The organism is Nonomuraea sp. NPDC049695 (assembly GCF_040674955.1).
Lineage (GTDB): Bacteria > Actinomycetota > Actinomycetes > Streptosporangiales > Streptosporangiaceae > Nonomuraea > Nonomuraea helvata.
Genome location: NZ_JBFANV010000088.1, coordinates 1 through 43,113, shown reverse-complemented (window position 1 = coordinate 43,113; position 43,113 = coordinate 1). Strand labels below are relative to the sequence as shown.

The following is a 43,113-nucleotide window of genomic DNA, read 5'->3' as shown; positions in this document are numbered from 1 at the left end:
TGGTCGTACTGGGCGGCCCTGCTGGTCAACCTCACGCAGGCGGTTGCGCTCCCCGGCCTGGTGCCCGGGCAGGTCCACCAGGCGGCGCTGCAGCGGTTCGGGTTCCCCGGCCTGCTGCCGATCGTCGTCACCGGCGGCGGGGCGGTGCTGCTCACCTGCGCGCTCATCGCCCGGCTGATCTCCGTACGCGACGTCCGCACCGGCCCGTGAAGGCGCGGGATCAGCCGCAGGCGATGTAAGACCGTGCCTCTCGCGGCCATTACCTGGTGAAGGAGTCGTCGAAGGAGAGGCCGTGTGCTGAATGACGAGGAGTTCGGCGCGATGTTCACCGCGTACCGTGCCCGGGTGCACGCGTACGCGGTGAGCAGGTGTGGCCTGCAGCTCGCCGAGGAGGTGGTGAGCGAGACGTTCATGGTCGCCTGGCGGCGCCGGGGGGAGATGCCGGCCGGGGCCGGGCTGCCGTGGCTGCTCGGCGTCGCGCGCAACGTGACGCGCGGGCTCTACCGGGACGAGCTTCGCCGGGCCGCGCTGGACGAGACGCTGCGGGTGTGGGCCGGGCAGGCCGATCCGGACGTGGCCGACGAGGTGACCGAGCGGGCCGCCGTGCTGCGCGGGCTGGCCACGTTGAGCGACGCGGACAAGGAGGTTCTGACGTTGGTCGCATGGCATGGGCTGACCTCGGCGCAGGCGGCCGAGGTGGTGGGCAGTACGCGGTCGGCGTTCTTCGTCCGGCTGCACCGGGCCCGGCGGCGGCTTGAGGCCGCCATGGACGACGCGATGACGGCTCCCCGGCAGCGGGCTCTCGTCCCCGGGGAGGAGCGGTGAGGCGAAGGAACGTGCTGGACGTCCTGGCCGCCGCCCGCCCCGCCGACCTGGGCGGGCCCGCGAGTCCCCCGATCGCGGCGCGCCCGTCCGGGGAAAGGCGAAGCCGGTGGATCGGGGTGGTGGCCGCGTCGCTGGCCACGGCGGTGGTCATCGGCGGGGTGGCGCTGCCCCGGCTGATCGGCGGCGAGGTGTCCACGGGGCGCCTGCTCGGCGGTTCCGTTGCGGGCCCGCTGGACGAGGTGGCCGAGCGGGCGGCGGCGCAACCGGACGCCTCCGGCCGCTACTGGCACGCGGCCGGCTCCGTCCTGGGCGAGAAGGTCATCGGCCCGGCGCGGCACCCGTACCGGATCAAGACCCGGGTCGGGACGAGCCGGTGGGTGCCTCGTGACCCGGCGCGGTCCCTGGTGCTGGCGCAGCGCGGCCTGCCGAGCGTGCCGGCCTCGCCGGCGGACGAGGAGACCTGGCGGCGGGCCGGCGCGCCCGGCCTCTGCGGCGACGACACCGACTGCGGCAACGACACGGCGCCGCTCGGACGCACCCGGTACCTGTTCATGCCGGCCGGCTGGCCGTTCCATGAGGAGGGGCTCACGCTCGAGGTGGACGAGTTGCTCGAGCTGCCTCAGGAGCCGGGGGCGCTGAAGGAGCGGCTGCTGTCGTTCCTGCCCGCGTATAGCAGGGGCATGGCGGAGTGGCCGGCACCGCCCGCGGGAGCCTCCCTGCCGGGGAAGGACTCCTGGCTCCTGGGGCTGTCCCTCGACCTGCTGCAGTACGGGCCCGTCCGACCGGCCACCCGCGCCGCCCTCTACCGGATGGTCGCGGACCTGCCGGGCACCCGCGCCCTGGGCCGGGTCCGCGATGGGGAGGGCCGTTGGGGGCTCGCCGTCGGTTGGACGCGCCCGCTGGCCGACGGGCAGGTCGAGCAGCGGCTCGTCGTGGACGAGGCCGACGGTGACCTGCTCTCGGTGCAGAACGTCGTCGCCAAGGCGTGGACCTACGGCCCGCCGGGCACCACCGGGCTCGCCGGGCTGCCCGCGGGCACCGTCTACCAGGAGCTCGTCCACGACAAGCCGGGCTGGACCGATGTCCCTCCCCCGCTCCCCGCGTCATGCCCCGCCCGGCCCGTCGCAGGCGATCAATGCGGGGATGCGGTCAGGCCGAGGTGATCTCCAGGGTGACCAGGGAGTAGAAGCTCGAGACGGTGCCCAGCCCCGCCGTGCACAGCAGGAGGTTCGCGGACGGCGCGACGTTGGCCTGGACGACGGTGCTGCCGGCGAACAGCCCGGAGGTGACGGTCCCGGTCAGGGTGAAGGTGACCACGGCACCCGCGATGGTGGTGGTGGAGTTGCCGGAGATCGTGGAGGTCTGTCCGGTGTTCCAGGTGATGGTGTAGGCGAGGGGGGTGGCGGCGAGGAGATCCAGGCAGCTGCGCGAGGAGACGTTGACGCTGGTACGGGTCCCGGACGTCAGGGTGAGCTGGGACGCCGAGGTGCAGGGTCCGTACTGGGCGGTGTTGACCACCGTCACGGTCTGCGGCGTGAGGGTCAGCGCCGGGGTGTAGGTGGCGATGTTGCTGCTGGGCGGCGTACAGGTGACGTCCAGCACCCCAGCGGAGGCCGCGGGCGCGGTCGTCAGGACGGCGGCGCCCAGGGCGGTGGCGAGCAGGACGGCGAGCGAGCGGAAGCGGGCCATGGCAGCGGGCTCCTTTCGGGCGGTGCCTCGTGCGATGGTGCCCGGGAACGCGGCCGGCCTGCTGTTCCAGGACATTTCCCTTATCTCACGAGCCGGGCCCGCCGTCAGGAAGCCGGCGGTGGCCTGATGCGGCCACGTTCGGGCTCGGCGCACGCCCAGGCCGGCCGATCATTCGCCGGGGCCGGCGATCTCGATGAAGTACGGGGGGTCGTCCAGAGCGGCGGCGGCCCGCTCCCAGCGGGAGCGGCCGAGGGTGAGGACCGGGCAGGTGGCCATGGGCCGGCACCGCGAAGGTCCCGCAGGTCAGGTGGGGCGCGGGGAGAGGCGGAAGACTCGCAGTTCGCGGCCGGAGCGCTCGGTTTAGCCCTGATACAGCGGCCAGAAGCCGAGGAGCGCCTGCCAGGCCCGTTCGCGGTCGTCTCCGGCCAGCAGGGTCGCCGTCACCGGTGTCACGCGGCCGCGGAAGTTCACGGTGGCCTGCGGGGTCTTGAGCAGGTTGCCGCTCCATGCGGGGTGCCGGTCCCTGCCGAAGTTGCTGCCGACCACCAGGAACGAGCCGTCGTCCTGCGGCATGCAGGCCAGCGGGCTCTGTCGGGGCTGCCCGGTCCTGCTGCCGGTGGTGGTGAGCAGCAGGTGCGGGATCATCTGATCGCCCATGAGCACCCGGCCGCCGCTCAGCCGGTTGACGAGACGGTCGAGCGGCGGCACGATCTTGGGCGCGACCAGGGCGAAACCCCTGGTGCCCGCGAGCCACTGGAAGAACGGGCGCAGCGCGGCGCTGAACCGGGCTCTTGCCGTCGTCCTGTTGCGCTGCTGCTCGACCATGCCGGCCTCACGCCCTGGCTTCGGGCTGTTGGTGGGACCACGATAGCCCCGGCCAAGCGCTTGGTCCAATTGTGGCGTTTCTCGGGATCGCCTCCCTCAAGGTGGCCGACGTGTTGCGCAGCTCGGCCCGTTCCGCACCTAACCGACGGGGACACCGACGCGCGCGGACTCGAGTGCGCGGCGAAGCGCGGTGAGCGCCGCCCTCGCGGCGTCGATCTGGTCGGCGCTGACGGTGGGGCCGAGCAGCCCGCCGAGGTGTTCGTGGAAGGTTCGTTCGGCCTCGGCGACCAGCGCGGCTCCGTCGGACGTGAGGCTGATCAGCGAGGAGCGCCTGTCGGCGGGGTTCGGGAGCCGGGTGACCCATCCGCGCGCTTCGAGCCGATCGACGCCCTTGCTGATCGCGCCGATCCCGGCGGCGAAGTGCGTGGCGATGTCGGCGACGCGTGATCGCGGGTGGTCGCGAAGGTAGCGCAGGAGTTCGAACTGGGAGGTGACGATCCCGTGCTCCGCGCGGAGTTTCTCCCCCACGGCGTTGTAGAGCCGGGTCTCGCAGCGGACCAGGTCGTCGAAGAAACGGGCCAGCCCCTCGTCAGGGTAAGTAGTTGCCACGGCATATAGTTTAGACGAAACATGCCACGGCATGCAGTTGTCACTCGAACGATGAGGCGGCCACATGAGCAGGGATCAACGACACGCGCTGGACACGATGTTGCGCCAAGCGCCGCAACCGTCCGGACCAGTGCCGGTCGAACGGATGCGGGAGGGCTTCGCCGCGTTCATGGCGGCGTTCCCGATCCCGGATGGCGTGCGGCGGACACCGGCCGGGCTGGCCGGCCGCCCCGCGCTCCTCGTCGAACCGGAGGGTGATGCCAGGCCGGGAACCATCCTGTACTTCCACGGCGGCTCGTTCTCGCTCGGGTCGCCGCAGACCGCGATGGTCCTGACCGCGAGCCTGGTGGAGCGTACCGGCGTCCGGGCGATCTCGCTGGACTACCGGCTCGCTCCCGAGCACCCGTTTCCCGCCGCGATCGAGGACTGCGTCGCCGCCTTCCGCAGCCTGCTGGAGAGTGGCATCGACCCGGCGTCCATCCTGTTCGCGGGCGACTCCGCCGGTGGCGGGCTCACCGTGACGACGTGTCTGGCCGCCCGGGACGCGGGGCTGCCGATGCCCGCGGCGATCGCGGCGTTCTCGCCGGGGCTCGATCACACGCGCTCCGGCGCGACGATGAGCACCAAGGAAGGCATCGACCCGTTCTTCACCAGGGAGGGCATGGGCCGCACCGGCGAGATGTATCTCGCCGGTCAGGACCCGAACCAGCCGCTGCTCGCCCCCGCCGTCCACGCGGACCTGACCGGCTTCCCGCCGATCCTGCTCCAGGCCGGCACGAACGAACTGCTCCTCGACGACTCCGTGCGGCTGGCCGAGCGCGCCCGCGAGGCCGACGTCGACGTGATCCTCGACGTCACCGCCGGGGTGCCGCACGTGTTCCAGGCTTTCGCCGGGACGCTCGACGAGGCCGGCCAGGCGCTCGACCGAGCGGCCCTGTTCCTCACCCAGCATCTCAACGCCTACTGACACCCCACGCGGTCATCCCGCCCGCCGGTCAGCCTTCCGGGTGCCCGTCGTAGACGCGGATCTTGTATTCGGTCGTCTCCAGGGCGAGAGTGAGTTCGCGGATCTGCCGCACGATGCGGTCGCGCTGGTCGAGCATGATGCGCCGGCGTTCCGGGATGGTGTCCGGGCCGTCCTCGACGAGGGCGATGTAGCGTTTGAGATCCTGCATGGTCATTCCCGACAGCCGCATCCGGGTGAGGAAGATAAGGCGGCGCAGGTCGAACGCCGAGTACTCGCGGTAGCCGGAGGCGTTGCGTGCCGGCCGTACGAGTCCCTCCTGCTCGTAGTAGCGGAGGGTGTGGGGGGACAGGCCGATCAGGCGGGCGGCCTCGGCGACACTCTTGGGCGTCGCCGAGGTCTCGATCGAGGTGTCGTCGAGGAGTTCGTGCAGCGCATCGATGACCGACGCGGACGGTTCGTCGCCGGCGGCGAGGATGCGCTCGATCAGGTCTTCGGTGGCCATGTTCGACAGGGTACGGAGCTCAGAACGCGCGTAGCGCCGGCGGCATGCCGGGAAAGTCGGCCGTCCGGCTTACGTGCGCCCACTCCTCGACGTCGCTGAGCGCGTTGCTGTAGCTGCGGGTGAGATTGCGCACGGCCTCGGCGCCGAGCGGAAGCCTGAGCGGCGCGCCGGGCGTGTCGAGCATGTCGCGGATGGCCGAGGCGGCGCGTGCCGGGTCGCCCTCCTGGATGCCGTCGGCCTCGGCCATGTTCGCGCGGACGGCGCCGAGCACCTGGTCGTAGGTGGGGTGCCGGTCCACGGTGCTGAGGACGTCGGCGGCGTTGAAGGCGGTGCGGAAGCGGCTGGGCTCGGCGATGAGGACGCGGATGCCGAACGGCGCGACCTCGCCCGCCAGCGCCTCCGACCACCCTTCGAGGGCGAACTTGCCGGCCGAGTAGCTGCCGACTGCGGGGAAGGACATCCGCCCGCCCTGACTGCTCATCTGCACGATCGCACCGGAGTGACGCGCACGCATGTGCGGCAGCACCGCGCGCACGTAGGCGGCCGGGCCGAAGAGGTGCTGCTCGAGCATGTCGCGCAACTGCGCGTCCGTGACCTCTTCTGCGGCGCCCACCTGCCCGGCTCCGGCATTGTTGACCAGGACGTCGACGTGCCCGAATGCGTCGAGCGCGCGCCGTACGACCGCCGCGGCCCCGTCCGTGTCGCGCACGTCGTGCTCGACCGGCAGCAGCCGGCCACCGTACCGGGCAGTGAGCGCGTCGAACCGGCCGGCCCGCCGCGCCGTGCCGACCACCTGCTCGCCCGCGGCCAGCGCCGCCTCGGCCAACGCCAGGCCGAGCCCGGAGCTCGCACCGGTGATGATCCAGGTCTTGGTCTCGTTTGTCGTAGTCATGACGGCGAAGATAGACATTCGAGCGCGCTCGAAGGCAAGCAGGCTTTCCGGCGGGGGCCAAGAACCCACGACGAACAGCTCCGCGCCGCGATCATGCGTCCCGGGCTGCCCTACACCTGGAAGTACTCCAGATGTCCGTATCCCGCCCAGCCCGCCGCGTCTGCCGTGAGAACGGGCCAGCCATGGTCCAGCGCGAGGTGGGCCGTGTGGGCATGGTGCAGGGGCACCTCCAGCGGGCGTGGGGCGTGCCGGGCCTGACGGACGGCGGGTGATCCACTGCCATTCGGTGAAGCCCTCCGGGTCGGCGGGGCCGCCGAAGGCGTCGCCGTTGCCGGAGGAGCCCATGCCGCCGTACGGGGCCCAGGTCTCGTACACGACGGTCTGGTCGTTGACGTGGATGACGCCGGCCCGCAGCCGGTCGGCGATCGCGGAAGCCCGCGACTCGGAGCCGCTGCGGATGGAGGCGGTCAGGCCGTACTCGCCCATGTTCGCCAGCGCGACGGCCTCGTCCTCGGTGTCGTACGCGATGATCGGCGCGACCGGCGCGAAGATCTCCTCGGAGAACGCGGGCATGTCCGGCGTCACCCCGGACAGCACGGTCGGCCTGAAGAACGGCCCGTCGTGGCCGCCGCCGGCCAGGACGACGGCGCCGGCAGCCACGCTCTCGTCCACGATCCGCTGGGCGCGGTCGATCTGCGCCTGGTTGACGATCGGCCTGAGGTGGACCTCCTCCACCGCCGGGTTGCCCACGCGCAGCGTCTGGGCGCGGACGGCGAGCTTGGTGGCGTACGCGTCGGCGATCGAACGGTGCACGATGTACTTGCCGGCGGTCATGCAGACCTGGCCCTGGTGCATGCACGTGGCGAAGGAGCCCGCGGAGGCGGCGGCGTCAACGTCGGCGTCGGGCAGCACGATGTAGGGGTTGTTGCCGCCGAGTTCGAGCACGACCTTCTTCAGCAGCGGCGCCGCGGCCTCGGCGACCTTGCGCCCGGTGGCGGTGGAACCGGTGAAGGAGATCATCGCAGTGCCCGGGTCGGTCACGATCGCCTGGCCGGCGTCGCCGCCGCCGGGCAGCACCTGCAGCACCCCGGCGGGCAGGCCGGCCTCCTCGAACAGCCGCGCCAGCAGGACGCCGCCAGTGACGGGGGTGTGCGGGTTCGGCTTGAGCATCACGGCGTTGCCGGTCGCCAGGGCCGGCGCGAGCGTGCGCAGGGCCAGGACGAGCGGGAAGTTCCACGGCGTGATCACGCCGATGACGCCACGGGGCACCTTCCTGGCCTGGCTCAGCACGCCGGGCTCCGACGGCAGGATCTGGCCGAGCGGGCGGGTGGTGAGTGAGGCGCCGTGCAGCAGCAGCTCCCGGCTCTTGAACAGCTCGAACTCGACCTTGTGCCGGATGCCGCCGCTCTCCCGGATCAGCCATTCGGCCAGCTCGTCGTGGTGCTCGGACAGCACCTCGGTCGCGCGGACGAAGATGTCGCGCCGCTGCGCCGGGGGCGCCGCCGCCCAGGCGCGCTGCGCTTCGGCGGCCGTGGCCGTCGCGCGGGCGACGTCGGCGGGAGAGGCGGTGCCGACCTCGGCGATCCGCTCGCCGGTCGCCTTGTCGAACACGGCCAGCATCAGGGGTGTTTCCGCGAAAGACGCGGAGCGATCGCGGGCGTCAGATGTTGACCGGGCGGGCGACGGCCGGGTCCGCGCGGCTCACCATGACGGGGCCGCGGCGGACGCCGGCCTCCTCGATGCCGAACCGTGCGGCCAGGCTCTGCCGCACCTGCGCCACCGCGGCCTCCGAGCGGCCGGCCGCCTGCTCGTCGGCGAAGAACGTCACGGTCAGCGCCGAGCCGTCGCCGGTGTCCACGGCAGTGTAGAGCAGCGCGCCGACCTGCTCGGGGATACGGTCGGCGAACTCGCTGCCGACCTGCTTGAAGACCTCCTCGGCCGAGCCTGACTTCGTGGTGTAGACGCGGACTACGGCGTACATGGGCAGCTCCTGATCCTTGAAGGGAGGAGCCTCCAGCATAAGTCCTTAGGTGGGGACTTTTGTAGGTGGGTCAGGGCTGGACCCGGACCGAGACCGTGCCGACGACGATGCGATGGTCGGAACACGGCCCGCCGCAGGCGGTGCTGATCTCCAGCGAGTCGCCGGTGTACGGCCCGGCGATCGCGCTCTCCCGGGCGAAGAGCAGGTCGATCTTCGGCCGCTGCTTGCAGGGAGGGACGAGGCCGATCGCCTCGCCCTTGCCGTTGACCTCGCCGACCGTGGTCTCGCCGATGCCCGGGCAGGTCGGTTCGAGGTCGTCGAGCTCCCTGTACTGGCCGGTGTTGCCGCTGTTGTTCGGCACGTCGAGGCTGGGCGCGTACCAGTTGTCGAGCCGGCCGTACTGCGGCCGGGCGTTGAAGTCACCGCCGATGAGCACAGTGTCGCCGGCGTCGTGGAAGGCCTGGAGATACCCCAGCACCGCCGCGAGCTGCTGCTGGTTGATGTACTCGCCACCGATCAGCTCGTTGGACGTGGTGATGTGGGTGGTGCAGAACCGCAGATGCTTCCGGGCCGTCAGCGACACGCAGAGCAGCTTGTGCACCCCGCCGTTGTTGTCCTGCGGCAGGTCGTACTGGACGGCGGAGTCGAGGTCGCGGCGGCTGAAGATCGCGATGCCGAACCGCTCGCCGCCGCAGGCGCCGTCCGTGCCGGCCACCTCGTTCCTGATGGCCGCGAAGCGGGAGTAACTCGCGCCCTGAGGCCAGCCGAGCGTGCTCAGCGTGGCCTGGATCGCCTTGTACTGATCCCAGCAGAGCTCGTTGAACGCCGCGAAGTCGACGTTCCTCTCCTTGATCGACGCGGCGGCGGCCTTCGCCATGCCGTTGGTCGCGGAGCCGTCGTTCATCGTCCATCCGGACACGTTCCACTGCCACATGCGGACGGTCTCGACGACCGGCTCGTCGGCGTGTGCCGCGCCGCCGGGCAGCAGCATGATGGCGATGGCCGTGATGGCGGCTAAGGAGCGGGCAAGCGTTCGCATCTGAAGTCACTCCGATCTCGCCGCCACCCTCGTGCCGCGGGTGGAGGGCGCTGCTTGGGGGGTACGCGGATCGTAAACGCCGCCGCCCGGCCGCGAATCTGTCATCCGACCGGTTCTTCTGTGTCACGCCATGGGACGGGTGCGTACGACAGCAGGTCGCCGGGCTGACATTCGAGCACCTCGCACAGCTTGGCGAGCGTCGTGAACCGGATCGCCTTGGCGCGGTTGTTCTTGAGTATCGACAGGTTGACGTTGGTGATGCCGACCCTGTCGGCCAGCTCGGTGAGCGTCATCCCGCGCTCCTCCAGCAGCCGGTCCAGGTGCACCTCGACGTGCGGCTCGGCCGGCATCAGACGGTCCCTTCGAGTTCCTCGCGCATCCGTGCGCCGACGCGGACCACCTTCGACAGGACGGTGAGGCCGATGCCGGCGATCAGGAACGCCCAGGGGAAGTCCCAGTCGACGACGACCGAGTACCATGGCTCGCGCAGCCTGCCTGGCACCATCCAGTCGGTCAGGACTATCTCGGCGAGGGTCTCGTACAGCGACGACACCAGCGTGCCCACGCCGGGGATGAGCCCGGTGGCGCGCAGCCCGCGCACGACCGCCTCGTCGAAGCCGCTCCCGGCGGGCGCGGGCGATCAGCCGTTCGAGCTGGACGATCGCGGCGAGCAGGCGGCGTCGCGGACGCGCGGATCAGAACCGGCGGTCGATGAGGGAGCCGTTCTTCCACACGGCGGCGACGTCGCGCATCGCGGTGATGTCGCGCGTCGGGTCGCCGTTGACCAGCACCAGGTCCGCGCGGAGCCCGGGGAGCACGCGGCCGCGGTCCGCCAGTCCGTAGGCCGTCGCCGGGCCGGACGTGGCGGCGACCAGCGCCTCCTGGGGCCGCAGGCCGGCCCGTACCAGTGACTCCAGCTCGACCAGCATGCTGACGCCGTGCGCCACTCCGAACGCGCCGGCGTCCGTGCCGGCGAGGATCGGGACCCCGGCCCGCCGCAGGCGGCCCACGTTCTCCAGGCCCGTCTCCACGTTCCACGGCATCCTCACCGGCCAGGGCGTCTCGAGCTGCCGGCGCTGGTCCGGCGACAGGTACAGGGCCACCCGGGGATCGTTGACCACGGCGGCCCTGGCCGGGTCGTCCGCGTAGGTGGCCACGCCGAGCAGGGCCAGCGTCGAGGTGACGAAGGCGCCGCTCCCCTTCGCGTCCCGGACGAACGCCTCATCGGCGGGCACGTCGGAGTGCACGTGCGCCAGGCCGCTGACCCCGTTCTCGAAGGCCATGCGGGCATAGTGCTGCTTGGAGACGTGCACGACCGAGCGCACCCCTCTGCGCCGGGCGGCGGCGGCGAGCCCGCGCACCTGCGCGGCGCTGAGCGCCGGAATCGGCTCCCCCTGCATGCCGGCGTCCTCCAGCGCGATCTTGAGGAAGTCCGAGCCCTCGGCCAGGCGGGCGTCCACGAAGGCCGCCGGGTCCATGCCGTCCTCCAGCACGGGGAACTCGATGCCCTGGCCGGTCCCCCACCCGCCGGGAACGGTGGCCCAGGTTCCCGCCGTCCACAGGTCGGGCAGGCTCGTCGGAGCATGCGAGCGCCGCCGGTCCGCGAAGTCGCCCAGCTCCGCCAGCGTGGAGAAAAGGTTCAGCTCGGTGGTCACGCCGAAGCGCGGCGCGTCCCGGCGGCTCGCCTCGGAATAGTGCGAATGACTGTCGATCAGGCCCGGTACGAGCGTCCGCCCGCGCCCGTCGTGCACCGGCAGCCCTTGGGGAACGGCACCGCCGGACGTCACCGACCTGATCCGCCCGCCGGACACCACGACGTTCCCGGTCCCGAGCAGCCGGACACCGTCGAAGATCCGCGCGCCCGCGATGACGAACGGACCGGCGGGACCCTCGCCGCCGAAGCGGGCCGCGAGGGGCACGACCGCGGCGGTGGCCATGAATCCGCGACGGCTCAGCGGGTGGTCCCGCAAAGCGTGGAAGTAGCACATGGGTAGACCTCTCACGTCACTGCTCACAGGGAAGGAACCGGCCGAGCGTAGGCGGCCGTCCGGGAGCGGCGCATCTGTCATCCCACCGGTCGGCGAAGCCCGGACGTCGTGACGAGTCAGGCGACGGATTCGCGCGGGCGCCGTCACCCCGTACGGTGATCCGGCAAGTTGCCGCCAGCACCGCCGGGAGTCTCATGGCCGTCGAGGAGTACCTCATCACGGCGGCCGCGCGGCTCCTGGAGCAGTGGCTGCCGGCCGGTTCGTGGCGGTTCGAGGTCGTACGGGGCAGCGTGCCACACGCGGAATGGGATCCCGCGCGGGCGTGGGGGCACGCGAGGTTCCCGCGGGTGAGCAGGCGTTTCCCCGTCGCCGTCGAGCCGCTGACGTTCGACCAGGACCGGGGCTTCCACGCGGGCCAGCGCGCCGCGTCCGGCCGGCCGGACGCCGCCGCCGCGCACGTCATCGCGCTGCTGCGCGAGGTCATCGAACGGGACTCCCGGCCGCTGCCCCCGCACCTGCGGGCGTTGATCGGCTTCCTGGCCGGCGTGCTGGCCGAGTGGGACTGCGAGGACCTGCTGCGGCTCCACGTGGCGGCCGAGCCGGGAGGCCGTCCCCTCGACGGCGAGCTGCACCTGCTCGTACGCGATCTCGACGGCGAGACGTGCCGGCTGTCCCTCACTCCGGGCACCCCCCGGCCCGCCGCCCCCGACAACCGGATCGAATGGATCACCACGCTGCTCGGCGAGTTCCTCCGGGTGGGCCGCGACAAGCCGGTCGACTTCACGGTGAACGTCGAGGCGCACGGCTCCGACCTGGGCACCGACGCCGAGGCCGCGCTGCGCCCGTGGCGGCGGTTCGCGGACGACGCCCTCGCGCCGATGGACGCCGCAGCGCTGACCCGCGTCGTCGCCGACACCGAACGAACCGCCGCCGACCTGGCCGAAACCGTGTTCGGAGGCGACACGGGAGCGGGGGCGGGGCATCTCGTGGCCTTCCTGCTGCGCGACCTCTTCGACACGATCGCCGACCGCATCGGCGGCGGGCTGCTCGCCTTCGGCACGGGCTGGCCGCTCAAGTTCACCGGGGAGGGCGCCCGCCTGGTGCTGGTCGGCCCCCGCCTGGCGGCGGTCATCACGGTCGACGACCGCCACTGACGGCCCGCCGGCTCGGCGACGGGCCTGACACGTAGGTCAGGGCGGGCATTTCATGGGCATGTATGGGAGCCTCGACACATGACCCCCCCACGGCCGCCGCCACCGACGACACGTTGTCCGGTGAGCTGCGGGCCCTGCTTCGGGCCGGGCTGCCGATCAGGGCTGAGCAATGCGGTCCCGGCTTGCTCGGCCTGGCCTGGGTAGGTGTCCGCGCTCACGGCGATGATGAGGCCAGCCAAGCGCGGGCGCTGGACGCGCTGCTGCGCGACCAACTGGACCGGCTGCAGAACAACGAGCTGACCGCAGCGGCCCGGCTGCTGTTCGGTGCCGACCCGGCCACCTCCGGCGCCACGCTGACCGCGACGGGCGGCCGTCGCGTCCGCCGCCCGCTACGAAGCCCCCTTCGCAAGCGCGTCGAGCCCAAGCTGGTGGATCTGGTGGCCTGGCAACTGCGCCGGGCCAGCGAGGAAGCCGCCGCACGCGCCGTGGCGCCCGAACTGCGAACTGGGGCCGGGCAGCCGATCCTTCTATCGCAGTTACACCACCGCCGAATTGGACAGGATCATGACTCCCGGCCCGCAGAGCTCAACGGGCGTGCGCGCCCGCGAGATGAACCTCTACCGCCGCTACTTCGACCTGGTCGCCGCCGGCCGCAAGTCCATCGAGGTCCGCGTCCAGTACCCGAATCTGCGCAACCTTGCCGCGGGCGACCACATCCGGTTCGTGTGCGGACGTGACGACGCCCTTGTCCGGGTCAAGCGAGTGAGCCGGTACACCTCGTTCGAGGAGATGCTCGACGCCGAAGGCCCGGCCAACGTCAACCCCGACAGCCCCCGCGAACAACAACTGGCCGACATCCGCCGCATCTACGGCCCGGAGAAGGAAGCGCTCGGCGTGCTGGCCATCGAGCTCGAACTCCTCCAGCCCGCCACCACATAACCCCTTCACCCCGTGTTCATTCCAGGGCGGCGGCGCGCAGGAAGGCCGCGCTGAACTCCGCGCGTACCTGCTCCACCTCCGGCATGGCCGCGGCCGGCGCGGGTTCGAGGATCGGCCGGAGGAGCAGGTGGGTGACCAGCGGGCTGATCAGGAGCTGGATGAGCAGGGGAAGGGGCAGCGGGCGCAGGCGGCCGGCGCGTACGTGCGGGCCGAGCAGCGTCTGGAAGACCTGCACCAGCCGTGGCGCCCGCGCCAGCAGGGAGCGGCCGGTCGGCCCGTCGGAGCGGCCGAACGCGTCGGCGAGCATGGCGGGGAAGACGCGTGGTCGCCTGGTGAGGGCGGTGATGAGGGTGCGCTGGATGGCCTCGACGGTCTCGTCGAGCGCCGCAGGCGGGTCGGCCGCCAAGGCTTCCAGCTCGTCTATGGGGAGATGGCGGTCGAAGACCGCGTGCAGGAGGCCGTCGCGCCGGTCGAAGATCGCGTGCAGCGTCGGCAGCGAGCAGCCGGCGGCCGTGGCGACCGCGGACAGGGTGACGGCGCTCAGGCCGCGCGCCGCCATCAGCTCGGCCGCCGCCGTGATCGCCCGCTCGCGTACGGGGACGCGCCCTCCGGGGTCCACGCCGGCCGCGCGTACGGCCTCGTCGAGGGTCTTCCGGCTCCCGCCGAGCCGGCGGATCAGCGTGCTGCGGGACAGGCCCGCGGCGGCGGCGATCACGGGGAGGGGCACGTCGGCGACGTCCTGGCCGCGCCGCCGCGCCACGTCCACGGCGGCGCGGACGATGTCGTCCAACATGGAACTCAACATTACTACCAATAGGGCGAAGTGCCAGATACCTTCAAGAAAACTCTTCAAGCGATGAGTTATTGGAGGAGCTGACATGGAGACGACGGTCGTCGCGGCGGGCGGCGGGCCCGCGGGCATCATGCTCGGGCTGCTGCTGGCCAGAGCCGGTATCGACGTGGTGGTGCTGGAGAAGCACGCCGACTTCCTGCGGGACTTCCGTGGCGACACCATCCACCCGTCGACCATGGAGCTGATCGACCAGCTCGGCCTCACCGAGCGGTTCGAGCGGATCCCGCACGGCAAGGTGCACGAGTTCGCCATGGGCGAGGTGAAGCTCGGCTCGCTGACCGAGCTCGGCCTCAAGCACCCCTACATCGCCATCGCCCCCCAGTGGGACTTCCTCACCATGCTGGCCGAGGAGGGCCGGCGCCACCCCTCGTTCAAGCTGGTCATGAACGCCGAGGTGACCGAGCCGATCCGGGAGGCCGGGCGCGTCGCCGGCGTGCGCTACCGCGATCCGGACGGCCACCTGCACGAGGTACGGGCCGCGCTCACGGTCGCGACGGACGGCCGCCACTCCCGCATCCGCGCCGCCTCGGGGCTGGAGGTCAAGGAGACCGGGTCCGCGTTCGACACGCTGTGGTTCCGGCTGCCGAAGGAGAACGCCGACACGACCGAGCTGTACTTCCGGGTCGGCCCAGGGCGGTGGATCGTCGGCTTCGACCGGCGCACGTACGTGCAGATCGCGTACATGATCCCGAAGGGCGGCTTCGCGGCGGTCGAGCGGGCCGGCATCGGGGAGATCCGCGCGGGGACGGCCGCGGTCGTGCCCGAGCTGGCCGCCCGCATGCGGCACCTCACCTCCATGGACGACGTGACCATGCTGGAGGTACGCGTCAACCGCGCCGTCCGCTGGCACCTGCCCGGCCTGCTGCTCATCGGTGACGCCGCGCACGCCATGTCGCCCATGGGCGGAGTGGGCGTCAAGCTAGCGCTCGACGACGCCGTGGCCGCCGCGAACCTCCTGACCGAGCCGCTGCTGCGGGTTCAGCGCGACGGTACGGAGCTGCCGGAGAAGCCACTGGCGGCCGTGCAGCACCGCCGGGAGCTGCCCACCGTTGTCACACAGAAGTTCCAGCAGGCCGCCTACTCCAGGCTCGTCGAGCCGGCGTTCCGCCACGAGACGCCCGCCATGCCGGCGGCGCTGCGGGCGATCCGGCACATTCCCGCGATGCGACGCCAGATCCTGCGGGTAATCAGCGTCGGCGTCCGCCAGGAGCACATCCGCACGCCGTCGGTCTAGCCGGGCACGCCGGCTGAACGCGCGTGCGGAGGACAGCGGAAGGACCGCTCACTGTCGGCTGCTCTTGATGTTGCGGAGCACAGGGCCGGTCTCCAGGTGCCGGATGCCGGGGAGCGGGGCGATCCGGCGGGTGAGATAGTCGTACAGGGCCGGCGTGGTGGGGCAGGCGACGCTGGCATAGATGCTGGTCGGGCCGGTGGTGGCCGCGGCGTAAGCGACCTCGGAGTGCCCGGCCAGGGCGTTGCCGACGATGTCGAGTGCTGCGGGCTCGACCGACAGCCACAGCACGGCCCACGTGGCTATGGCGGGGAACAACCGCTGGTCGACGTCGATGTCGAAGTACAGGGTGCCGCCTTGGCCCAGCTCGGTCATGCGCCGGCGTACGGTGTCGCGCGACCAGCGGGTGATGGCGGCGAGTTCGGCGAGCCCGGTGCGGCCGTCGTCGGCCAGGGCACCGAGGAGCAGCCGGTCTCCGTCGTCAAGCGCCCTTGGACGGTGGGGCAAGCGTGGTGTCGTCCGGCTGGGGTGATCGGATCTGGCCGGCGGTGAGGCCGCTGTGGTCGGCAAGCGTGGTGTCGTCCCGCTGGAGTGATCCGATTTGCTCGGCGGTGAGGCCGCTGTGGTCGGCGATGAGGCGATGCAGGCCGCGGGTGAAGGTGCGCAGGAGGTAGTGCGCGGTGACGCCCTCGACCCGCGGGGTGCGGGGAAGAAGGTCGAGCAACAGGGACTCGCCGGCCCCGGTGTGGCTGATCACCATGCACACGATCTCGGTGCCGCCGGATGTCAGCCGGACCCAGGCGGTGTCGTTCCGCCGGGCCAGCGCTTCGGCCACCGCCGTCGCCGCGCCCGGTGCACAACGTACGCGGACGAACCACGGCGCGCTGGCGTGCAGATACGGGTCGGTGAGTCCCCGGACACGCAGAGCCCCGCCGGAGCGCAGGCGTGTGTAGCGGCGCGCGACGGTCTGGTCCGACACGCCGAGAACGGCCGCGAGCCGGCTGAACGGCGCCCGGGGGTTGATCTGCAGCGCGTGGGCGAGGCGGCGGTCGAGCCCGTCGAACGAGTCGGATCTCATCCACATGACGGTACAGAACGTCGAAATTGACGACGTTGGGCAGGACTGAGCGGCATCTGCCGCGATCTTCCAGGAAGGTGGGGGCGCCATCGAGACGAGGAGAAAACCTGAATGACGATTGTGGACGTGATCGTGGCGGGCGCGGGCCCGGCCGGGCTGATGACCGCGGCCGAGCTGTCGCTGGCCGGGGTACGCCCCCTGGTGCTGGACTCGTTGCCCGGCCGTAACCCGATGTCACGGGCGGGAGTGATCCATTCGCGCACGGCCGAGCTGTTCGACCAGCGCGGGCTGCTCGAGCCGCTGCTGGCGACCGGCGACTTCCCCAGGACCGAGATCGGCCACTTCGCCGGCCTTCCGGTCGATTTCCGGGCCTGGCCGACCCGCCACCCCGCTTACAACGTCCCGCAGGGCAAGATCGAGGAATTTCTCGAGAACCGCCTGGCCGGCGGGGGTCTCCCCGTACTGCGCGGGCATCAGGTGACCGGTCTGGAGGCCGAAGCCGAAGGGGTCACGGTGACGGCCGACGGTCCCGGCGGCGTGGTGCGGTTTCGCGGGCGCTACCTGGTGGCCGCCGACGGCGGGCGCAGCACGATACGCCGGCTGCTCGATCTGGACTTCCCCGGCCGGCGCGGCACCTCGGCCTCGGTGACCGCCGAAGCCGTTCTGGCCGGCCCCGCCGGCACCCGGCAAGGGCTGGCGCGAGGCCGGTCCGGGCACTGGGCCATCCAGTTCCCGCTGGAAGGGCGGGTACGCCGGCTGGTCGTCGGCGGGCCGGGGACGGCGGCGCCCAGAGACGCGGAGGTGAGCGCGGACGAGCTGCGTGACACGCTGCGCGCGGTCTACGGTGACGAGGTCGAGCTGGTCGGCATCCGCCGGGCCGCCCGGATCGACGACGCCGCGCGGCAGATCACCTCCTATCGCGTGGGCACGGTGTTCTTCGCCGGCGACGCCGCGCACATCCACCTGCCTCTCGCCGGGCAGGGAGTGAACACCGGCCTTGGTGACGCCTTCAACCTCGGGTGGAAGCTGGCAGCCGCGGTGCACGGGTGGGCGCCGGACGGGCTGCTCGACACCTACCACAGCGAACGGCATCCGGTCGGCGCCCGCGTGCTGGCCAACACGCAGACGCAGGGGCTGCTGATGGACCGGGCGGGCACCGGCAACCCGGATCTGTCTCCGGCGCGGGAACTGCTCGCCGAGCTGCTGCGGGTGCCCGGGGCCATGCGATGGATGGCGGGGATGATGACCGGGCTGGACATCCGCTACGACATGCCCGGTGGCTCCGCGGAGCCCCTGCTGGGCATGCGTGTGCCCGAGTTCGACGTGACCGTGGGCGGGCAGCGCCGCCGGGCGCATTCGCTGCTCTCCAGCGGACGCGGAGTGTTGCTCGACTTCACCGGCTCCGGCCGGTTCGCGGCGCACGCGAGCCTGTGGGACGACCGGGTGGATCACCTTCGAGCCGTTCCCCATGACAACATCCCGGCGGCGGCGATGCTGATCCGGCCTGACGGTTATGTCTGCTGGACCAGTGGACTCGGTCATGTCGGCCACGGCCTGCGCGCCTGGTTCGGCACCGGACGGTCTTCCGCTTCCTGAGAGCCGCCACGACGAGACCTGAGGGATCCCATGTTCGTCACCTATGTCATCGTGACCCTGGTTACCGCGATCGCGAACCTCTATGCCGCCTACCTGGACTTCTCCGGCAACGAGCAGATCCTGGCCGTCATGAGGATCAAGCGGGTACCGCCGTCATGGACGTTCCCCCTGGGAGCCGCCTAGGCCTCCCGAGACGAAATCTCCACTCCCGCCGCCACCGCCCCAGTTTGCCCGATCTCGTTGAACCGGCGGATCACCGTGCTCATCGTGCCGCGCCGCACGATGCGCGGCGGCTCCTGCTCTTCCGACTCCGTGAGCCTGCGCACCCTGACCGGGTGCGCGCTTCACGCCGTACGGTAGGCGCGGATGATCGTCTGCTCGACGGTGTTGCCGGAGACGTCGGTGGCCTTGGCCCGCAAGGACACATGGCCCGCGGCCGGATTCTGGAGGAACAGCACGCCGCCCGTGGGCGTCCTGACCAGCCTTGGGGTGCTCCAGGTCGCTCCGTCGTCGGTGGACGCCTCCACGGTCAGGTCCTTCAGCAGGTGGCCGTCCGCGCCGGAGCCCATTGCCGGCCGCACGGTGACGGGCACCGTGAATGGCACGCCGCCACGGGCGACGTTCCGGTTGTCCAGCGCGGGCGTGAAACTGATCGTCGCGGCCGGGAGCCGTACGGTGCCGGGCGCCTGCTCGGACCTGAACGTCCAGGCGGTGAAGACGCGGGTGGAGGTGAAGGGTTCGTCCCGCTCGGCCTCTGTCTCCACGCGGTAGGTCGCCGCCTCGGGCGGGACGGTGAACACCTGGGCGCTGACCGCCGCCCCCCCGGCCACCAGCAGCCCGTCGCGATAGAGCGCCGAGCGCTGCCGTGGCGACGGGGAATAGCCCGGACGGCCCTGCCCGTCACCGTGGTAGTAGTCGAAGTTCACGAAGATCCGGTCGCCGGTCCTGCTGATCCCGTCGCCCGGCACGTCCGCATAGTAGGGGGCGGGGGCGAACACGCCGCGGTTCCACCATTCGGTCGTCGTGTGGCCGCGCTGATAGGTGGCCGCCCCGCCGACGCCCTGGACGGTCTCGCCCTGCGCGTCGGTCTCGTCGAACCAGCGCACCCACTCGATCCCGCCGTCGGTGTTGACGTACTCGGTCTGTACGGAGGGCAGCGCGATGTCCTTGCCGGCGAACGAGTGCGCGAAAGGGGCGTCCTGCGGTTGCGGACCCGCGGCCGTGGAGCCCGTCGTGCCCGCGAGTTGCTGGGCGTAGTCCACCTTGACCGTCGCCAGCTCCCGCCGGGTCACCTTCCGCTGGAAGCCGGTGACCATCCGGCCGGGGGTGAAGTACCCCAGATGGTAGGCATGGGAGCCGCCGTCGAGCCAGGTGCCGGACACCTTGCTCAGGGCATGGGGGTAGGTCTGGTCTCCGCCGAGTTGCGCGCCGTAGAGGGTCTCGAACGAGGGTCTGGAGAGCGAGCTGGAGAAGTACGTGCCGTCGGCCAGCCGCCCGCGGTAGCCGAGCTGGGCGTTGACCTGTTCGGCCTCCGGATCGGGCGGGATGATCGACAGGGGCATTCCGAGCCTGGCGTCGAGGTCGAGCGTACGCGGGCCGGTCAGCTCCAGTCCGGGGTGCGTGAGGAGGGTTCTGGTCGCGCCCAGGAAGGTCGTGCTGATGAACCAGGTGCCTCTGGGCAGGCGGAGCGTGGTGCCGGCCGGCTGGCCCATGAGCTCGATCCTGTCCTGGGAGTCGCCTTGCAGCGGTTGCAGCACGGTGTTGATGCTCGTCGCGGGCCGGCCGTCCCGGTCGGTCTGGTTGAGGGTGAGGTCGTAACTCTCCACCTCTCTGTCCACGCCGAGCGGCGTGCTGACCTCGGTGCCGCCGCCGGTCGCCGTGAGATACCCGCCGAGCGGGCCGTCGGGGAGGTCCGCCGAGGTGTCGGCGGTCACCGACACCTCGGCGCTGCCGCCGGCGGGAACGGTGACCGAGCCGGGGGCCACGCTGAACAGCGGCGCGTCGAGCGGCCGGCCCGCGCCGTCGATGGCACGTACAGACAGGTCGAGGGTGACCGGTGCCCGGCCGGGGTTGGTGTAGGTCAGCGTCCTGGTGATCGGCTCGTCGTCGGCGTGCGGCCAGCGCTGCTGCCCGAACCCCAGGCCGGGCGGGTTCGCCGTGACGACCTGGGTGATGGCCCGGGCGACGTCCACGCGGCCCGCGCCCTGACCGAACACGCCGATCGCCGCGGGCCGGGCCGAGGCCATCAACGCGGCCTTGAGCTGGGCCGGAGTCCAGCCGGGGTGTTGCGCGGCCATGATCGCCGCCGCACCCGCGACGTGCGGCGCGGCCATCGACGTGCCTGACAGGGACAGGTACGGCCCCTGCCCCTCCCGCGCGTGACTGCTGCGCGCGGCCACGATGCCGACCCCGGGAGCGGTGATGTCGGGCTTGAGCGCGTGGTCTCCGACGCGCGGACCCTGACTGGAGAACGCGGCGAGTTGCTCGTTCCTGTCCACCGCGCCGACGGTCAGCGCGGAGTCCGCGCTTCCCGGGCTGCCGACCGTACGTTGCTTGCCCCCGTTGCCCGCCGACACCACGAACAGGGTCCCGTACTGAGCGGTCAGGTTCTCCAACGCCTGCTCCACGGGGTCGAGCCCGGGAGCGTCCGTGTCGCCCAGGCTCATGTTCACCACCTTCGCGCCCTGCTCGGTGACCCACTGCATGCCTGCGATGATCGCGGAGTCATGGCAGGACTCCCCGCAGACCTTCGCGCTGAGCACCGTCGCGCCGTACGCGACACCGCGATTGCGCCCGCCGGAGGCCTGCCCGTTGCCGGCGATGGTCGAGGCCACGTGCGTGCCGTGACCGATGACGTCGTTCTCCTCGGGATCCGAGGTGAAGTTGCGCTGTGCCGCGATCCGCCCGGCGAGGTCGGGGTGGGTGGCGTCCACGCCGGTGTCCACCACGCCGACCTTCACGCCCGTACCGGTGAGCCCGCGCTCCCACGCGGCCGGCGCGCCGATCTGGGGCACGCTGCTCTCGAGCGTGGGCCTCATCCGGCCGTCCAGCCAGACCTTCTTCACACCGGTGGCCTTCAGAGCGCGTGCGGTGAGCTCGGTCCAGAACGTGGTGCGGTCCTTTCGCTCCGCTTGGACGGCGAGAGCGTCGATGCTGGGCAGCTCACGCACGACGCGGGCGCCGGCGGCGGACAGCCGATCGCGTACGGCACTCCTGGCCGCGGGACCCTCGTGGGAAATGATCAACGGGAGGGAATCCTGGCAGCCGTAGCCGAGATCCAGGAGGTTCGTCACGTCGAACAGACGGCTGTCGAGCCGACCGGATGCCAGGAGCGGCGCGGCGTCGGCGGGCACCACCCGTAGCGTGTCGCCTGCCTGGTCGACGGCGAAGGTGACGTCCTCGCGGCCTGGGCCACGCTCGATGACGTGACCGCCGGGGACCAGGCGCACCTTGTCCCCGGTGATCAGTGTGACAGCACACGCCGTTCCTTCGGCCGCCGCCAGGTGCGGGGTCCCGCCTTCCGCTGCCAGGGCGGGGGCGGGGAGCAGCAGCAGGAGTAAGGCGCTGATGGTCAGCTTCAACGGGCAGGCCCCTCGTCGGTGATGCATCGATCCTTGCGTTTCCGTATTCATCTACGCGTGAGCCGGGACGAAAGGTTGCCCTGGTCTTGGCGCCTCGCCTCACAGATGCCGGGGTGAAGGGGGGGTCCGGTACGGGTGATCAGCGCTGCTGCGGTCGCCGGCAGGAGCCCTGGGGCCTCGCGAAGCCGGACGCGTCATGCTGAGCCACATCATCGCCGCGCGCCCGCCGGCGCGCCACCGCGGTCGTCGTCGTGGTTGAGGCGCATCATCCGTGAGGCGCCTGGCGGCAGGGTGGGGTGGCAGCGGCAGCGGGCCTGGATGGAGGTCTTCTCATCCGCGCTGATCACGTACTCGTCGTCGCCGAGCGGCAGGCCGTCCCAGATGCGGGCATACAGATCCAGCACGCGGGCGGCCTTGACGGTGAAGTCCGGGTCGCGGATGAAGATCCACGACTGGTATTGCCAGGGCTTGAGCGCGGCGGTGGCCAGGATTCGGCGCACGGTGGAAGCGGAGATCGCGCCGGCAGTGCCGCGGCCGACGACCTCGCCGGCCAGTTCCGGGCGACTCCAGCGTGACAGCGGCACGCTGGTCTCGGCGGGCAGTTGGCAGGCCAGGGCCTTGATCTCGGCGACCTGGATCGCCGTGAAGCGAGGTGGACGCCCTGGCCGAGGCCGGTCGGTCAGGCCTTTGAGCCCTTCGTCGGCGTAGCGGCCCCGCCATAACCGTACGGTGTCCACGGTGACGCCGCGCCGCCGGGCGATCGCCGCGTTGGAATGGCCGTGTGCGGCATCCAGCACGATCCGGACCCGGATGACCTTCTGGTAGGCAGCGGTATGGGAGTAGGCCAGCCGCTTGAGACGGCGCCGTTCGGTGGCGGACAGAGTGATCTGGCAAGCGCGGAGAACAGGCACCAGGGCGGCTTTCTGCAGCGGATCTTCACAGTGATCCGCCGAGATTGCCCGCCTTCGCCGCGACCGGGGGCCAACGACACGCCGCCAACGGCAAGATAGCCGTCATGCCGGCCATCCCCGCCTCCACCAGGACCTCTCTGGCTCAGCGGCTCTACCTGCATGCCAAGCAGCACTGGCCGCAGTTGACCGATGTCCATGTCCGCTACCGCGGCCCGTTCGGCTACGTCGAGGGCGAGCTGGCCAACGGCGATCGGCTGACGCTGATGCGCCTGCGCTACGGCGGGAGCGCACACCGGTGGGGGCCGGCCATCCACACGCCCAGCACCGGCGGCTACCAGGACGCGATCTGGTTCACCGGCAGTCCTCAAGAAGCCCTCGACCTCGTCTGCGACCTTTATGTCTCCAACTCCGGCTCCTGAACACTGGCTGCACGCCAAGCTCCGAGCCGTCAACCCCCGAGGGATTTCCGCCGCAGACCACTTAGTCCCGAACGCCACGACCCTGGAGACAGCCGGCCGCGTCCCTGCCATCGGGCAGGCCGTCCGCGATGCCTTCGGCGGCAGGTGCGAGCCTCGCCCCGCCCCAGCGCATGCGCCTGTGCCACGACCCTGCCCAGCAGCTTCCGCAGCCGCGACGGGTCCGGCCGCCGCCGTGCCAGCCGGCGGGGCACGACCACGTTCTGCCACGCGGTCCACCGCGGTGGCCCTGCCCCACCCCCGAACATGCCTTGCCGGCCCCCCGGCGCCGACGGGCGTTTCATGCTTACGTGGACACACGCTTGAAAGGATCTGCGATCAGGAGGCGGGAGTGCGGGAGATCGAGTTCCGACTGGGCAGCGGCCGCGATGAGATCCTCATCGACGGCGTTCCGTTGCTCGACCTCGTACGCGCGGCGGAGCTCCCGTACGCGCGGCAGGAGCAACTCGAGCGGGCCGAGGAGTTCGCGCCCGAGCCCGCGCCCCTGCTCGCCGGCGCGTACAGCTACCTGCTGGGGCGCTGGACCGGCTGGCCGGCCCGGCACTACCTGGGCGAGCCCGTGGAGGTGACCTACGACCAGGAGGACGACGAGACCATGCTGCTCGGATGCGCGTGCGGCATCTCGGAGTGCTGGGCGCTGCTGGCCAGGATCGAGGTCACGGAGACGGAGGTCCGCTGGTCGGGATTCCGTAACAACTCCAGGGACTGGGACCTGTCCGCCGTGCTCGGGCCGTTCGTCTTCGCCCGCCGTCAGTACGAGGAGGCGCTGCGCGCGACCGCGCCACCGCTAGCCGCACCACCACCGGCACCGGTGATTCACGACGACGTACGTCTGGTGCCGGTGATCGACGTACTGTCCGGCCTGGTGTACGACCTGACCGAGGACTACCCGGCACCGCCCGCTGACGAGTCGCTCTGGGACGCCTATTGGTCAGAGCGGATCGCCGCGGCGGGGTTGCCGAAGCCGATGCCGGGTAACGCGCGACTCATCCCGCTGTCCGGCTTCCTCGACGAAGAACACCTGACGCTGCTGGTCCGATCCACCCTCCAGCGCTCTCCTGGGGATGACGCCGGCGCGGACGATTTCGAGGACGTCGGCTGTGTGGCAGGGGGATATCTCCTCATGGCAGCCGGACGCCCTCTCGTGGCACCGGGCTGCTGCAGCGACCTCACGGACCTGGCGAGCTGGCGCGAAGCCGCCCGGCATCGCGAGGGCTCGCCGTCGATGGTGTGGATCGGCCACCCCTGGCTCAATGTCACAGCGGACGGCGACAAGCTCCTGCTGACCGGCCCGACCGAGCACGATCCGGGGCCTGAGCTTGCCTGGATCACCCGCCGGGCGCTGGATTCGGCCGTTCGGCAGGCCGCGGCAGAGGTTCGCTACTTCGCGAGACCGCTCCACGAACTCTGCGCCCGCCTGGCCGGCACTCGCGGAGCGGATGCGCTGTGCACGGCTCTTCTCGGAGGGGCCTGGCTCCGCGCAGGCTCCGACTGGCCGGCCTGACCCTCATGTGCGCAGGCTCTTGCCCTCTTCCGCTTCGCGGGCCAGATGACGCAACGCCCGCATGATCTCCTCGATGATCGCGCGGACGTCGTCCTCTTGGGAGATCCGCAGCGGCGGCCCGGCCAGCACGGTCACCCGCGTGCGGAGCCTCAGCCGGAACCGGCCCGTCGCCGGGTCGAGGATGTGCTGCGGGCCCCAGCTCGCGACCGGGACGACCGGCGCGCCGGTGCTCAGCCGCAGGCGGGCCGCTCCCGTCTTGCCCTTGGGCGGCGTGCTCTCCCACGGCTTGGGGGTGCCGCCCTCCGGGTAAAAGACGACGACGTCGCCCGCCCGCACCGCCTCGGCGGCCACGACGAGCGCGTCCCCGGCGTCGGCGGCGCCGCGGTTGACCGGGATCTGGCGCATCGTGAGCAGGAAGCGTCCCAGCAGGGGTACGTCGAACAGCGGCGCCTTGGCCAGGAACCGCGGCCAGCGGCCCGCCGCGCCCACGAAGCCGGCTAGCACGAGCGAGTCCACCTTCGACACGTGGTTGGCGACGATGATCACTCCGCCGTGGCGGGGGATGTGTCCGAGGCCGGCGTAGCGGCGCCAGACGGCCAGGCGCAGCAATCCTTGCAGGGCGCGCATCGACACCCGCCGCCAGAAGTCCATCGCACGTTCCGACCGATTGTTCACCAAGCCATCCCCCAACGCGGGCGGCCATCGCCGCCGACGTTCACGCAAAGCTACCGACCCGGGCCACGAGGGTGAATCCGTCAAGTGACCGGGCTGGACACGGGGCACCGGCCGGCGCGTCAACGGCTGGGCAGGGTCGGGTGCGCCGCGCCGGGAACGATGCCCGCCATGTCGTTGGTGATGGCCCATCGTCCATGACCTCGCCAGGCACCGTCGATGAACAGCAGATCGGGCGAGTAACCCTCGTAACGGAAGCCGAGGCGCTGGACGAGCCTGATCGACGCGTGGTTGTCGGGCCGGATCTGCGCTTCCAGCCGGTGCAACCGCAGCTCCTCGAACGCGTGGCGCAGCGCCAGGCCGAGGCCCTCTGACATGTACCCGCGACCGGCATAGGGCGTGAAGGCCGCGTAACCGAGGGAGCCGGTCTGCGCGCGTCCACGGATGATGCTGTTGATGTTGATGTTGCCCGCGATGGCACCGGTGTCGCGCAGGCAGACTAGCAGGCCCTCAGCGGATCGTCCCTCGTCGAACCGATCGACGAACGCCTGGAAGTCCTCCGGTGTCGCGGGCAGGGTCATCCTCGGCTGGTGCTGGTCGATGCCGGCACGGACGCGTTCGAGGAACTCGTCCTGGTCGAGGCTGGCGATCCGGCGTAATGCCACGCGAGGGGAGCGTCCCGGGTCGTCTGGTACGGGTATCGTTCGCGAGGTTTCTTCCGTCCCACCGTTCTCGATCATGGCCAGCACGCTACCGCGCGGCGAGCATGCGGATCTCGCCGTGCCGCCCTCACCCCCGACGCGTACGCTGACCGGATGGCCGGAGGGGGAAAGATCACATGAGCACCTTGAGTTTCGCGCTGAACGTCATAGCCCGGGGAGACGTGCTCGGCGCCGACCACACCTGCACTCCCGACCAGGTCAGCGCGATTCTCGAGCCCACGCCCGCCGAGAACCGCCAGGGCGGCTTCATGTGGCGCGACCACGGGCTCGTCGAGTTCTTCTGGGAAGGCGGCGACGACGGCTGGCGGGGCACCCACTTCACCGTTCAGCTGCATCGCCTCGCCTCCATCGGGCCCGAGGTCGCCGCCGGGCCGATCGAGGCGAGGTACGGCCCCCTGGAGCCGGCCCTGCCGTTCGAGGCGTTGCGGGTGGCGGCGGCCGGGCTCGGCATCGACCTGGTCAGGCTGCCCGCCGCGACCTCGGGCGTTCGCCAGTACTGGCAGCCCCGCTCGACGGTCCTGGTCATCGAGGACGACACCGGCGAGGTGTACGCCCTGACCTCCCCGTATCGGCCCCCGTCCGGCATTCTTTCCGCTTGACACTTGAAATGAAGTTGATTCAACATCTAGTCCCATTCCATGGCTTCGGTGGAAGAGATCGCCCGGCAGTTGCTCGCCCGCGCCGAGGAGACAGGCGCGGGCCCGCTGGCGGCGCTGCACCTGGAGGAGATCGCTGCCCTGTACGGCGTGTCCCGCTCCACGCTGCTGCGCCAGGTCGGCAGCCGTAGGGAACTGGACGCCGCGCTCGCCGCCCTGGGCGCGCAAGGAGCGCCCCGGCAGCGGGTGGCGGAGCGGGCGATCGCCGCCGCCGCCGCCCTGATCGCCGAGCGCGGCGTCGGCGGCACCACGCTGGAGGACGTGGCGGCAGCCGCGGAATGCAGCGTGCAGGCGATCCACGCCCAGATCGGCGGCAGGGACGCCCTCCTGATCGCGATCTTCAAGCACTACAGCCCCATGGACGGGATCGCCGCCGCGCTGACGGACCCGCCCGACGACCTGACCGCCGGCGTACAAAGGGCCTACCTGGCAATCCTTGACGCCGTGCTCGACACCCCCGCGATCGCGGCCATGCTGGCCGACGTGCTGGCCCGGCCGGACAGCGCCCTCGGACGGTACGTCCGCGAGAGCTACGTCGCCAGCACGTCCGGGCTCATCAAGCAGTGGCTGGAAGGGCACCTGCGCCGCGGCACGATCCGCCCCATGCGGCTCCGCCTGCTGATGACCCTGTTCGGCGGCCCGATCTCGGCCGAAGCACTCTCCCACGCCACCGCCGGGTCCAGCCCCGGCCCCGCCTATCGCCGCAGAGCGGCCCGGGAGCTCGCGGAGGCCTTCGCCCTCGCCGTCCAGCCGCGCGGCACCACCTCGACCCCCGCAGGAGACGTACATGCGCGTCATCAGTGACAACACCTTCCAGCTCGGCCTGTTCGCCCCGAACGTCTGGGGCGGGCTCACCAAGACGACCGCCGAGCAGCGCTGGCAGGCCACCTGGGACAACAACGCCGCGATCGGGAAGCTGGCCGACGAGGCCGGGCTGGAGTTCATCCTGCCGCTGGCGCAGTGGTCACAGCTCAAGGGCGCCTCCGACACCGACGGCCACACGTTCGAGGCGCTGAGCTGGGCGGCCGGCATGCTCGCCGAGACCGAACGCATCACCGTCTTCGCCACGGTGCACACCCCGTTCCTGCACCCGCTGTTCGCCGCCCGGCAGGCCGTGACCTGCGACCACATCGGAAAGGGCAGGTTCGGCCTGAACATCGTGTCCGGATCGGCCGGGCCCGACTTCGGGATGTTCGGCACGCCCATGCGCGACCACGACGAGCGCTACGCCTACACCGAGGAGTGGACGACGCTGGTCAAGCGACTGTGGCAGGAGCCCGAGCCGTTCGACTTCCACGGCAGGTTCTTCGACCTCGAAGGCGTCTTCGCCCTGCCCGGCCCCTACGGCGGCGACCGGCCGACCCTGATCAGCGCCGGCTCCTCCCCCGCCGGCCGCGGCTTCGCCGCCCGGCACGCCGACTGCCTGTTCATGATCATCATCTCGCCCGAGGGCCTCGCCGGCCAGATCGCCGCCATCCGCGCCGACGCCGCGAGGAACGTTCCCGTGTACGCCAGCGGCCACGTCATCTGCCGCAAGACCCGCCAGGAGACCGAGGAGTACTACCACTACATCGTCAAGGAGAAGGGCGACTGGGAGGCGGCCGAGGAGGTACGGCGCAGCATCTTCGGCAAGGGGCAGAAGTCGCTGCCCCCCGAGCTCGCCGACCGGATGCTCGAACGCATGGTCAGCGGCGGCGGCACCTTCCCCGTCAAGGGCGACCCCGACGACGTCGCCCAGACCTTCAAGCGGCTCAGCGACGCCGGGCTCACCGGCATGGCCGTCGCCCTCGTCAACTACCTCGACGACTTCCCCATCCTGCGCGACGAGGTGCTGCCCCGCATGGAACGGCTCGGCCTGCGCCGGCCGGCGATCGGGGCAGGCCATGCCCGTTGACACGCGGGACTTCAAGCAGGCCCTGGCCAAGTACATCACCGGAGTCACCGTGGTGACCACCGCCGACGGCGCGGGCCGGCGATGGGGCTTCACCGCGAGCTCGTTCAGCTCGGTCTCGCTCGACCCGCCGCAGATCCTCGTCTGCATCGCCCGCACCGCCCACTGCTACCCGGCCTTCATGAGCTCCGACGGGTTCGCGGTGAACGTCCTGACCGGCACGCAGGAGAACGTGGCCAGGCGCTTCGCCCAGCACGACGTCGACAAGTTCGCCGGCCTGCCGTTCGGCGCCGGCGAGCGGGACCTGCCGATCCTCCAGGACGCCCTGGCCGTCTTCCAGTGCGCGACGCGCGCCCGGTTCCCCGCCGGGGACCACACGATCCTGCTCGGTGAGGTCCTCCAGGCGCGGGTGGGCCAGGGAGATCCGGCGCTCTACTACGACCGCCAGTTCCGCGCAGCGGATTGGCATGGGCGCTGCTGAAGGTTTTGTGTCCGTTTTGTCAAAATATTACCAGGATACCGCCTTTACGATGTAGATCCGTTCTGCGTAAGTGATCCTGGAGGGCGGGCGCCGGTGCTAAGGTGCCTCACCATGGTCACGAAGCCCGCCGGACGACACCGGACGCGGCGGTTCATCCTCCGCCAGCCACGGGCCGCCGCCGAGGTGGCCGCCGCCGCCCAGCTGCAAGGCTGGACCTACGTCCGCGAAGTGCCAGGCGGCGAGGGCAGGATGCCCTACGTCGTCCTCGACTCGGGATGGCCGGGGATCTCGGTGCTGTACTTCGAGCACGACGCCGGCCTCTGCGGCATCGTCGCCGACAGTGTCCTCGGCCCCGAAGCCCTCGGCACGATCGCCACCGCCGTCCAGGGCGTACTGGTCCCGTGGATGCTCACCGAACTGCTGGAGGAGATCGACAACGGGCCCGACCGGCCGTTCGCGCTGCAGCGAGCCGGCCTGGGTGCCCCGGGCCAGGCCGATCCCGCGTTCCTGGCCCGCTTCTCGGCGGCGGCCGGGGACGCGGAACCCGACGTGCGCGTCGCCTCGATGCTCGCGATGGCGGACACCGGGTGGCCGGAGTGCGTACCCGTCCTGGAGCAGGCGGCCCGCACGGACGGCGATCCGGCGATGCGGGAGCTCGCCACGAAGGCCGCGGAGCTTCTTTCCGCGACGCGGCCGGAGGGCGGGGCCGTCACCGTGGACGTCCCCGACCTGTTCCCCGGCGGCGCCGCCCACCTGCACGCCATCGCCATGCGGGAGCTCGCCCAGGTCATCGGCGACTCCTGACGTTTTATTGGGTGGAGGCGCGTTTTCCCCCGCCGCTACAGTGATCCGGGGCGAGGGGAGGGATCATGCGCGTGCACTATCCGCGTACCCCTCACCTGCCCTGGTCACCGGGCGTGAGCGCCGACGACGTACGCGCGGGCGACCTGTCCGGGCTGCGCGGGCGCGAGGTCGTGGTCACCGAGAAGCTCGACGGGGAGAACACCACCCTGTACGCGGACGGGATGCACGCCAGGTCGCTGGACTCGGCCCACCATCCGTCCCGCGCGTGGGTGAAGGCCCTGCAGGGGCGGATCGGCAGGCGCATCCCCGCCGGGTGGCGGGTGTGCGGGGAGAACGTGTACGCCCGGCACTCCCTCGCCTATGACGGGCTGGAGAGCTGGTTCTACGGGTTCTCCGTGTGGGACGGCGATCGGTGCCTGCCCTGGGACCGAACGGTCGCGTTCCTGCGCGAGCTCGGAATCCCGGTGCCGCCGGTGTTGTGGCGCGGGGTCTTCGACGAGCGGGCGCTGAGAGGGCTGCGGCTGGACACCGAGCGGCACGAGGGGTACGTGGTGCGGGCCGTCGAAGGGTTCGGGCGGGAGGAGTTCACGGGACGGGTGGCCAAGTGGGTGCGGGCGCGGCACGTTCAGACGGGCACGCACTGGATGCAGGCCGCCGTCGTGCCGAACGTCCTGGGCCCTGCGGCGGCGCTGTGGTCGGTGCGTTCGGGCGCGGAACCCGATCTGGACGCGGTGCTTACCGCCGTCGGTCTCCCAAAAACCACGAAGGTGGCGGGCGACGTGGCGGCCCGGCTGGACGCGATCGGCCGGTACGGCGACGCCCGGCTGGCGGGTGTGCTGGCGGTCGCCGCGCACGACGTACCGCGGGCCGGGCTGACGGCGCGGCTGGCGGGGCCGCTCGGCATGCGGACGGCGCGGCGGGTCGCGGACCTGGCCGGGCTGCACGGCGCGCTGCACCGGCCGTTCCCTGACGAGGAACGGCGGGCCGGGCTGGGGCGTATGGCGCTGGCCGCCGACCTGGGCGTGCTGCACGCGGTGGCGGCGGCCGTACTGGACGGGTGTCCGGGCGGGGACGCGCGGCAGGCGCGCGAGGCCGCACTGGACGGGCGTCGGAGTGAGGACGCACGGCAGGCGCGCGAGGCCGTACTGGACAGGTGCCCGGGCGAGGACGTGCGCCAGGCGCGCGAGCAGGTCGAATGGTCGGCCCTGCACGCCGAGGACGCCGGGCTGCTCGGGCCCGCGCCGCTGGAGCCGTTACGGTCCGGGCTATGCGAGGCCCTCGCCGATCTCGACGCGCGGACGGCCGCGCGGTGCTGGGCGGAAGCCCGTGCCGCGTGGGCCGGCGGACGGATCTCCACGGTGGAGGAGGCCGTCGCGGCGACCTGGCGGTGGCGGTCCAGGCCGTTCCCCACGCTGGTGCAGCTGGTCGGGCCGGCGGGCAGTGGCAAGAGCACGTTCGCGGCCGGCCTGCCGGGCATCGACGCGTACGTGTCGCTGGACGAGCTGCGCCAGGCCCGGGGTTCGCGGGCGGACCAGCGGGACAACCAGGAGGTGCTCGGCGAGGGGCTGGACCGGCTCGACGCCGCGCTGGCCGCCGGCGGCACCGTCGTATGGGACGCCACCTCGCTCAACCAGCACCAGCGCTCCCTGGTCCACGCCGTGGCCCGCCGCCGCGACGCGTTGACGACGCACGTGGTCGTGCTGGTGGAGGAGGACGAGCTGCACCGGCGCAATGCCCGCCGCGCCCATCCGGTGCCGCCGCACGTGCTGGCCGCGCAGGCGCGCCGGTTCGTCCCGCCGTACCCCGGTCAAGCCCATCGCACCTGGTACGTCGGCGCGTCCGGGACCGTCGACGACGTGGACGGCGCTCTGGACGGGGGCGAGGCGTGATGCGTACCAGCGAGGAGATCTACCACCGGATCCGCTGGGATCCGCGGTTCGACCCGTCCCGGTTCGTCTTGGGGGTCGGGCAGCGCGACGCCGATCCCAAGCGGGTCGCGCTGCCCGCGTTCGCCCCGGGAGGGGAGGTTCCCTGGCATCGGGTGCTGTTCGTGGAGGCGGACGGTGAGCTGGTGTGGGACCGGGCGACGGGGCTGGATCGCGTCGACACCTGCGAGGCCGGGCGGGTGCGGGTCCCGCGCCGCCTGCGACCGCCGTTCTGGACGGCCAGGACGCCGTACGCCTGGGGCCCGGCCAGGTGGAGCCCCGCCGTACTTCATGGACCCGCCGCATTTTATGGACCCGCCGCAGGTCACGGGGCGGCCGGGCACGCGGCCGCTCGCGTGCTGACGTGGAACACGTTGTGGGACCGCTACGACAGCGACCGCATCGACACCGCCCGGCGCCGCCCTCTCCTCCTGGCCGCGCTCGAAGAGGCCGATGCCGACGTCATCGCCCTGCAGGAGGTGGAACCGGCCCTGCTGGTGATGCTGATGTCCGCACCCTGGGTCCGCGCCGGTTACAGCCTCGGCATCGACCCGTACGGCCCGGACGTCGAGGACGACGGCCTGCTGCTGCTGAGCCGATGGCCCGTGCGGGAGGCGGCCCGACACGAGCTGGGCCGGCACAAGTCGGTCGCCGCCATCGTCGTGGACACCGCCGCCGGCCCCCTCACCGTCGCCGTCACGCACCTGAGCAGCGACCATTCCAGCGACGGCGCGGGCAGGCGGCGGGCCGAGCTGTCCGTGATCGCCGAGGGGCTGGCCGGCGTGGACGGCGACCTCGTCCTGGTGGGCGACTTCAACGACGGCACGGAGACCCCCGCGTCCGCGCTCGGCCTGCGCGACGCCTGGACGGAGGCGTACGGAACCGACCAGACCCCCACCTTCGACCCGGTCGTCAACCCGCTGGCGGCCCTGGCCTCCCTGTCCGGCCAGGCGGCCCGCCTGGACCGGATCCTGCTGCGGGGCCGGCCCCGGGTGATCGCGGCGGCCCTGCGCGGCGACACACCCACCCCCGACGGGCTGTACATCTCCGACCACTACGGGGTGGAGGCGGTCGTCGGCCTCACCGAGGGCGACGGCGGGCCGCCTGACGGGGTGCTCGATGGAGTACTCGATTGGCCGCCGCACGTCAACCTGCTCTTCGGGTTCGTGCCGGAGTCGGAGTTCGAGGCGGCGGCGCCGCTGCTGGCCGCGGCGGCGGCCGAGGTCGAGCCGTTCACGGCCAGGCTGGACGGCGTCCGTACGTTCCGGCACCGCGACCACTCCACGGTCTGGCTCGACCCCGCCGCCGGCGACCCGGCACCCTGGAGCCGGTTGCGCCACGCGCTCGAACGGCGCTTCCCCCGCTGCGAGGGACGCCCGGAAGGCTTCACCCCGCACCTGACGCTGGGCCGCACGGACGACACGATCCGCGTGAACGACACGATCCGTGTGGACGGGATGACGGCGCTGGTCGGAGAGGTGATGCTGCTGTCACGCCGCGCGGACGAGCCCATGCGCCCCCGGGCGCGCATCACCCTGGGCACGGGCGAGATCCACTGGCCGCCCGAGCCCGCCACAAGCCTTCAGGAGCCCGCGATCGGCGTGGCTTCGCCCGCGTCCGGCGAGGCCCAGTCCACGACCGGCGTGACCCGGCGGCGGAGCGCGGCAACAGCGCAGCAGGACGATGTGGCCGGGCGGGTGATCCGGCGGCTGGAGGAGGCATTGCGGCCGGGTGTCGTGTCCGTCGCCGGATCCCGGCGCATGGGCTGCGCCCTGCCGGACGCGGACCTCGACCTGGTGGCGGCACTGCCCGGCGAGACAGACATGACGAAGGTGGAGGCCCAGGTCCGGGCCGCCCTGCCCGAGGTGTCCCGGCTGCGCCAGGTGATCGGCGCGCGAGTGCCGGGCCTGCGGTTCCGTACGGCGGAGCTGGACGTGGACCTGACTGTCGTCCCCACCGGTCCACTGTCTCCGGAGCAGGCGGTGGATCGCCGCGCCGAGCTGGGCGAGGCCGCCGCGATCGCCCTGAGCGCGGTCAGCGACGCGGACGCGGTCCGCGCCGCCGCCGGCCACCGCCACGACGGCTTCGCCACGCTCGCCAGGCAGGTGAAGACGTGGGCGCGGGCTCGCGGCCTGGACTCGGCCCCGTTCGGCGGGCTGCCCGGCCTGGCCTGGGCGATCATGGCCGCCTGCACCGTACGCGACAGCGGCGACCTCCTTGGGGACTTCTTCAGTACGTGGGCCGCCTGGAACTGGCACGACCCGATCGCCCTCAGCCCGGCCCTCCCACAGCCGGCCCCGATCACGGTGCTGACCCCCAGCGCCCCCGTACGCAACTGCGCCCGCCAGATCACCCCCGGCACCCTCGACCGCCTCACCCACGAGCTCTACCGAGCCTGGGAGCTGACCGAGAACAACCGGCTGGCCGAACTGTCCGCACCACCGCCCCTCCACCGGCGTCACGCGGCCTGGGCGGTGCTGACCGTGCACGCCTCCCGCCCCGAGGAGCTCGACGCGACACTCGGCCGGGTCAGAGGACGCATGCTCGAACTCCTCGCCGCCCTCGAAGAAGCCGGAATGGCCGACGTGCACGCCTGGCCGCGCCCGTTCGAGACCGGCCCCCGTACGGTCCGCTACGCCATCGGCCTGGGCCGCGCCCCCTCGCCCGCCGGGCGGCTCGGCGAGATCGCCGACCGCTGGAGCAGGGGCCTGCCCGGCGTCACGGTCGAAAGAGCCGAGTGCGGCGCCGTCCCGACCTTGCGCTGAGCATCAGCGCCCGCCACATGAGGGCCGGGTGCCACCCAGTCATTCGACAGATTCGCTTTCCGGCTCTGGTCCCTACGGTGTTCTCGTCCGCGCGTGAACCGTCAGCGAAGAATGACGAGAACGAAGCCGTTTGAGGTTTTCGCGGGAAGAGTGGTGACCTGAAGTGGGACACAGCGCCAACGGCAGCTTCGGGGCCCCAATGTCGGGCGTCTCCTTCACCAAGCACGAGATCGGCCGGGTCGGCACGAAGTTCGAGGATCAGACGGGGACCCTCGACGACCTCCAGGGTGCCTCGAACAATATGCAGGTGGGCTTCCCGTACTTCGGCGTGGTCGGCTGGGGCCTCCACAACGCGCACAACAATGCCATCCAGAGCCGGGAGGACGCCTTGGGCAGGGCCAAGGCGGCGCTGGCGTCCTGGAAGACAGCGCTCGAGTCGACCGACCGGAACTACGCGGAGTCCGACGACCTGTCCGAGACACCGATCCCCACCGGTGGAGGGCTGCCCGCAGCCCCTCCTCTTGGTGATCTCGGCGGTGGGGGCGGCCCTCAATTGGCGAGCGCGAAGATGCCCGCCTCCAGCGACCTCGACCTGCCCCACAGCCCAGGCAGTGACCTTCCGAACGGCGAGCTGCCGGGCAGCGATCTCGCGGGAACTGACCGGCCCGGAGCCGACATACCGCCGGCCGATTTCCCGGAACCGGCGAGGCCGGACGCGAGCCGGCTGGACCTGCCGGCCACCGATCCGGCGGACACGAGGGTTCGCGACCTCGACGCCGCACTCAACAACCCGTCGAAGACCGACCTGTCCCAGTACCGGCCCACCACCCCGCCGCTCACCAGCAACCTGCCCAGCCCGCCGAGCGTGGACCCTCCCGGCGCGGCCACCCGCGTCGGCGTCCCGAGCACCGTCGTCCCGCTGGGTGTCGGCTCGAACGGTGCTCCGACCGGCGCCAACGCGGCCGTTCCGCGCGGAGCCGCAGGGCCGGGCGGCATGCCGATGATGCCGATGGCGCCGACGGGCGCGGGCGTGGCCGGGGATCAGGGCCACCGTGAGAAGCTCGTGGCGCTGTCCGAGGACGAGAGCGTCTGGGAGGGCGATGACGACCTCGCTCCCCAGGTGATCGGGCAGGAGGAACTGTGAGCACGGCGAGCACATGGATGTACCGGAGCCTAGTGGGCATCATCACCGCCGAGGCACTCCTGTTGCGGTCGAAATGGGCGATCAGCGTCGCCACGGCAATGGCGGTCATGTTGAGCAACCTCGACGGCATGGACGAGGCGGTCAAGGAATGGCACAAAACCGATAAGCAGCTCGGCACGTTGAAGACCGAACTGGACAAGCTGAGGACTGAGCTCAAGGACAAAGGCAAGTGGGACGGGACCGCCGAGTCGACGTTCGATGAGGCATATGACAGCTTCCAGAAGTCACTCGACGAGCTCGGACGCGCCAGCGGCGGTACCGGCGACGCTGTCGGGCAGTATTCGACCATCAGCAGGTGGGGCGCCGCGTTCGCCTCAATGGTGGCCGCCATCATGCATATGGTCGTGTTGGTGAGGTATCTCAGCGCGACCAACCCATGGGCCAGATTGGCCGCCCTGACCTTCGAGCACGTTGTCAGCAAGGGCCTTCTCACCGCGGTCAAGTCGGTGCTCAAGAAACACACCATGGCTGTCGGCGTCGTTGCCGGCGCCACGTACATGGCCGTGAAGATGCAGGAATCGTCGGGCAAGGCGTTCCCCATGGCCAAGGCCGTGCCGGCGGGGCTCAACACGGGCGGCGGCATGGAGTTCCAGTTCCCGCAACTCGAGCACCAAGAAGGCGTGGGCCTCTCCCCGAAGGTGGACACCGAGAGCTTGGGAACCATGCCGAAGAGCGGCGGGGGAATCCTCGGGATCTGACGCGCGCGGCCGCTCTTCGAATGTGTCACCCAACGGTGCGGGCGGCGCTTCACGCCTAGTCATGTGACGGATACGCCGCAGCGTACGGGACGCGTAGTCTGCCCACCTGGAAACGATCTATCTCGGGAGGTGACACATGCGTAAGGGCAATGGCTGGGACTGAGCGAACGTCCCTCTTTCTCCGGCCTGATGGGCGTGACCCCTGCACGCTCATCAGGCTTTTCCATGATCGGTGCTTCCTGGTGCGATATCGAGATCTCCTCGCGGTGCGCGAGTTCCGCCTGCTCTATGCCGGGCTCGCCCTGTCGTACACCGGCGACCAGCTGGCCGCGCTGGCCGTGTCGGTGCTGGTGTTCGACCGCACCGGCTCCGGCATCCTGTCCGGTCTCGCGTACGCCTCGGCCTACCTTCCGTCGCTGGTCGCCGCTCCCCTGCTCGGTGCCCTCGCCGACCGGCTGCCTCGCCGGGGCCTCCTCATCGCCTGCGACCTGGCCCGCGCGGCGCTGGCCGCGGCGATGCTGATCCACGGCCTGCCCGTGTGGGCTCTCGTCGTACTGCTCTACGTCGCGAGCCTGTTCACGCCGCCGTTCATGGCGGCGCGGTCGGCGCTCCTCGCGGAGATCCTGCCCGTGGACGCGGCCGTCACCGGCAACGGCCTCATCCGCGTCACCCACCAGCTGAGCCAGGTGCTGGGCCTGGCGCTCGGCGGCCTGGCCATCGGCTGGATCGGGCCTGAGGGGGCGCTGGCGGGCAACGCCGTCACCTTCGCCGTCTCCGCCGCCCTGTCCGCCGGGCTGCGTCCACGCCCCAGGCTCGCCGGCTCGGGTTCGGTGCTCGGCGGCTCCCGTGCGGGGGTGCGCTACGTCTTCGCCGACCCGTGGCTGCGCGGCTGCCTGCTGCTGGTGTGGCCGGTCTCCATGTTCGTGTACGCGCCGGAGGCCGTCGTCTACCCCTACGCGGCGTCGCTCGGCGGCGGTGCTCCCCTGGCGGGACTGATGTTGTCGTCCACCGCGCTGGGCTTCGCCTCCGGCACCGTGCTGCTGACCCGGCTCGTGCCGCCGCGCACGCGTGATCGCCTGCTCATCCCGTTCGCCGTCCTGGCAGGGGCGGCGCTGATCCCGCTCCTGGCCGGGCCGCCCGCGCCTGTTGTGATCGCCCTGCTCTTCGTCTCCGGAGCAGGAGGCGCCTTCTCCGCCCCGCTCAACGCCCTCTTCGTGCAGCGGGTCTCCCCGGAGTTCCGTGGCAGGGCCATGGGGGTGGCGGTCGCGGGCCTGTCCGGCGGGCAGGGACTGGGGTTCCTGCTCGCCGGCGCGCTCAACAGCGCGGGGCTGCACCCGGCCGCCCTCTGGGCCGGCTGCGGCGCCGCCGCCACGCTCGCCGCGGTCCTTGCCGCGCTGACGTGGGCACGCGACGCCCCCTCCGCCCCTGCCGGCCCTGGCGCACCGGCCCTGGAGTCCGCCGTCAGGCGATGAGCGTCAGCGGGAGGCCGCGGCGCCGGTCCGTTCCCGCCAGGCGCGGAAGCGGTTCGCCGCGGTCGTGGTGTCGATGCCGAGCTGCTCGCACATCTCGTTGAAGTCGTAGAAGAACCGCTCCAGCGTGATGAGCCCTTCCTGTACGTACCACAGGCACACGAAGGGCAGGTCGAAGGCGCGCCCGGTGGGCTCGATGCCCGCCAGGGGCCCCTTCATGGTGCCGGTGATCCTGCCGACGCCCAGCACGAGATCGTCCATCTCGCGCAGGTCCTCAAGCTGGACGGAGTAGTCCGGGAAGGCCCCCAGGAAGCCCTGGAACTGCCGGCGGGACTCGTCGATGCCGTGCGCGGCGGTCTGGAACGCGACCGTCTCGAAGACCACGTCCTCACGGCACCAGGACAGCGCACCGGCGATGTCGCCGCTGGTCTTGGCCTTGGAATGGGCCCGCACCACAGCGGCGGGCGTCAATTCTTCGCTCATATCACTCGTACGTTAAAGCGCCCGGCCGCTCCCCGAATCTGTCGCCCGACCGGTGGCGAGCTCAGCCTGGCGCTCGGGGACGGGCAGATGGCGGTTGTCGGCCACGTCCTGGGCATTCACCACCGGACGCAGCCGCAGCTCGGTGACGGCGGGGGGTGGGCCGGGAACGGCTGCCGGGACCTCGCGTCCGGCTGCCGTTCCCGGCCGGGCGGCTCACGCCCGAAGCGCGGGGCATTCGCCGTCAGTGACCTGCGCGCAGCGTCTCCAGATGGAGGGCTCCGCGCAGCAGCGGGCGAGCCGCCAGGGCCACGAGCATCGCGGTGAGCACCCCGATGCCCGTCATGGCCACGGCCCTGGTCAGCGCCCACACCAGGTACTGCGCCTCGTAGATCCCGAACACCGGGAACACCACCACCGCGACCCCGGCCACGGCGGCCACCGCGCAGACCGGCAGCGCGGCGATGAACGCCTGCCGTACCAGCACCCGGCCCAGCGCCCGCTCCGGCACACCGGCGGCGGCCAGCGCGGCGAACGAGCGGCGCAGGTCGATCAGCTCCTCGGCCTGGTGCACCACCAGCGCGGCGGCCGAGGTCAGCAACGCCACCAGCAGCGCCAGGTCCACCAGCGCGTGTGCATGTCCGTAGCCGGTGACGGCCTGCTGGGCTCCGGCGCCCGCGCCGAAGAAGACGGTCAGGCCGACCACGGACAGCGCCCTGGCCCACGCCCTCGGGTCCGACTCGACCAGCCGGGCCGCCAGCAGCGTCTCCGGCGAACGGGCCCGCCGGCCGATGCGGGCGGCGTACCCGCGGATCAGCCAGGTCGCGGCCAGGGTCAGGCCGAACACCAGCAGCACCAGCCCGGCGGCCATCGCGACCGCCGTGCCGTACTTGCCGCCGATCGGGAAGCCGCCCCTCACCACCAGCCCGGTCACCAGCAGGGCGACGCCTGCCAGGGCGAGCAGGAGGTCGCGCACGCGCGGCCCCCGCACGCGCGGGCGGCGGATCACGCCAAGCGGCGAGGCGATGACGTCCCGGCCCGCCCGCGCTCCGGACACCACCCCGCCGACCGTCAGCAGCACCACCACGAACGGCACCGGCGTCAGCGGTCCGGACAGATGGGTCAGCGCGTAGACGACGGCGCCGGCCAGCGATCCGGCCAGCGCCAGCCAGCCGCCCTCCAGCGCGCCCAGCCGCCGCACGTCGCCCGGCGCCGCGCCCGCCAGCCGCAACGCCGCCAGCCGCCGCTCCCGGGTGGCCGTGGCCAGCCGGTTGGCCTGGTGCACCAGCCCGGCGACCGGAAACGCGAGCAACCCCAGCGCCAGCCCGGTCAGCGAGCCGCCCTCGTCCCGGAAGTCGGCCAGGCTGATGCCCGTGCACACCAGGAACGCCGCCACCCCGGCCCCGGCGGCGACCAGCCAGGCACGCACCCGTTCCGGGCGTGAGCGTCCCCTGTTGAGCATCCGCAGCACGTCGATCACCGGCGCACCCCCGCCCCGTGTCCCCGGATCGGCCCGCGCAGGACGGCGGTCACGGGGTCACCTTCGCCAGGACCGCGCCGTCGCGCAGGGTGATCTCCCGGTCGGCGTAGGCGGCCACCCGGTTGTCGTGGGTGACCAGCACCACCGCGGCCCCGCCGGCCCGCGCCGCGTTCAGCATCGCGGTCATCACCTGCTCGCCGCCGAGCGTGTCCAGCGCGCCGGTGGGCTCGTCGGCGAACACCACCCGCGGCCCGGTCACCAGCGCCCGCGCCACCGCCACCCGCTGCCGCTGCCCCCCGGACAGCTCCCCGATGCGCTGATCGGCGCAGCCGGCGACCTCCAGCCGCTCCAGCCACTCGGCCGCGGCGGTCATCGCCTCGCGGCGGCCGTGCCGGTTGAACAGCAGCGGCAGCGCCACGTTCTCCGCCGCGCTCAGCTCCGGCACCAGCTCGCCGAACTGGAAGACGATGCCGAAGCTCTGCCGCCGCAACGCGGTCAGCTCCGCCTCGCCGAGCGTGTCGATGCGCCGGCCGTCCAGCAGCACCTCACCGGCCTCCGGCCGCACCACCCCGGCCAGGCAGTGTAAGAGCGTCGATTTGCCGGCGCCGCTCGGGCCGGTGACCGCGACCACCTCACCGTCGGCGATCTCCACCGACACCCCGTCCAGAGCCCGGGTACGGCCGAACGACTTGCCCAGCCCCCTGGCCTCAAGCATGGTCAACCTCCTTCATGCGTGCGAGCGCGGTCTCGATCCAGCGCAGGTCGGCGTCCAGGTGCTGCAGCGCGTAGTCGGCGGCCAGCACCCGCGCGGGCGTGCCGGACGCCTTCTCCGCGGTCAGCTCCCGCATCCGCGCCAGATGCGCCTCCCGCTGCCGCACCAGGTACCCGTCGGCGGCCTTGCCTGCGACGGCGACCCGCGAGAACAACCCGCCGGCCACGTACGGAGCCGGCGGCTCGATCGTGTCCAGCCACCGCTCCAGCTCGGCCCGGCCCTCGTCGGTGATCGCGTACAGGGTGCGCTCGGGGCCGCCCTCCTGCCGCGTCTCGGCCACCTCCGCCAGGCCGTCCCGCTCCAGGCGTTGCAGCGTGGCGTAGACCTGCCCGTACGCCAGCGGCTTGGCCCCGGCCAGCCGCTGGTCGTGCTCCTTCTTCAGCTCATAGCCGTGCTGCGGGCGCTCGGCGAGCAAGCCCAGCAGCACATGTCCGGTCGACATGACCGCGACTATACATTGAATGAATAGTGGGGGAAACACCGCCCAGTACTCGCCGGTGAAGCCGGGCGTCGCCCGTGGATCGTCCAGCGTCGTGAAGTAGACGGCGATGCGGGGGACGCCGGGCGTCAGGCCGGCCGCCGCCGTGGCCAGATCCGTCAGGAGCGGGTCCATCTGCGGGCTGTGGAAGGCCACGTCGGAGGCTACCCGGCGGGCCGGGATGCCCTCCTCCAGCCAGCCCGCCAGCACCCCGGCCACGGCGTCCGGGTCGCCTGAGACGACGGTGGAGCCGGGTGACGACGCGATCGCGGCGGCCACGCCGGGATGATCCGCCAGCCGCCGCTCCGCCTCGGCGAACGGAAGCCGCACCATGGCCATCGCGCCCCGTCCGGCGACCCTGCGCAGCAGGCGGGATCGGCGGCAGATCAGCCGGGCGCCGTCCAGACGGCTCAGCGCTCCGGCCGTGACCGCGGCGGCGATCTCGCCGACCGAATGGCCGATCACGGCGTGCGGGCGCACCCCGTACTGGCGCCACAGCTCGACGAGGCCGAGCTGCATCGCGAAGATCATGGTCTGGATGTGGGCGACCTCGGTGAGCTCTCCCCCGCCGAGCGTCTCGCGCGGCGAGAACCCGATCTCGTCGGCGAACACCGGCTCCAGCTCGTCGATCACCGCGGCGAACGCCAGCTCGGTGGCCAGCAGTTCCCGGCCCATGCCGGCCCACTGCGAGCCGTGCCCGGAGAACACGAACACCGGCCCGGGGCCGGGATCGCCGAGCATCCGCCCCGTGATCACCGCGTCGTCCGGGGTTCCGGCCGCCAGGTGACGCAACCCGCGGGTCAGCACGGCCTCGTCCTGTGCGGCCACCACCGCCCTGTGCGGCAGATGGGTACGGCGCAGGGCGAGCGTGTGTCCGAGACTCGCGAGCGGCACCCGGCCGGGGACGCCCGCGAGGTCGGCGAGGGCGCCCGCCGCCTGCCGCAACGCCGGCCCCGACGCGGCGGACACCGGGAACAACCGGCCCGCGGCGCTTCCCCCGGCGGCCGATGCCTGCTCGACGGTGACATGACGGGCCGCTGCCGGCGGCGCCTGTTCGAGGACGACGTGGGCGACCGTGCCGCCGTAGCCGAACGCGGAGACCGCGGCACGGCGCGGATGGGCCGAGCCGGGCCAGGACGACGGCTCGTCGACGACGCGCAGCCCGGCGCCGGCCCAGTCCACGGCCGGATTGGGCTCCTCGACCCTGCTGGGCGGCAGCTCGCCGTGGTGGAGCGCCAGGACGGCCTTGACCAGACCGGCGATGCCGGCGGCGCCTTCGAGGTGGCCGATGTTGGACTTGGCGGACCCGATCAGGCACGGCTGCTCCGCCGGCCGGCCCGCCCCGTACACGGCGGCCAGCGCCCCGGCTTCGAGCGGGTCGCCGACCGCCGTGCCGGTGCCGTGCGCCTCGACGTACCCGACCGTGCCGGGCTCGATGCCCGCCTGCCGCAGCGCGCGGCGCATGACGTGCTCCTGCGCCTGGCCGCACGGCGCCATGATGCCCGCGGTGCGGCCGTCCTGGTTGACGGCGCTGCCGAGGATGGTCGCGAGCACCGGGTCCCCGTCCCGTACGGCGTCGGCGAGCCGCTTGAGCACCACGACCGCCGCGCCCTCGCCGCGCCCGTACCCGTCGGCGGCGGCGTCGAACGACTTGCTGCGCCCGTCCGGCGCCAGCGTGCCCGCGGCGTCCAGGGTCAGGGTCTCGCCGGGGGACAGGATGAGGTTGACCCCGCCGGCCAGCGCCAGGTCGGTCTCTCCCGCACGCAGCGCTTGCACGGCCAGGTGGACGGCGACCAGCGACGCCGAGCACGCGGTGTCCACGGCCAGGCTCGGGCCGCGCAGGTCGAGCGCGTACGAGACGCGGTTGGCCACCGCGCAGGTGGCGGAGCCGATGCCGGTCCACGCCTCGATGTCGGGCAGGTCCTCCAGCAGCCGATGCCCGTAGTCGCCGGTGCAGACTCCCACGTACACGCCCG

Annotated in this window: 42 protein-coding genes; 21 read left to right on the top strand and 21 right to left on the bottom strand. The window is 71.9% G+C overall.

Annotation, left to right across the window (positions count from 1 at the left end; translation table 11 throughout):
• From AB0J64_RS45705 to AB0J64_RS45695, 3 genes are all read left to right on the top strand, one after another.
• On the top strand, nucleotides 1-210 hold a 210-nt coding region (locus AB0J64_RS45705; protein WP_364042198.1), incomplete at its 5' end, for a hypothetical protein.
• Between the two features lie 84 nt (nucleotides 211-294).
• Nucleotides 295-825 carry an RNA polymerase sigma factor gene (locus AB0J64_RS45700; RefSeq protein ID WP_364042196.1) on the top strand — a complete coding sequence of 177 codons (531 nt, stop codon included), beginning with the start codon at nucleotides 295-297 and terminating at the stop codon, nucleotides 823-825.
• Entirely contained in the window at nucleotides 822-1,988 is a 1,167-nt protein-coding gene (locus AB0J64_RS45695) for a hypothetical protein (protein WP_364042194.1), read from the top strand. Before AB0J64_RS45700 ends, AB0J64_RS45695 begins: the two co-directional genes overlap by 4 nt.
• Here AB0J64_RS45695 and AB0J64_RS45690 read toward each other — a convergent pair.
• From AB0J64_RS45690 to AB0J64_RS45680, 3 genes are all read right to left on the bottom strand, one after another.
• Nucleotides 1,975-2,514, bottom strand: coding sequence for a hypothetical protein (locus tag AB0J64_RS45690; protein WP_364042192.1), 540 nt, complete (start codon nucleotides 2,512-2,514; stop codon nucleotides 1,975-1,977). The genes AB0J64_RS45695 and AB0J64_RS45690 overlap by 14 nt on opposite strands.
• A gap of 360 nt (nucleotides 2,515-2,874) precedes the next feature.
• Nucleotides 2,875-3,339: a nitroreductase family deazaflavin-dependent oxidoreductase gene (locus AB0J64_RS45685; RefSeq protein WP_364042190.1), complete on the bottom strand. Its 465-nt coding sequence runs from the start codon at nucleotides 3,337-3,339 to the stop codon at nucleotides 2,875-2,877.
• A 138-nt stretch (nucleotides 3,340-3,477) separates the two neighbouring features.
• Nucleotides 3,478-3,948: a MarR family transcriptional regulator gene (locus tag AB0J64_RS45680; protein ID WP_364042188.1), complete on the bottom strand. Its 471-nt coding sequence runs from the start codon at nucleotides 3,946-3,948 to the stop codon at nucleotides 3,478-3,480.
• 130 nt (nucleotides 3,949-4,078) lie between these two features.
• On the opposite strand from AB0J64_RS45680, the gene AB0J64_RS45675 reads away from it, so the two are divergent.
• Nucleotides 4,079-4,915: an alpha/beta hydrolase gene (locus AB0J64_RS45675; RefSeq protein ID WP_364042186.1), complete on the top strand. Its 837-nt coding sequence runs from the start codon at nucleotides 4,079-4,081 to the stop codon at nucleotides 4,913-4,915.
• 28 nt (nucleotides 4,916-4,943) lie between these two features.
• Here AB0J64_RS45675 and AB0J64_RS45670 read toward each other — a convergent pair whose 3' ends face one another.
• The 7 genes from AB0J64_RS45670 to AB0J64_RS45640 all read right to left on the bottom strand — a co-directional run bounded on the left by AB0J64_RS45670 (nucleotide 4,944) and on the right by AB0J64_RS45640 (nucleotide 11,332).
• The gene (locus AB0J64_RS45670) at nucleotides 4,944-5,417 is read right to left on the bottom strand and encodes a MerR family transcriptional regulator (protein WP_364042184.1); all 474 of its coding nucleotides are present in this window, start codon (nucleotides 5,415-5,417) and stop codon (nucleotides 4,944-4,946) included.
• Between the two features lie 19 nt (nucleotides 5,418-5,436).
• Entirely contained in the window at nucleotides 5,437-7,929 is a 2,493-nt protein-coding gene (locus tag AB0J64_RS45665) for an aldehyde dehydrogenase family protein (RefSeq protein WP_364042182.1), read from the bottom strand.
• Between the two features lie 40 nt (nucleotides 7,930-7,969).
• Nucleotides 7,970-8,290 (bottom strand): hypothetical protein, encoded by a 321-nt coding sequence (locus AB0J64_RS45660; RefSeq protein ID WP_364042180.1) that lies wholly within the window; start codon nucleotides 8,288-8,290, stop codon nucleotides 7,970-7,972.
• A 70-nt stretch (nucleotides 8,291-8,360) separates the two neighbouring features.
• The gene (locus tag AB0J64_RS45655; protein ID WP_364042178.1) at nucleotides 8,361-9,329 is read right to left on the bottom strand and encodes an endonuclease/exonuclease/phosphatase family protein; all 969 of its coding nucleotides are present in this window, start codon (nucleotides 9,327-9,329) and stop codon (nucleotides 8,361-8,363) included.
• Nucleotides 9,330-9,430: 101 nt separating this feature from the next.
• Entirely contained in the window at nucleotides 9,431-9,679 is a 249-nt protein-coding gene (locus AB0J64_RS45650; protein ID WP_364042176.1) for a helix-turn-helix transcriptional regulator, read from the bottom strand.
• A complete protein-coding gene (locus tag AB0J64_RS45645; protein ID WP_364042174.1) occupies nucleotides 9,679-9,930 on the bottom strand; it encodes a hypothetical protein in 252 nt (83 codons plus the stop codon). The genes AB0J64_RS45650 and AB0J64_RS45645 overlap by 1 nt, the downstream gene beginning before the upstream one ends.
• Before the next feature lie 94 nt (nucleotides 9,931-10,024).
• Complete coding sequence (locus tag AB0J64_RS45640; protein WP_364042172.1) at nucleotides 10,025-11,332, bottom strand: amidohydrolase family protein; 1,308 nt, start codon at nucleotides 11,330-11,332, stop codon at nucleotides 10,025-10,027.
• Nucleotides 11,333-11,511: 179 nt separating this feature from the next.
• Here AB0J64_RS45640 and AB0J64_RS45635 point away from each other — a divergent pair, with 179 nt between their 5' ends.
• A complete protein-coding gene (locus AB0J64_RS45635) occupies nucleotides 11,512-12,471 on the top strand; it encodes a hypothetical protein (RefSeq protein ID WP_364042170.1) in 960 nt (319 codons plus the stop codon).
• Between the two features lie 564 nt (nucleotides 12,472-13,035).
• Complete coding sequence (locus AB0J64_RS45630; RefSeq protein ID WP_364042168.1) at nucleotides 13,036-13,410, top strand: ASCH domain-containing protein; 375 nt, start codon at nucleotides 13,036-13,038, stop codon at nucleotides 13,408-13,410.
• Between the two features lie 16 nt (nucleotides 13,411-13,426).
• Here AB0J64_RS45630 and AB0J64_RS45625 read toward each other — a convergent pair whose 3' ends face one another.
• On the bottom strand, nucleotides 13,427-14,203 hold the full coding sequence (locus tag AB0J64_RS45625; RefSeq protein ID WP_364042166.1) for a helix-turn-helix domain-containing protein: 777 nt from the start codon (nucleotides 14,201-14,203) through the stop codon (nucleotides 13,427-13,429).
• Nucleotides 14,204-14,288: 85 nt separating this feature from the next.
• Here AB0J64_RS45625 and AB0J64_RS45620 point away from each other — a divergent pair, with 85 nt between their 5' ends.
• Nucleotides 14,289-15,497, top strand: coding sequence for an FAD-dependent oxidoreductase (locus AB0J64_RS45620; RefSeq protein ID WP_364042164.1), 1,209 nt, complete (start codon nucleotides 14,289-14,291; stop codon nucleotides 15,495-15,497).
• A 48-nt stretch (nucleotides 15,498-15,545) separates the two neighbouring features.
• Here the strand turns inward: AB0J64_RS45620 and AB0J64_RS45615 are convergent, their stop codons facing one another.
• Nucleotides 15,546-16,001 (bottom strand): Lrp/AsnC family transcriptional regulator, encoded by a 456-nt coding sequence (locus AB0J64_RS45615; RefSeq protein ID WP_364042162.1) that lies wholly within the window; start codon nucleotides 15,999-16,001, stop codon nucleotides 15,546-15,548.
• A complete protein-coding gene (locus tag AB0J64_RS45610) occupies nucleotides 15,976-16,572 on the bottom strand; it encodes an AsnC family transcriptional regulator (protein ID WP_364042160.1) in 597 nt (198 codons plus the stop codon). The genes AB0J64_RS45615 and AB0J64_RS45610 overlap by 26 nt, the downstream gene beginning before the upstream one ends.
• Before the next feature lie 111 nt (nucleotides 16,573-16,683).
• Between AB0J64_RS45610 and AB0J64_RS45605 the strand changes: the two genes are divergently transcribed.
• A complete protein-coding gene (locus tag AB0J64_RS45605) occupies nucleotides 16,684-18,168 on the top strand; it encodes an FAD-dependent monooxygenase (RefSeq protein ID WP_364042158.1) in 1,485 nt (494 codons plus the stop codon).
• 30 nt (nucleotides 18,169-18,198) lie between these two features.
• Nucleotides 18,199-18,351, top strand: a complete 153-nt coding sequence (locus AB0J64_RS45600) for a hypothetical protein (RefSeq protein WP_364042156.1) — start codon at nucleotides 18,199-18,201, stop codon at nucleotides 18,349-18,351.
• A 161-nt stretch (nucleotides 18,352-18,512) separates the two neighbouring features.
• Here AB0J64_RS45600 and AB0J64_RS45595 read toward each other — a convergent pair whose 3' ends face one another.
• Entirely contained in the window at nucleotides 18,513-21,749 is a 3,237-nt protein-coding gene (locus AB0J64_RS45595; RefSeq protein ID WP_364042154.1) for a S8 family serine peptidase, read from the bottom strand.
• Between the two features lie 209 nt (nucleotides 21,750-21,958).
• Nucleotides 21,959-22,660, bottom strand: a complete 702-nt coding sequence (locus AB0J64_RS45590; RefSeq protein ID WP_364042152.1) for a helix-turn-helix domain-containing protein — start codon at nucleotides 22,658-22,660, stop codon at nucleotides 21,959-21,961.
• A gap of 104 nt (nucleotides 22,661-22,764) precedes the next feature.
• Here AB0J64_RS45590 and AB0J64_RS45585 point away from each other — a divergent pair, with 104 nt between their 5' ends.
• Both AB0J64_RS45585 and AB0J64_RS45580 read left to right on the top strand, forming a co-directional pair.
• Nucleotides 22,765-23,079, top strand: a complete 315-nt coding sequence (locus tag AB0J64_RS45585) for a hypothetical protein (protein ID WP_364042150.1) — start codon at nucleotides 22,765-22,767, stop codon at nucleotides 23,077-23,079.
• A 388-nt stretch (nucleotides 23,080-23,467) separates the two neighbouring features.
• Nucleotides 23,468-24,640 (top strand): hypothetical protein, encoded by a 1,173-nt coding sequence (locus tag AB0J64_RS45580; protein WP_364042148.1) that lies wholly within the window; start codon nucleotides 23,468-23,470, stop codon nucleotides 24,638-24,640.
• Nucleotides 24,641-24,643: 3 nt separating this feature from the next.
• Here AB0J64_RS45580 and AB0J64_RS45575 read toward each other — a convergent pair whose 3' ends face one another.
• Together AB0J64_RS45575 and AB0J64_RS45570 are read right to left on the bottom strand one after the other, a co-directional pair.
• Complete coding sequence (locus tag AB0J64_RS45575) at nucleotides 24,644-25,315, bottom strand: lysophospholipid acyltransferase family protein (RefSeq protein WP_364042146.1); 672 nt, start codon at nucleotides 25,313-25,315, stop codon at nucleotides 24,644-24,646.
• Nucleotides 25,316-25,434: 119 nt separating this feature from the next.
• Complete coding sequence (locus AB0J64_RS45570) at nucleotides 25,435-25,977, bottom strand: GNAT family N-acetyltransferase (RefSeq protein ID WP_364042144.1); 543 nt, start codon at nucleotides 25,975-25,977, stop codon at nucleotides 25,435-25,437.
• Nucleotides 25,978-26,150: 173 nt separating this feature from the next.
• Between AB0J64_RS45570 and AB0J64_RS45565 the strand changes: the two genes are divergently transcribed.
• The 10 genes from AB0J64_RS45565 (at nucleotide 26,151) to AB0J64_RS45520 (ending at nucleotide 37,930) form a co-directional block, all read left to right on the top strand.
• Nucleotides 26,151-26,633 carry a hypothetical protein gene (locus AB0J64_RS45565; RefSeq protein ID WP_364042142.1) on the top strand — a complete coding sequence of 161 codons (483 nt, stop codon included), beginning with the start codon at nucleotides 26,151-26,153 and terminating at the stop codon, nucleotides 26,631-26,633.
• Between the two features lie 39 nt (nucleotides 26,634-26,672).
• Nucleotides 26,673-27,494 carry a TetR family transcriptional regulator gene (locus AB0J64_RS45560; RefSeq protein ID WP_364042140.1) on the top strand — a complete coding sequence of 274 codons (822 nt, stop codon included), beginning with the start codon at nucleotides 26,673-26,675 and terminating at the stop codon, nucleotides 27,492-27,494.
• Entirely contained in the window at nucleotides 27,478-28,584 is a 1,107-nt protein-coding gene (locus AB0J64_RS45555) for an LLM class flavin-dependent oxidoreductase (RefSeq protein ID WP_364042138.1), read from the top strand. Before AB0J64_RS45560 ends, AB0J64_RS45555 begins: the two co-directional genes overlap by 17 nt.
• Nucleotides 28,574-29,062, top strand: a complete 489-nt coding sequence (locus AB0J64_RS45550; protein ID WP_364042136.1) for a flavin reductase family protein — start codon at nucleotides 28,574-28,576, stop codon at nucleotides 29,060-29,062. The genes AB0J64_RS45555 and AB0J64_RS45550 overlap by 11 nt, the downstream gene beginning before the upstream one ends.
• 111 nt (nucleotides 29,063-29,173) lie before the next feature.
• On the top strand, nucleotides 29,174-29,866 hold the full coding sequence (locus AB0J64_RS45545; RefSeq protein ID WP_364042134.1) for a HEAT repeat domain-containing protein: 693 nt from the start codon (nucleotides 29,174-29,176) through the stop codon (nucleotides 29,864-29,866).
• A gap of 65 nt (nucleotides 29,867-29,931) precedes the next feature.
• Entirely contained in the window at nucleotides 29,932-31,755 is a 1,824-nt protein-coding gene (locus AB0J64_RS45540; protein WP_364042132.1) for an RNA ligase family protein, read from the top strand.
• Nucleotides 31,755-34,556, top strand: coding sequence for a poly(A) polymerase (locus tag AB0J64_RS45535; protein ID WP_364042200.1), 2,802 nt, complete (start codon nucleotides 31,755-31,757; stop codon nucleotides 34,554-34,556). The genes AB0J64_RS45540 and AB0J64_RS45535 overlap by 1 nt, the downstream gene beginning before the upstream one ends.
• A 163-nt stretch (nucleotides 34,557-34,719) precedes the next feature.
• Nucleotides 34,720-35,700 (top strand): hypothetical protein, encoded by a 981-nt coding sequence (locus AB0J64_RS45530; protein ID WP_364042130.1) that lies wholly within the window; start codon nucleotides 34,720-34,722, stop codon nucleotides 35,698-35,700.
• Nucleotides 35,697-36,458, top strand: a complete 762-nt coding sequence (locus tag AB0J64_RS45525) for a hypothetical protein (protein ID WP_364042128.1) — start codon at nucleotides 35,697-35,699, stop codon at nucleotides 36,456-36,458. The genes AB0J64_RS45530 and AB0J64_RS45525 overlap by 4 nt, the downstream gene beginning before the upstream one ends.
• 242 nt (nucleotides 36,459-36,700) lie before the next feature.
• The gene (locus AB0J64_RS45520) at nucleotides 36,701-37,930 is read left to right on the top strand and encodes an MFS transporter (RefSeq protein ID WP_364042126.1); all 1,230 of its coding nucleotides are present in this window, start codon (nucleotides 36,701-36,703) and stop codon (nucleotides 37,928-37,930) included.
• Nucleotides 37,931-37,933: 3 nt separating this feature from the next.
• On the opposite strand, the gene AB0J64_RS45515 is transcribed toward AB0J64_RS45520, so the two are convergent.
• The 4 genes from AB0J64_RS45515 to AB0J64_RS45500 form a co-directional block, all read right to left on the bottom strand.
• Complete coding sequence (locus tag AB0J64_RS45515) at nucleotides 37,934-38,410, bottom strand: ester cyclase (RefSeq protein ID WP_364042124.1); 477 nt, start codon at nucleotides 38,408-38,410, stop codon at nucleotides 37,934-37,936.
• Nucleotides 38,411-38,651: 241 nt separating this feature from the next.
• Nucleotides 38,652-39,887, bottom strand: coding sequence for a hypothetical protein (locus AB0J64_RS45510; protein ID WP_364042122.1), 1,236 nt, complete (start codon nucleotides 39,885-39,887; stop codon nucleotides 38,652-38,654).
• Between the two features lie 49 nt (nucleotides 39,888-39,936).
• The gene (locus AB0J64_RS45505; RefSeq protein WP_364042120.1) at nucleotides 39,937-40,602 is read right to left on the bottom strand and encodes an ABC transporter ATP-binding protein; all 666 of its coding nucleotides are present in this window, start codon (nucleotides 40,600-40,602) and stop codon (nucleotides 39,937-39,939) included.
• On the bottom strand, nucleotides 40,595-43,113 hold a 2,519-nt coding region (locus tag AB0J64_RS45500; protein ID WP_364042118.1), incomplete at its 5' end, for an acyltransferase domain-containing protein. The genes AB0J64_RS45505 and AB0J64_RS45500, both read right to left, overlap by 8 nt.

Bases quoted from the DNA above. Each gene is read 5' to 3' on its own strand.
- AB0J64_RS45625 (WP_364042166.1), bottom strand. From the start codon at position 14,203: ATGTTGGACGACATCGTCCGCGCCGCCGTGGACGTGGCGCGGCGGCGC.
- AB0J64_RS45650 (WP_364042176.1), bottom strand. From the start codon at position 9,679: ATGCCGGCCGAGCCGCACGTCGAGGTGCACCTGGACCGGCTGCTGGAG.
- AB0J64_RS45555 (WP_364042138.1), top strand. From the start codon at position 27,478: ATGCGCGTCATCAGTGACAACACCTTCCAGCTCGGCCTGTTCGCCCCG.
- AB0J64_RS45605 (WP_364042158.1), top strand. From the start codon at position 16,684: ATGACGATTGTGGACGTGATCGTGGCGGGCGCGGGCCCGGCCGGGCTG.
- AB0J64_RS45550 (WP_364042136.1), top strand. From the start codon at position 28,574: ATGCCCGTTGACACGCGGGACTTCAAGCAGGCCCTGGCCAAGTACATC.
- AB0J64_RS45670 (WP_364042184.1), bottom strand. From the start codon at position 5,417: ATGGCCACCGAAGACCTGATCGAGCGCATCCTCGCCGCCGGCGACGAA.
- AB0J64_RS45515 (WP_364042124.1), bottom strand. From the start codon at position 38,410: ATGAGCGAAGAATTGACGCCCGCCGCTGTGGTGCGGGCCCATTCCAAG.
- AB0J64_RS45610 (WP_364042160.1), bottom strand. From the start codon at position 16,572: ATGAGATCCGACTCGTTCGACGGGCTCGACCGCCGCCTCGCCCACGCG.
- AB0J64_RS45635 (WP_364042170.1), top strand. From the start codon at position 11,512: ATGGCCGTCGAGGAGTACCTCATCACGGCGGCCGCGCGGCTCCTGGAG.
- AB0J64_RS45560 (WP_364042140.1), top strand. From the start codon at position 26,673: ATGGCTTCGGTGGAAGAGATCGCCCGGCAGTTGCTCGCCCGCGCCGAG.
- AB0J64_RS45685 (WP_364042190.1), bottom strand. From the start codon at position 3,339: ATGGTCGAGCAGCAGCGCAACAGGACGACGGCAAGAGCCCGGTTCAGC.
- AB0J64_RS45545 (WP_364042134.1), top strand. From the start codon at position 29,174: ATGGTCACGAAGCCCGCCGGACGACACCGGACGCGGCGGTTCATCCTC.
- AB0J64_RS45540 (WP_364042132.1), top strand. From the start codon at position 29,932: ATGCGCGTGCACTATCCGCGTACCCCTCACCTGCCCTGGTCACCGGGC.
- AB0J64_RS45620 (WP_364042164.1), top strand. From the start codon at position 14,289: ATGGAGACGACGGTCGTCGCGGCGGGCGGCGGGCCCGCGGGCATCATG.
- AB0J64_RS45690 (WP_364042192.1), bottom strand. From the start codon at position 2,514: ATGGCCCGCTTCCGCTCGCTCGCCGTCCTGCTCGCCACCGCCCTGGGC.
- AB0J64_RS45585 (WP_364042150.1), top strand. From the start codon at position 22,765: ATGCCGGCCATCCCCGCCTCCACCAGGACCTCTCTGGCTCAGCGGCTC.
- AB0J64_RS45535 (WP_364042200.1), top strand. From the start codon at position 31,755: ATGCGTACCAGCGAGGAGATCTACCACCGGATCCGCTGGGATCCGCGG.
- AB0J64_RS45565 (WP_364042142.1), top strand. From the start codon at position 26,151: ATGAGCACCTTGAGTTTCGCGCTGAACGTCATAGCCCGGGGAGACGTG.
- AB0J64_RS45505 (WP_364042120.1), bottom strand. From the start codon at position 40,602: ATGCTTGAGGCCAGGGGGCTGGGCAAGTCGTTCGGCCGTACCCGGGCT.
- AB0J64_RS45660 (WP_364042180.1), bottom strand. From the start codon at position 8,290: ATGTACGCCGTAGTCCGCGTCTACACCACGAAGTCAGGCTCGGCCGAG.
- AB0J64_RS45655 (WP_364042178.1), bottom strand. From the start codon at position 9,329: ATGCGAACGCTTGCCCGCTCCTTAGCCGCCATCACGGCCATCGCCATC.
- AB0J64_RS45630 (WP_364042168.1), top strand. From the start codon at position 13,036: ATGACTCCCGGCCCGCAGAGCTCAACGGGCGTGCGCGCCCGCGAGATG.
- AB0J64_RS45600 (WP_364042156.1), top strand. From the start codon at position 18,199: ATGTTCGTCACCTATGTCATCGTGACCCTGGTTACCGCGATCGCGAAC.
- AB0J64_RS45665 (WP_364042182.1), bottom strand. From the start codon at position 7,929: ATGCTGGCCGTGTTCGACAAGGCGACCGGCGAGCGGATCGCCGAGGTC.